Source organism: Roseovarius tolerans, from assembly GCF_028885395.1.
GTDB classification, from domain to species: Bacteria; Pseudomonadota; Alphaproteobacteria; order Rhodobacterales; family Rhodobacteraceae; genus Roseovarius; species Roseovarius tolerans.
In genome coordinates this window covers 3,088,936-3,146,149 of record NZ_CP118494.1, presented here as the reverse complement: position 1 = coordinate 3,146,149, position 57,214 = coordinate 3,088,936, and the positions used below count along the sequence as shown (strand labels likewise).

Sequence of the window (57,214 nt, the reverse complement as noted above, 5' to 3'; positions counted from 1 at the left end):
AGTGATTAAACATGGCAGTCGCGTTCAACAGGACCTCGAAGATCAACACAGCAACTGCGGGCGGACCCAGAGCCATCACCACAGCCAGCTTGATCCCCATGGAAAGCAGAATTTCAACCGGGTGAAAACGCAAGCCCGTGGTGACGTCAAACTCGAGGTCGGCGTGATGCATTCGGTGCAGCCGCCAAAGCGCGGGCACCGCATGGAACATGACGTGCTGCAGATAGATGACCAGATCGAGAATGACAATTGAGACGAGAACCGCGAGCCAACCCGGCACATCGATGATATTGAACAGCCCCCAGCCACGGTCTTGAGCAGTCACGGCCAATCCGACCGCCAGGATCGGAAAACTCAGTCGCAACACCATGGTATCGATCACCACGAGGCCCAGATTGTTCGTCCAGCGGATTACACGCGGAATCTCCTGCCTGCGCCGAGGTGCTGCGAGTTCCCATAGGGCCATCGCCACCAGAACACCGAGAAACACGATGAGACGAAGCTGTGGTTCGCTGGCAAGAATGGAGTCTGGCATCGCTGCTTTCGTTACCTTTATGCTGCGGTCCACCCAGCGCGAACGTCAGGTGACTGTGAACTGCCCCATCATGCCTGCATCTTCATGTTCAAGGATATGGCAGTGAAACATGAACGGTGTCTCGCGGCTTGCGGGCTGGTCGAACCGGGCGAGGATTTCGGCGTCGCCGGGTACCAGCACAGTGTCTTTCCAGCCAGTGTTCTCGGGCCGCGGGGGGCCACCGTTCTCAGTGACCACCCGGAAGCGTACGCCGTGGACGTGGAACGGATGCGCGACCATGGTGCTGCGGATCTGCCAGCGTTCCACCGATCCGAGCGCGACCTCAAAATCTATCCGACGCATGTCGTAGGGACGCCCGTTGATGGCAAAGCTACCGCCACCCATCATCATGCCACCCATGCCCATGTCGAGCGAGACCTGCCGCGTTGTGACTTCGGCCCCGGTAAGATCCTCTAGCACTCCATCCAGGCGTTCAGGCAGGCGGGTGATTCGCGCGGCCAGCGCGGAGTCAGTGGCGAACTGCAGGACACCATACGCCTGGCCAGGATCGCTCATTAGCACCGGCGCGCCGCCTGATGAGAAATCGACAAGCACCTCAGCCCTCTCGCCGGGAGCAAGGCGCAGCACATCAAGCGCGACGGGTGCAGGCAGGAAGCCGCCGTCGGTTGCGACGAGGTGCATGGGCCGCGTGTCGTCGAAAAACAGCGTGTAGACGCGCGCATTCGAGCCGTTGAGCAGGCGCAGTCGTACGATCCCCTCCGGTACGACCGCAGTCGCGCCCGCCTGACCATTGACGAGCATCCGGTTCCCGGCAAACCCATGCATTATGTCCATCATGGACGGGTCATAGACCATACGTCCGGCGGCATCGAACCGACGATCCTGCAAAACGAGCGTCAAATCGTCGATGCCATATGTGGACGGCAGACCGCGCGCGTCGTCCTGCCCGTCCGTCACATGGATGACCCCGGCCAGTCCGAAATAGACCTGTCCCGCAGTTCGTTCGTGGATATGTGAGTGATACCAGACGGTTGCCGGGTCCTGCGCAATGGTCATCTCGGGTTGCCAAGTGGCACCGGGCGCAATTGCGAGATGCGGACCGCCGTCATGCTCTCCGGGCACCAGAAGACCGTGCCAATGCGTGCTGATGGGTTCATCAAGAGTATTCTGCACTTCGGCGGCCAGTTCGCCGTTCTGCATCAGGATGGTCGGGCCTAGATACGCCTGATTGAACCCAGCGGTCGGGTTGTCGGGACCACCGTCAAAGGCGGTGCGCCCCGATGTTGCCGTCAGCGCCAACCGCCCCGTCGCCCGCGTATCGAGAAGCGGCGGCATGGCAAGACGCATTTGCGGCGTTTGTCCCTGCGCAAGGGCGCGTCGGACTGGCGTTTGGGAAAGGACGCCAGCGGTCAGGATCGCTGCGGAGGATGAAGTCAGGAACTGGCGTCTTTTCATGCTGATCTTTCAAGGCTTGGTTGGAGGCGTCGCCATGGCAAACCCTTCTGTGTCGTGGAGTATGACCTGGCGCGTTATGACGCAACAGGGGGCTCAAGCCCGGCTTGCCAATTCCAGGCATCGCCACGGTCTCGCGTGTCCCAGAAGGACACGACGCGTCGCGGATCAGTCAGCCAGTAGCTTCTTGCGCTCAGCGAACTCCGTCGAGTCGATCTCGCCCTTGGCATAGCGCTCCTTCAGAAGCACCAGAGCGCGGTCGTGCGCGGCGTGACTGCTGCCGGCGGGTCCCGTCGCGCCGAAGAGGCGCAAGAGATAGATGATCCCGGCAACGATCCCGACCACGATCAGGATCATGAAGATCGGCCCAAGGACCATTCCGAAGCCTCCCCACTGGCTGCCGCCCCACATCATGTCATGTCCATGATCGTAAAAGCCGTTTCGACCTGGGATTTCCCCGACCTGCGCCATCGCCGACGTCGCGGCGACGCAGAGCGCGCCCGCGACACTCGGGACAATCGCCATATTCCTGAATTCCATCCTTTAACTCCTTTTGCATGGCACCAACTGCGACCACCGATTATGTGCATAATAAGGGAAAACCGGCACACAGGCCCTGATCTGCATCAAGACGGCAGTGCCAAATTACTATAGCATGCTGCGCAGATACGCAGGCGTGGATCGCACGACGACTTCTCTGGGATGGTCGCACAACACTCATTTCTGTTCCGCCTCACCACGCCAACGTCTCCCAGAAATTGTAACTCCCAAGCACCCCCCCTGAGGTGGGAGGTTGTTGTCAGTTTTGGGGTGAGTCCAAATTGCCATTGGGCGCATGAAGTTTTCGTTCCGGTCTGAATTCCGTGGCGCCGTTTTGATTTCTCTGAATCAGTGGTGGAATGGATCAGGTTACCACCCTTGAACAACTCCTCGCCACGGCTCTGCGCAGGATCGCTGAGCTTGAAGCCGCGTTGGCGACCATGGCGGAAGAGAATGCGGATCTGCGCCGGCAGTTGGCCAAGAACAGCAACAATAGCAGCAAGCCCCCTTCGAGTGATGGCCTGAAGAAGCCAGCACCGCGCAGCCTGCGTGGCAAGTCCGGCAAGAAAAGCGGCGGCCAGGTTGGCCACCGGGGCAACACCCTGCGCCAGACGCCAACGCCCGACTTCGTGGAACGGCATGAGGCGGCGCATTGCAGCGCGTGTCAACGCGCCCTGACGGCGGAGATGGCGAAGGGGATGGAGCGGCGTCAGGTGTTCGACTTGCCCGCGCCGCGACTGGAGGTCACCGAGCATCAGGCGGCGGTTTATTGTTGCGGCCATTGTCGAGCCATGACGACAGCTGGCTTTCCCGATGGCGTGAACGCTCATGTGCAATACGGCACGCGCATGCGGGCGGCGGCGGTCTATTGCAATGTTGGGCAGCTGATACCCGAGGATCGGGTCTGCCAACTCCTGCGCGACCTGTTTGGGGCCACCAGCCTGTGCGCGGCCAGCGTGACCAACTGGGTGAACAGCGCGGCGCATACCTTGGGTGGCGTGGTCGAGCACATTCTTGCCCGGCTCACTGAAGGCGACGTTCGGCATCTGGACGAGACCGGACTTCGGGTCGCCGGCAAGCTGCACTGGCTGCACTCGATCTGCGATCCCGCCTTCACGCATTACCGCATCAGCGCCAAGCGCGGTGCTGTTCCAACCTTCCTGAACGGCGGGACGATCGTTCATGATCACTGGAAACCCTACTACGCCCATATGAGCGGGGTGGACGCCCACGCCCTCTGCGGGGCGCATCACTTGCGCGAACTCAGGGCCATCGAAGAGATCGACAAGGAGCCGTGGGCGACAGAGATGAGCGCGGTGCTCAACCGCGCCAATCAGCTCAGGTGCGAGGCTCAGCACCGAGGCGAGACCGAACTCCCGGAACCGGTTCGCCAGGGTATCGTCACCAGATACATGGCGATCCTCGCCAAGGGGCTCGCTTTCCACGAATGTCAGCCCCCGCTGGCCAGAAGCCCCGGCACCCGCGGCCGAAAAGCCAGGCGACCAGGCCACAACCTGCTCGTCCGTCTGCGTGACTACCGCGATGACGTCTTGCGGTTCATCGCCGACTTCGCAGTCCCCTTCACCAACAATCAGGCCGAACAGGACCTGCGCATGATGAAGCTGCGCATGAAAATCTCGGGCACCTTCCGCACACTCGAGGGTGCACAGGTATTCGCCGACATCAGGTCCGTCATCTCAACGGCCAGAAAACACGGGCTCAATATTCTGGAAACCCTGACCCTGTCACCATCTCAGATCATCGCCCGGCTCTGACGGCAGGCACCCTGCACTTCATTATCGGAGGGGTGTCGCGCGACAAACCGGATGAGAAGATCCTCACCCTGTTTCTCGCGTTTCAACATGGTGCTTGGGAGTTACCAGAAATTTAAAAAAGAGGGCTATTCCGTGAGCTATACGATCAATCGCATGTTCAAAGACCATACGTTCGACGACATCGACTCCCGCACCCGCGCGGCCCTTGTGGATCACGGATTTGGCGTGCTGACCGAGATCGACGTCCAGGCGACGATGAAGAAGAAGCTCGATATCGACATGCCGCAGTATCGAATCTTGGGCGCCTGCAACCCGAAGATGGCGCTTCAGGCGATCGGGATCGAGCCACGGGTCGGCGCGATGCTGCCCTGCAACGTCATCCTGCGCGAAGTAGAGGGCGGCATAGAGCTCAGCGCCATCGACCCGGTGGCGTCGATGCAAGCGATCGAAAACGCTGAACTGACGGCCGTCGCCGGGCAGGTCCGCGACCTTCTGACGAAGGCCGTCGAGGCGATCTGAGATGAGCCCGCGCGCCGCCATCCTCGCGGCGCTTGCGATCCTTGGGATCGCCGTGCTCGGCTTGTGGCAGTTCGCGCCATCGGTGTTCGCAGAGGCGCGCGGGCTGATGGACGGTGAGCGTCTCAATATGCGGGTGGCACGCGCGGGCCTCTGGGGGCCTGTCGTGATCGTCACGTTAATGACCTTCGCGGTCGTGGCGAGCCCGATCCCAAGCGCGCCGATCGCGCTGGCCGCCGGAGCGGCCTACGGACATCTCTGGGGAACGGCCTTTGTTGTGATCGGCGCCGAGCTCGGGGCGCTGATCGCGTTCGGCCTCGCGCGAGTTCTGGGTCATGACGTCTTGCGACGGGTATTCGGTGATCGGGTGGACGCCGGTCTGCTCGGCTCCCAGACAGCGTTGACGGCGACGGTCTTTGCCAGCCGCCTGCTGCCCTTCGTGTCCTTCGACATGATCAGCTACGCGGCCGGGCTCAGCCGCCTGCACGCCTGGCGTTTCGCGCTGGCGACATTGGCCGGGATTATTCCAGCAAGCTTCCTGCTCGCCCACTTCGGCGGCGAAGCAGTTAGCGGGGACCTTGGGCGGACGACATGGGCGGTGCTCGGCCTCGGCCTGGTCACAGGATTGCCGCTGCTCTGGATCGCGACCCGACGCAAAACCGAACAGGAACTCTGATGGCTGACGCTTACAAGAAAGACAGCATCACCTTGCCCGGCGCGGTGGCCATGGGCACCGGCGTGATGATCGGCGCGGGCATCTTCGCGCTGACCGGACAGATCGCCGAACTTGCCGGGCCGCTCTTCCCGCTGTCTTTTGTCGTCGGTGCTATTGTGACCGCGTTCAGTGCCTATTCCTATATCAAGATGTCGAATGCCTATCCGTCGGCGGGCGGTATCGTGATGATCCTGGAGAAGGCTTACGGGCCGAGGACAGTGGCGGCAGGCGCCTCGCTCCTGATGGCGCTGTCGATGGTCATCAACGAAAGCCTCGTCGCGCGCACCTTCGGCACTTACACGCTGCGGGCGTTCGGCGGCGATGCCGACAGCATTCTTGTTCCGGTTCTGGGCGTCGGGTTGATCGTCTTCGCCTATCTCGTGAATGCCTCGGGCACCCGCTCGGTCGGGCTGGTTTCCATCGTCATGGCCGTGCTGAAGGTGGGCGGCATCGCGCTGTTCGGTGTTTCCGCGCTTTGGGCCAGTGGTCTGTCATTCGAAGCGACGGGTGGAGACGAGGGCGCCACCGGCTTCGTGGCATCGGTCGCGCTGTCGATCCTTGCTTTCAAGGGCTTCACTACGATCACCAATAGCGGTGCCGAGATCACCAAGCCACATCAAAACGTGGGGCGGGCCATTGTCCTGTCCATTGCGATCTGCGTGGTCGTCTATCTGCTTGTCGCCTTCGCGGTCGGCTCCAGCCTGCCGCTCGACCGCATCGTGGCGGCGAAGGACTACGCGCTTGCCGAAGCAGCCCAGCCCGCCCTCGGACAGACCGGCTTCTACCTGACAGTGGCGCTGGCGCTGCTGGCCACGGCGTCGGGTCTGATCGCCAGCGTATTCGCGGTCTCGCGGATGCTGGCGATGCTGACCGACATGAAGATGATTCCCCACAGTCATTTCGGAATGCCGGGCACGATCAAGGACCATACGCTCGTCTACACCGTTGTAATCGCGGGCTTCCTGACAGTCTTCTTCGACCTCAGCCGGATCGCCTCGCTTGGCGCCTTCTTCTACCTGGTGATGGACATCATCATCCATTTGGGCGTGTTCCGGTATCTCCGCGAGGAGATCGGCGCACGTGGCTGGGTGCTCCTGACGGCCATCGTGCTCGACGCCGTGATACTGGCCGCCTTCGCGGCGATGAAATGGCAGTCCGACCCGCTGATCGTCGTGATCGGCCTCGTCGGCATGGTGCTGGTGTTCCTGTTCGTGCGGGTGTTCCTCGCGCGCAATCCGGTCAGAGAAGACGCTCACGATGACCATTGAGAAATGGCTTGATCTTCCAGTGACTGGAAGCGTTGGGCTGAGAAACAACTGAAAGGCTGGCACATCATGGATCACGATCACCCTCACGCGGCACCCGAAATCCCGGCAGGAACAGAGACTGCCAAGGATCCGGTCTGCGGGATGACTGTCGCGGTCAAACCCGACGGGCGTCACGCGGAGTTTGAGGGCGAGACCTTCCATTTCTGCTCCGAGAGATGCCAGACGAAGTTCAAGGCCGACCCGTGGCACTATGCGTCGGGCCGCGCCGCAGGGAAGAAGAAGGCAGCGCCCGCCAACGTCCAGTACACCTGTCCCATGCACCCGGAGATCGTCCGCGATGCCCCCGGAGCCTGCCCGCTCTGCGGCATGGCGCTGGAGCCAATGGTTCCCTCAGACGAGCCCAGCCATGAGTTGACCGACTTCACCCGCCGGATGTGGATCTCGGCTGCCGCGGCGGTGCCGCTGATCGTGCTGACCATGGGCGGGCTGGTCGGCCTGCCGGTGCGCGACTGGATCGGGCATCAGGTGGCCAGTTACCTGGAATTCGTACTGGCGACGCCCATCGTGCTTTGGGCGGCCTGGCCGTTCTTCAAGCGGGGCTGGGATTCGATCGTGAACCGCTCGCCCAACATGTGGACGCTGATCAGCCTCGGCGTGGGGGCGGCCTATGTTCGGAGAGGCCCGCGCCGACCGCCTGTCCACGCGAGGGGATGATGCGCGCGCCCCTGTACACGTAACAACAACGTCAGTGAGTTGCGCACCGATATCGTTGACATCTATCATTGGATCGGATCAAATCGAAATTATGCGCATGACAGGATCTTTTTTGAAGCATCTAGAGGTACTCGCGTGTCTTTTGATCGCTGCCTTAGTGCTAACTACCCAGCCAGCCGCGCTGCATGGCTCAGCAAACGTGCACGACATGCACCAATCTCTGACAGTTTCTGCAAATGACGTCTGTCCTCACCATGTAGAAGGCGCAACCGCGTCGGAAAGACGCGATGAAGGTGTCGCATGCAAGACTGTCAACACAAGTGGTCATGATGGCAACAATTGTTGCGATGGCGCATGTTTTTCCATCGTGCTAGGCGCGGAACCTGTGAGTGCTTATGAACAATTTGGAAAAGACGCTTATATTTTGCAAAGTACGCAGGCTATATCAATTGCTGCAGCTGGCCTGATACGTCCTCCTCGAACCCTGATCTGATTCAGCTCCATTATCGGTGCTTCGCCTTGCGCGTCTTGTGCGCGAGACAGCTATAAATCAGCCAGGTAAACTCTCATGAAACTCCATATAATGGCAGGGACTTCAGTCCTTGCGCTCGGTGCTTGCGCTTATGAGCCAACGCCCCTTCCGGTCGTGACTGCACACCAGTCGATCACGGACCCAAACGTAGTATCCTCACTCAGTTACCAAGACCCCTTGGCAGGCTACACTTATCGCGGCCCCACCGGCCCGCGTGACTGGCGTTCCGTCAATCAAGAACAGTCGGAGGGTAATTGATGCGGCTCTCTAAACTCACACTAACACTCGGATTTCCACTTTTGCTGGGTGCCTGCGCAACTGCAGTTCCAAGTGCGTTCACAGAACCAAAAGCAGGTTTTGCCGCTGTGTCGAACCAGACTTCGACCGCCATTGGCAAACGTACGGCTTTTGCTGAAACCCAGGCCGAAAACGAAGCGTTGCGCGAGCAGGTCCATGCAATGGTGCACCGCAAAACCATATCGGCCGACACAGCTGTTCAAGTCGCACTGCTCAACAACAAGGGTTTGCAGGCTTCTTATGCAAATGTTGGGCTCTCGGCGGCCGACGCTTGGCAGCAAGCCACCCCGCAAAATCCGATCGTTTCTATCGGTATACTGGGTATAGGTGCTCCGGAACTGGGCGCATATCGAGCTATCGAAGGTTTGATCCGCGCCAACATCCTCGACGCAACGACACGCAAACAAAGATTGGTTTTAGCTGATGTAAACTTCCGCGCGGCGCAGCTGGAAGCAGTAAAAGAAACCCTGAGTCTTGCCACTCAAACGCGCAAGGCTTGGGTCGATGCGGTTTCAGCATTTGAAACTGTTAGCTATCTCAATCGCGCAAAGGCAACTTCGGACGCGGGATCGGAGCTTGCAAGCAGACTGGGTGAAACGGGTGCACTAAACAAGGCTGGACAAGCGCGAGAGCAAGCCTTTAACGCGGAATTGGCTGGCCAGTTGGCGCAGGCACGATTGAGCGCAACCCGGGCCAAAGAAAACCTTACCAGATTGATGGGCCTCTGGGGAACGGAAGTTGACTATTTCGTGCCGGATGCTCTGCCCGCCCTGCCGCGCTCCGTCGGCCGCATCACCAACATCGAAGCCAGGGCTTTGAACAATCGTGTCGATCTGCGTGTCGCCAAGTTAGGACTGGAAGCGCAAGCTGCGGCTTTCGGCCTGACCGATCAAACGCGGATTGTCAGCGATCTTGAGATGGTCGCCGGGTTCGAGGCTGAAAGGGAAATTGAGGACGGAGATACCAAGACAGAAACGTCACCTCAGATCGAGTTGGAGTTCGCCATTCCCATCTATGACACGGGAAAGGCTCGCATGCGAAAAGCGGAATTGGCATATCTTCAAGCCGCCAATGTTCTCGCGGAAAAGGCCGTCAACGTACGATCCGAGGCGCGTGGTGCGGAGGTTTCCTATCACGCCGCATATAAGATCGCACGGCACTATCGCGATGTTCTCGTGCCGCTGCGTCAAACGGTCGAGGAAGAAGGGCTGCTTTCCTACAACGGCATGATCACCAGCACTTTCGAATTGCTTGCGGACACGCGCGGGAAACTAAGCGCTTCCTTGGAAGCAGCGAATGCCAAGCGTGAGTTTTATCAGGCTCAAGCTGATCTGACAGCTGCCATCTACGGCGGTGGTGCAGGCAGCGGTGGTGCTGGTGGAGAGGGTGCAACACTTGCCGCCGGTGGCGGCGCAGGACACTGAAAGGGAATGACATGATAAACAGACGTCAATTACTCGGGGCCGGTGCTGCAGGTGCTGCACTCGTCTCGTCTCAGGCATGGGGCAAAACCACGAATATGGGCCTGCCCGAAGCGGCTCAAATGGATAGTGCCGCAACAGCTATCACTCCGCGGCCCTCGTCGGGACCGGATTATAATCCGGTCGTGACACTCAATGGTTGGACTTTGCCATACCGGATGAACAACGGGGTGAAGGAATTTCACCTTGTCGCCGAGCCGGTTGAGCGCGAGCTGGCCGATGGCATGATCGCACACCTTTGGGGCTACAACGGTCAATCCACGGGGCCAACCATCGAAGCCGTCGAAGGCGACCGGATCCGCATCTATGTCACCAACAAGCTGCCAGAGGCGACCTCGGTCCACTGGCACGGCCTGATCCTTCCGTCTGGTATGGACGGTGTTGTCGGACTGAGCCATCCTGGCATCCCCCCGAACAAGACCTTCGTCTATGAATTCGACCTGATCAAGTCAGGTACCTTTATGTACCACCCGCATGCCGATGAGATGACCCAGATGGCCATGGGCATGATGGGTATGTTTGTGGTCCACCCTAAAGACCCGACATTCATGCCCGTGGACCGCGACTTCCTGATCATGTTGAACGCGTTCGACATCGATCCTGGGACATACGTGCCACGCATCATGACGATGACGGACTTTAACCTCTGGACATGGAACAGCCGAATCTTCCCGGACATCGATCCTCTCGTGGTCAACCGGGGCGACAGAGTACGCGTGCGCGTCGGAAACCTCACGATGACCAACCACCCGATCCACATGCATGGATATGACTTCAAGGTGACATGCACCGATGGCGGCTGGGTGCCCGAAAGCGCGCAATGGCCAGAAGTCAGCATCGATATCCCGGTGGGTGCGATGCGGGCTTACGAGTTTACAGCGGACCACTTGGGCGATTGGGCGATCCATTGCCATAAATCACACCATACGATGAACGCTATGGGGCACGACGTGCCAACATTTATTGGCGTGAACAAGACGGAACTGACCAAAAAGATCCGCACTTTTCAACCTGACTACATGCCCATGGGCACTGCAGGCATGGGTGACATGGGCAAAATGTCTATGGAACTGCCGGACAACACAATCCCCATGATGAACGGCTGGGGAAAACATGGCCCTATTGAAATGGGCGGCATGTTCTCCGTCGTTAAGGTCCGCGAGGGCATCGGAGCGGACGATTATTCAGACCCTGGCTGGTACGAAAACCCCCCAGGCGAGCAAGCCTATGAATGGACCGGTGAACTGCCGGAGTTCGCCACCAATAACAGTCCCAAGACCATCCTCACTCCAAAGCCGACATCAAAGGGCTGAAAGGCTCTTCAATTTAACCAACCAAACCAAAGGACAAGAAAATGAAGAAACTTCTTCTGACGACAACACTTGCTATCGCCATCACCGGGCCAGCCTTCGCGGCTGGAACCCATGCTGGTGGGCATGGTGACGATAAAGCTGCGATGACTAAGGAAATGATGATTGGCATGCCCGGTGATCCGTCCAAAGTGACGCGCACAATTGACGTGACAATGCGGGAAACCGACGACGGCGAAATGTTGTTCGAGCCAAGATCACTGGACATCGAAAAGGGCGAAACGATCCGCTTCAATGTGATCAACAACGGTGAGTTGGAGCACGAGTTCGTCATCGACACGATGATGGGCAATGCCGAGCATAAAGAAATCATGGCCAAAATGGACATGGAGCATGACGATCCCAACTCTGTCCGACTGGATCCAGCCGCTTCGGGTGAAGTTGTCTGGACTTTTTCGAATGCTGGAACGTTTGAATTCGCATGTCTGATCCCAGGGCACTATGAGTCGGGCATGCACGGGCCGATCACCGTGGGCGAGCAGGTGGCGCAAGCTGAAGTGCAATACGCCAAAGGCACAATTACAAAAGTGGATGCAAAAGGCGGCAAGGTTACGATCGATCACGGCCCTTTGCTAAACCTCGATATGCCCGCCATGAAAATGGTGTTCCGTGCCGACGCAGAAATGATCGCGCGCTTGTCCGAAGGTCAGGACATTGAGTTCGTCGCCGAGCCAGTGAACGGTAAGCTAACCGTGACGGCTCTCAAGTAAAGCAAAATTCGGGAGCGTCGCGTGTCTTCGGCGCTCCTACACCAACGCCAGCATAGGCTCCCGATGAAGCTGCGCAGCGCGATAAATTTCCAATGCAGTAAAACGCTCCTTTGAAACGACTGCGTGATGAAGGGATATGAAATGGGCTCAATGATGGGTTGGGGAATGGGCTTCGGTTGGTTTTGGATGATAATCATCTTTGTGCTGCTCGGTCTCGTGATTGCCGCGCTGGTAAAATATTTGCGCAAGTGACCGCTTTTCTCCCCTGAAAAGCCAAGGGCGTTGTCGATTTGGAACGCTTCGGCTGCTGAAATCGTTGAAGTTGCAGAAACATTTTCCAAGGAGCTAAACTATGAACTATGGACGTTTCTTTGCAATGATCGCGACTTCGACGGTCGTGATGTTTGGATTGATGTATCTCAACACCTATGCGCTCGACCACATCTTCTTCTCGCAGACGCGGATGTGGATGGCAATCTATATGGGTGCGGCGATGGCGATCATCATGCTCACATTCATGCTGGGCATGTATTCCAACCGAACGGTCAATCTCGCGATCTTCGCAGGCGCGGCTGTGACTTTCGCCCTGTCGCTATGGCTTGTCCGAAGCCAGGAGACGGTCGACGACCTCGCCTGGATGCGGGCCATGATCCCGCACCATTCCATTGCCATCCTGACCAGCGAGCGGGCCGATATCTCAGACCCAAGGGTTCGGGCACTGGCAGATGCAATCATCGAGGCACAGCGCAGTGAAATCGCTGAAATGAAGAGTTACATCGCCGACATCGAGGCGAACGGCGAGGCACCCGCAGGCACACCCCGCGCCCAAATTGAATGACGCCGCTGCCGAGTGGGAAGCACATTCCGCTGCTGAAATAGAAGTCATGAACCGAAAGGAACGACAATGGACTACACGATCAACCGCATGATAACGGACGCTGAATTTGAGGCAGTCGACGCCCGCACCCGCGCGGCGTTGACCGAGAACGGTTTCGGCATCCTGACCGAGATCGACGTCAAGGCGACAATGAAAAAGAAGCTGGATGTCGAGATGTCGGCCTATCGCATCCTCGGCGCCTGCAACCCCAAGATGGCACATCAGGCGATCGGGATCGAACCGCGGGTGGGCGCCATGCTGCCCTGCAACGTCATCCTGCGTGAGGTCGATGGCGGTGTCGAAGTCAGTGCCATTGACCCGGTGGCATCAATGCAAGCGATCGAGAACGCCGAACTGACAGCAGTGGCGGGCGAGGTGCGCGACCTTCTGGCGAAGGCCGTCGCGGCGATCTGATGGAACGCCCCGGCGAAAACAACGCGCATAAAACACCCTCAGGAAGGAGCGCGCGCCATGCGGACCTTTGGGAGGCACCAGAACTGACCGTCGCCTTCTTCTCATTCGTTCTGCATTTCGTCTGGGAGTTTGTTCAGGTTCCGACTTATGCCGACATGGCCGAGATACCGCATTGGGAAGCGATCAAGCTCTGTATGTCGGCAACTTTTGGCGATGTCGGCTTTGCGCTGACTGCCTTCTGGGTTACCTGTCTGACGGCCCGGAGACGAGATTGGATGCTTCGACCAGCTCGCTTCTCCGCCGCGATCTTCATCGCTGTCGGTATCATCCTGACCGTGGGGTTCGAGTATTACTATACCACTATCAGCCTGCGCTGGACCTATTCGGAACTCATGCCGCTTGTGCCACCACTCGGCACTGGGCTGAGCCCACTCCTGCAATGGATTTTCGTTCCGCCGCTCGTGATCTGGCTAACCCGTCGTCACCTTCTGGGGGCGCAGGCCATACGTGAGGCCGCTACATGAAGCTGCGATTGCGAAGACACGGACGCCGCAAACGGAAACAAGAAATTGAAAGGCTGGCTGACTATGGAGCATGATCATCATCACGCGGCGCCCGATATCCCCGCGGGGACCGAGACGGCAAAGGACCCGGTCTGCGGGATGACGGTTGCGGTCAAGCCGGACGGCCGCCACGCGGAGTTCCAGGACGAGACCTTCCATTTCTGCTCGGAAAAATGCCAGACCAAGTTCAAGGCGGATCCCTGGTTTTACGCGTCCGGCCGGGCTGGCGGGCAGAAGAAGGCCGCTCCGGCAAACACACAATATACCTGTCCGATGCATCCCGAGATCGTGCGCGATGCACCGGGGGCCTGTCCGCTCTGCGGCATGGCCCTGGAGCCGATGCTGCCCTCGGACGAACCCAGCGAGGAACTGACCGACTTCACGCGCCGGATGTGGATCTCGGCTGCGGCAGCGGTCCCGCTCGTCATCCTGACCATGGGCGAATTGGTCGCCTTGCCGGTGCGCGACTGGATCGGCCACCAGATCGCCAGCTATCTGGAGTTCCTGCTGGCGACGCCGATCATCCTATGGGCGGCCTTGCCGTTCTTCCGGCGCGGCTGGGACTCGCTGGTAAACCGCTCCCCGAACATGTGGACGTTGATCAGCCTCGGGGTGGCCGCGGCCTATCTCTATTCGATCGTCGCCACCTTCCTCCCGGGCGTCTTTCCCGAACAGTACCGGATGGGTCACGGCGTCGGCACCTACTTCGAGGCGGCGGTGGTGATCGTGACGCTGGTCTTCGTGGGCCAGGTCCTTGAGCTGCGGGCGCGAGAGCGCACCGGCGACGCGATCCGGGCGCTGCTGGACCTTGCGCCCAAGACTGCACGGCGCATCTTGCCGGACGGCACGGAATATGACGCGCCGCTGGAAAACATCATGGAAGGTGACCGGCTGCGCGTGCGCCCCGGCGATGCGGTCCCTGTCGACGGGACAGTGATCGAGGGTCGCTCGTCGCTGGACGAAAGCATGCTGACCGGCGAGTCCATGCCCGTCGAGAAGGGTCCGGGTGATGCGGTGACCGGGGCCACGATCAACAAGAACGGCAGCCTCGTGATGGAGGCGGGCAAGGTCGGCGCCGATACCGTGCTGGCACAGATCGTGACCATGGTGTCTAACGCGCGGCGGTCGCGCGCGCCGATCCAGGGGCTGGCGGATCGGGTTTCGGCGATTTTCGTACCGACCGTTGTGGGCATCGCGATCTTCGCCTTCGTGGTCTGGATGATCTTTGGCCCCGAACCGGCACTGGTTTTCGCCATCGCCTCGGCGGTGTCGGTACTGATCATCGCCTGCCCCTGTGCGCTTGGACTGGCGACGCCGATTTCGATCACCACGGCGGCAGGGCGCGGGGCACAGGCGGGCGTGCTGATCAAGGATGCCGAGGCGCTGGAACGCATGGCGGGCGTCGACACGCTCATCGTCGACAAGACCGGCACGCTGACCATGGGCAAGCCGAAGCTGACGGATACCGTGGCGCTTGGCGATTTGGCGGAGACGGACCTGCTTTCTCTGGCCGCAGCGCTGGAGCGCGGCTCGGAACACCCTCTGGCCGAAGCGATCGTCGAGGGCGCCGAGGCGCGGGGCGCGCAGCGTCAGGAGGCGACCGACTTCGAGGCCGTCACCGGCAAGGGCGTGCGCGGCAAGGTCGGCAGCCGTGCGGTGGCGCTCGGCAATGCTGCGATGATGCGGGAGATGGGGCTGGACACGGGCGCGGCCGAAGCCAAGGCCGACACTCTACGCGCCGAGGGCAAAACAGCGATGTTCGTCGCGGTCGATGGCACCCTCGCGGGCATTGTGGCGGTGGCCGATCCGATCAAGGACTCCACGGCGCAGGCCATTCGCGAACTGCACGCCCAAGGGCTGCGCGTCATCATGGCGACCGGCGACAACGAGCGTACGGCGCAGGCTGTGGCGGGCAAGCTCGGCATCGACGAGGTGCGCGCCGGTGTTCTGCCCGAAGCCAAGAAGGACCTCATCGACCAGCTGCGCCGCGAGGGCCACAAGATCGCGATGGCGGGCGACGGGGTCAACGACGCGCCCGCGCTGGCCGCAGCCGACGTGGGCATCGCCATGGGCACCGGCGCAGACGTGGCGATGGAGAGCGCGGGCATCACATTGCTGGGTGGTGACTTGATGGGCATCGTTCGGGCCCGCAAGCTGGCCCGCGCCACGCTGCGCAACATCAAGCAGAACCTGTTCTTCGCCTTCGCCTACAACGCGCTTGGCGTGCCCATCGCGGCGGGGCTGCTCTACCCGGTCACCGGCCTTTTGCTCTCTCCCATGATTGCAGCGGCGGCGATGAGCCTGTCGTCGGTCTCGGTGATCACGAATGCCTTGCGGCTCAGGCGAGTTGACCTCTGACCCGCCAGCACAACATCGAACCCCGAAAGGACAATCAGATGACCCAAGACACGTTTTCCCGTCGCACACTCCTGATCGGAGGTGTAGCCCTGTTCGCTGCATCGCCCCTGCGGGTTCTGGCACAAAGCGCCGCACCGGCGATCCATGTGATGAAGGATCCGAACTGCGGCTGTTGCTCGGCCTGGATCGAGATCCTCGAGCAAAACGGCTTCACCGTCACGACCGAGCCCAGCCTCGGGACACTGCTGATGCGCTACAAGCTGGATAATGGCATCCCGCAGGATATGGTTTCCTGCCATACGGGCCGCGTCGCGGGCTACATGATCGAGGGCCACGTCCCTGCTGCCGATATCCGTCGGCTGCTGTCCGAGCGTCCCAACGCGGTCGGGCTTGCAGTGCCGGGGATGCCCTACGGCTCCCCCGGTATGGGTCCGGAAACCCAGCGCGAGGCCTATGAAGTGTTCCTGATCCACCGCGATGGGTCGACAGAAGTCTTCTCGACCTATCCTGCTGCTTAGGGTCCGGGCGATATCCAGGCATTTTGCTCTGCCGGCCAAGCGGAGAGCCAAGGGCAATGCCAGTCGCTCAAAGTTGTGACGCCCAGCGAGGGTGATATTCGTCTACCACGAACGAGTGGGCATGCCGCCGCATGCCGTGTAAGTGCGGATGATCGAGCGGGAGGTTATCGTGGGTGTGCTCGAAGGCCTCCGGGTCCTCGCTTGGCCACAAGCGTAGCGCCGCGACGATGCCCGCACTCGCAAGGGCTGCCAGGACGCCAAGTGCTACGACCGGACCGAACCGCGTCATCAGCCAACCCGACAGTGGATAGGTGACCAGCCAGCAGGCGTGGCTCAGTGCGAATTGCGCGGCGAAGAGCGCGGGACGGTCCTCCGCATGGGCAGAACGGCGCAGGAGCCGCCCCGACGGCGTCAGAACAGTGGAATACCCCAGCCCCACAAGCAACCACGCGCCAAGCAGGACCGGCCAGACAAGTCCGATGGTCGCGGCCTCGGTTGCCAGCCCCAAAAGTGTCACCACCATCAGCGCGGCACCACCCACCATCACCGGGCGGTCGGGCATGGTGTCGAGCAGCTTTGGCAACAGCAGGGCCGCGATCATCGACCCTGCGCCAAAGGCGAACAACGTCCAGGCCAGCGCGGAGGCGTCCAGCCCCAGCGTGCTGCGCACCAGCACGATGGAGTTGACCAGCACCATTGCCCCTGCCGCTGCGGCGGCCATGTTCAGCGCCAGCAACCCGCGAAGACGCGGTGTGGCAAGGTAGATGCGAATGCCGCGGGTCGTGCGGTCATAGATGCTACGCGGCTGCGACTGTTTCGGGCTGGGCAGCAAGACCGAGACAATCAGCGCCGCGGAGGCCGCAAATCCGACCACTGTGCCGAGAAAGAGGGAGTTGTAGCTCATGACGGCGAGCAGCAGCCCGGCCAGCATCGGGCTGGCGATGTTCTCCAGATCGTAGGCCAGCCGCGACAGCGACAGCGCGCGGGTGTAGCGCGCCTCGTCCGGCAGCACGTCGGGGATCGTCGCCTGAAAAGTTGGCGTGAACGCCGCCGAGGCCGATTGCAGCAGGAAGATCAGGCCCATTTTTTTGCTGCCGCCAGAAGGTGCCGGTCAGGGTATGCGTGCATAATGCACGCGTCGTTCGTTTTCGCGTGATCGACCCAGGACGCCCACTGATCGTCGGGCGTGGTTTGTGGCTGGCCCGGCACCAGCAATACCTCATGAAAGGGACCAAAGCTGTCGTTGTTCGTCAGGACATGCCATCTGTCGCTCTTGCGGTGCAGGCGAGTCGCATGAGTCTTGTGAGCCGTCAGTTTGAAGGCGTTTCCTGCGAATTCTGTAACGTCCCGGAAGCGTTGCATCAGATAGGCCCCGAGTTCGGCACGCGATAGGATGCGATCACCGTCATGAAGCCCTTGTCCCTTTTGCCAATCGCTGAAATCACCACATGGCAAGGCCAGATTGAGGGGAATATTAACCTCTCGCAAGGGCGTGTTCAGCAGACTATGCCGGGTCTGGACAGGGTCGAAATTTGGTGCCGCACCTGTAAAGCAGCACGTCATCAAAGATCGTCAACTCAAGGGATCTGTCGCGCGCTGAGCGGCATCGTACGAGCGCCTCAATTGCGCCCAGCCCGCGGGGTCCGGTTCCGATAAGGGCAATCTTGATCGGAGGCGTTGAGTTTGCCATGGGCTATCCTTGATATCCTTCTGTCGCCTCGAGCAAAATTTCTTCGATTTCTACATTTCTGACAATATATGTAAATTCGCCGATCAATAGCAGTTTTGCCCTGCACTGCATTTACGTCCTCGTCTCATCGACACCACATTTCCAGTTGCGCGTCTTTCTGCGGCGCGGCGTGTTAGAGATGACTCAGTTTGTTTGATATATTCCAAGCCGTTTCTTAAATGGATTTCCCGCTCGGCTGCGCCGCGACCGAGTTTGGCAGGTCAATGGAACTTCGCAAGTAACGTTATACCGACACTCGCTAAAGCCGCAGCTTCAAAGCGGGAAAAAGATGCTGATCGCGAAGGACGAGGTCAGCCCTACGATCAGGTTCATCGGGACGCCGATCTTGAGGAAGTCGGTAAACCGATAGTTTCCGGCACCGTAAACCAGTGTGTTGGTCTGATAGCCGATGGGGGTCGCGAAGCTGGCGCTGGCGGCGATCATCACGGCGACTGCAAGTGGGCGCGGATCGACGCCCAACTCTGACGCCAGTGCGATGACGATGGGCGTGAATACCACGGCGACGGCGTTGTTGGTGACCGTCTCGGTCAGTATGGAGGCGGTGAAATAGACCGCTAGCAACGTCAGGAAAGGCGATAGCCCGGCAAGCAGCGGTGTGAGCATGTCGACGATCAACTCGACAGCCCCGGTATGCTCCAGTCCGGCGCCGACGATCAGCATGGCAAAGATCAGCACAAGGATCGATCCGTCGACAGATTGCCACGCCTCGTCGCTGTCGATGCAGCGCAGCAGCAGGATCGCGGCCACGGCGACCAGCGCCAGAATATTGATCGGCATGACATTCAGCGCCGCGAGAGCCACAATCCCCAGCAGCGCAATGATCGCAACGGGTGCCTGCCTGCGGCGATAGGCGCGGCCTGAAGGCTCGGTGACCGACGCCACGTCGCCGACCTCGGCCAGCGCGCGGAAACCGTCAGCGGGCCCTTCCAGCAAAAGCTTGTCCGCTGCGCGCAGGCGCACGCTCGACAGATCGGCTCCGGCGATATGGCCATGTCGGAACGCGCCCAGAACCCGCACGCCCGCGGTGTTTGATGCTCCTATGTTTGTCAAGGCGCATGGAGCGCGGTGATCGGCGCACAGAGGTTGCGGTATATCTCTCGCACGATGTATCGCTTGAGGCAGCGCACGATTTCCCGTCGCGTTTTTCCTTCCGCGGTTCGCTTGGCGGCATACGCCTTCGTCTTTTCGTCATCCCTCATGCGCACGATCGCCACGCGATATATTGCGGCGTTGGCCTGTCGGTTGCCTCCGCGGTTCAGGCGCATGCGGTTCGTCTTGCCGCTTGAGGCCGGGATCGGACAGACGCCACACATCTTGGCCAGCGCGGCTTCGGATTTGATGCGCTCGGGATTGTCTCCTACAAGGATCAGCATTTCGGCCACGGTCAACGTCGAGATGCCATGCGATTCCATCAGCTCGGGCGCTTTCGCGCAAACCATGCGCTTGAGTTCTTCTTCGTGGATCTGGATTTCCTCATGCAGTGCCAGCCAGCGGCGGGCAATTGCGCGCATCGACGCCTTGGCCGATGCGGTCGGGGAAGTGATCTTTCCTGGTCGGAGCGCCGCGATATGTCGGATCAACGAGATCGGTCCCCTGATCTGGTCGAGCGTATCACGCAACTCGACGGGCGCGTTGATGATCAATGTTTTCAGGGTGATCATCGCTTGCGACTTCGCTTTCACCGCGCTATCGCGGGCGACCTTGATGTGCCGGATCATTTCTGATGACCCTGCTTGCGTCTTGGCCAGAGCACTCGCTTGGCCGTTCAGCACCGATCTGGCGGCACTCTCTGCATCAAGGCCGTCAGTTTTGCCATGAAGATAGCGCAACTGGCGATTGGGGCGCATGACGTCGAGGACCGTGTGATCCTTTGTCAGAAGTTCTCTGGCCAGGCCCGCACCGTAGGAGCCGGTGCCTTCGATGCCGAAGGCCTTGACGCTCCCAAACCGGGTCGCCCACGCTTCCAGATCCCGATACCCTTGGCGGTTCGCCGGGACCGTCATGCCGCCGAGGCGGGCGCCCTGGACATTGATCGCGACAGCAATGTGGTTGGATTTATGCGTATCAACGCCGATGATGATCTGGTCCATGAATGCCCTTTCGCTGGAATGGCCCGGGCATCGGTCAAAGAGGACAGGACTGTGATGTTACGCAACCGTCAGGCTCCTATGAAGTCACATCTCGCCCGCTGCCGGGGCAACCTGATGGCCGACAGGTCAAACAAAAGACACGCGGTCATTCAAAGAATGAGCCAGACCATCAAGCTGCAATAGCACACTCACAGTCAAAGGAGTTGTCCGTCGATTTCATGCGGCGTCTCTGATTTCAGGGGCGCTGGTTTCGGTTTCGGGGTTCAGCCATACTGGTCCGGCGGGTTGCCAGTTTCGGGTTTTACCTGACCAGCGTTCCGGGTTTTGCGCGCGGGCATTTGCATAGAGTATGGCGCGGTTGGCGAGCGTTGCACGATCATGGCCGGCGTGGCGCGCATCTGGCGTGACGAAGCGGATGGCGCTGTGCAAGTGCTCGCCGTTATACCAGCTTGCGAAGGATTTCACCCAGGCCTGTGCCTCGGCCTTTGCGGCAAACCCCTTGGTTGGCCAGTCCGGGCGATATTTGCAGGTTCGGAACAGCGCCTCGGAGAACGGGTTGTCGTTGCTGACGCGCGGGCGGCTGTAGGACGCGGTGATGCCCAGTTTTTCCATGGTCGTCTTCATCGTCGCGCCCTTCATGGGGCTGCCATTGTCAGCATGCAGGACCAGCGGGCGCGTGATGCAGCCCTCGGACAGGACAGCCTGTCTGATCAGGGCGGACGCCAGATCTGCGCCTTCGCGTTCATGGACTTCCCAGCCGACGATTTTCCGGCTGAAGATGTCCACGATCAGGTAGAGGTAGAAGAACATGCCCAGCACCGGCCCGGGCATCCAGGTGATGTCCCAGGTCCATACCTCGCAGGGCCCGCTGGCCTGGTAGCTGGCAGGTGGCTTGCGCCGGACGGGTTGCCTTGCCCGACCACGGTGATGCTGCTGTCCATCCGCGCGCAAGATGCGGTAGAAACTCGATTCCGAGGCCAAATATCGCCCCTGATCGGCCAGTCTGGGCACGATCTGGCTCGGCGGCAGGCTGGCAAACTCCGTCGAATTGCAGACATCCAGCACGGCCGCGCGTTCAGCCGCGCTCAGCTTGTTGCGAGGGTCGGGGCGCGGCACGAGGGGCCTCTGATCGGCATGAACCTGGCCGTCCCTTGTCCATCGCCTGAAGGTTCGCTCACTGAACTCCAGCTCGGCACAGGCCTTGGCGCGCCGCGCGCCAGCGGTGACAGCCTCTTCGATCAGCAAGGTGGCGGTTTGGCGATCCGGGGTGCTGATCATGCGTCCTCTCCGTCCCCCCAGATCGCCGCAGCCTTTTTTCGCAGAACCAGCAGCGCTGCGGTTTCGGCCAATGCGCGGTCCTTGCGGACCAGGTCCCGCTCCAGATCCTTGACCCGCTTTTTCTCCTCTTTCGTCGCCTGGCTGATCCGGGCCGAGCTGCTGCGGTCCCAGTCATTCGCCTGCTCGCAGGCCGCCCGCCAAGCCACGATCTGCGCCGGATAAATCCCGCGCTTGCGGCAGTATTCGCCCAGGTCGGCCTCGTTCAAGGAAGCGGTTTCAAGCACCGCTGCGAACTTGTCACACGAAGACCAACCCTCGGGCCCGGCATCAGCATCGGGCAAAAGCTGCCCCTTGCGCCGCGCCTTGGCGCGCCAGTCATAAAGTGTCGCCTCGGAAATCCCTTCCTCCTGCGACAATTGCCGAATGGCTATGGCATTCGGCGGCAGCATCCGCTTCAGCACTGCCAATTTTCGTTCCGGTGAATATCCCACGTCATCATCCTATCCCGCCCACCTGAGAAATAGAGGAAAAACAGAGCGGCGGACAACTACGCTGACACAGGGGGCCCGCATTGCGCCCAAGCGCCAGATCGGCAACGCTGCGCCCGACAGTGTGGCGTCTGGGGGTTACGATGGCTTCGGCCGTCAGTAGCTCCGCATCGGGATCGGGCTCCGATGTGCGCCGCATCCCGACCTGCAGCCCCGCATTCTCAGCAAAGGTCAGCAGCTCGGATGTGGTGGTCACCACGATAACAGAATCCCCCTTTTGTAGAATGCAGTCCTCCAGATCGTTCCGATTGATCTTGCCAGCCCGTTTGACGCCCCTGACCTGCACGCCATCGCGCTGAAAATCAGCGATCTCGCCCAGCGGGACATCGATATTTGGATATGCTTCGAGGATCATGATTTCCGACAGGAACAGGGTGTCTCTATCGCCGCCGGCGTCGCCGCCCGCCTTGCGGTGCGGCAGCAGCCAACGCCCGAGGACCAGCAGGGTCACGCTGCCTACGGCTGTGGCGGACAGACCGACGGGCGCGATCTCGAAGATGGAAAACGGCTCCATTCCGTTTTCGCGTGCGATGCCGTCGACGATGATGTTCGTGGATGTCCCGATCAGCGTGCAGGTGCCGCCGAGGATCGCCATGTAGGAGAGCGGAATCAGCAGCCGCGTCGGCGCCAGTTTCAGGTTGTTCGCCAGCCGGATGACCACCGGGATCAGCACCAGCACGACCGGCGTGTTGTTCATGAAGGCCGAGGCGGCGACCGCCGCGACCAGAAAGACCGCGATCGCCAGCACGGGGCGATCCTGCGCACGCGTGATCACCAGATTTGTCAGCGCATCCAGCACGCCAGTGCGCACCAGCGCGCCCGAGACGATGAACATTGCCCCGATCGTGATGGGGGCCGAATTCGAAAATACCCCCATTACCTGATCGTAAGGCACCAGCCCCAGCACGATATAAAGCGCCGCCGCGCCGGACGCGGTGACTTCGGGCGGGAATTTTTCCAGCGTGAACGCAACAAAGAGAAGCAGCAGGATCCCGAGCGCCAGATAGGGGGCATTTTGCCCGACAAGATCGATCATTGCGCAGCAGGCTCCCGTGGATCATGCATGAGTGAGAATGTCATGGCACGTCTGGTGGACGGCTCAACGACGCGATCAATCGGCACTGTCGCGCCCATGCGCCTTGGCCTGTTCGCGGGCACTGGGATGAGCGGAAGAGACGAACGGCACCTCGCAGACCTCGGCTGCGACAGCTTCACCCGAGCGTTCGGCATAGGGTTCAGGCAGCTCAACCATCAATTCGGTGCCGATTTCGGATTTATCCCACGGAACGCGCGCCAGCGCGATGTTGGTCTGTAACTCCGGCAGCCACCAGGGTGAGGTGACATAGCCGCAGCGCGTTCCCTCCTTGTCCGACACCAGCCAGAAATCGGGCGCGTAGTCGGTGATCGGCTTGCCGCCCATCTTCAGCCCCACCATCGTCAGGGCAAATGGATAGTCGCCCGCCTCGATCCGTTCGCGCTGCTTTTCCAGCGCCTCTTTGCCGATATATTCGGCGGATTTCTTGCGCGGCACCTGATAGGCGAGATTGACTTGGAACGGCGACGTTTCGGCGTCCATGTCCTGCCCCCAGCTGAGGATACCGGCGGCGATACGGCGATGATGGCCCGGTGCGATCACCCGCAGCCCATAGCGCGCGCCGATGCCGCGGATCGCATACCAGACCCGCTCGGCATTGAGAGTGGAATCGCGCACATAGACCTCGTAGCCTTTTTCACCGCTGAACCCGGTCTGACTGATCAGCACCGGGCAGCCGTCTATTTCTGTTTCCATGAGACCGTAATAGGGCAGATCATTCAGTTCTGGCCCGACGACATCCACCATCAGCTTTTGTGACAGCGGTCCTTGCACCTGCAATGGCGACACGTCCAATTCATCGATCTCGATATCCCAGCGGCGGGGTGTGTTCACGCCCTGAAGCCACAGCATCAGGTCTGTATCGGACAGGGAGAACCAAAATTCATCCTCGGCCAGCCGCAACAGCACCGGATCGTTCAAGATACCGCCCTTGTCGTTGCACAGGATGCAGTATTTGCCCCGCATCGGCGCAATCCTAGTCGCATCGCGGGTGATGACGGTGTTGACGAAATCCTCGGCATCCGAGCCTTTGACGCGGATCTGACGTTCGACGGCGACGTTCCAAAGGGTCACGCCCTGAACCAGCGAGCGATATTCTGCCATCGCGCCGCCTTCTTCGGGACGGACATAGCCGCGCGGATGATACATGCGGTTATAGACAGTGGCGCGCCAGCATCCGGCCTCGACCGAGAGATGCCAGAAGGGCGATTTGCGCACGCGTGTTGAAATCAACATCTCGACCGGCGTGCGGCCCGACTGGCGTAGGTTGACGGGCACGATCCGATCGGACTGATCAACCCCGGGAACGTTTGGGTGGGTTCTGCGGTTCTCGGACATGATGTTTTCCTTTCAACCGACATTCCCCAAATGGCCTGCCGCTTGAAGCGAAAATTGCCTGACAGGGCCCAGTGGGTCAAGCGTATTGTGCTCGTGATGGCCGCGACTGCCGTGCGAGGACGCCGATTTGGGCGGATCGGGCCGTGAACCGGCGTCATCCTGCGGCAACGACTGCGTTTTTCAGCGCGGCAGGCGGACCTGTCCAGCCGCTTTCGTTCGGTTTGGGCCTGGTTTTTTTCACGCGCATGAGGGTGGCGCTCGCAATCGGTGGATCGCGGCAAGAATGGCGCGGACCATCGGGCCGGTGACCGCGACTTCGGCAAGCTGGAAGGTGATGGCGCGGGCGTGACGCACGACGCGGGCCCCCATCTTGATCAGCTTGAGCTGGAGGGATGTCAGCGACCAGTCAGCCATGGCCTCTGGGAGCTCGATGCAGCGCAGGAACGTTGCCAAGTTGTAGGCAAGGGCGTGCAGTTGCAGCCGGACCTCGTTGTCACGAAACCGCTTGCATGACAGCCGCGTCCAGCGGAAGGCGTATTTGCCTTCCTTGATATGCTGCTCGGCGGTGCCACGCTGGTTGTAGAAGCGCACCACCCAGTCCGGGTCCATCGGCATATTGGTGACGATGAAGCCGACTTTTGGGAACAGCTCGCCCGGATGCCATTCGATCTTGGCGATCACCCGGCGTGGCTTATCCCAGCTTTGCGCCTGATACTCGATGTCCTCGTAGATGCGCTTGACCTTGGTCAGCGACGGACGCCCCACAGGCCGGGCCAGTTGATGCGCGATCTTCTCCTTGAGCACTGCATTGGAGGGCAACCGGATGGTGTAGAAATAGCCCGTCTCTTCCAGCCGCGCGTAGATCGCAGGGATCGCATAGGCGGCGTCGGCACGGAAGAAGCGCATGAGGTCGCGCTTGGCATATCGGGCGATGACAGGATCGAGCACATCCTGCCAGCCGTCAGCACTGTGGACGTTGCCATTGCGCAGGGCACAGCGCTCCAGCATGCCGAACTGGTTGAACAGGAAGTTTGGGTGATAGCAGGTGCAGTCAAAATGCCCGTTCCAGGCCGAGCCCTCCTGGTCGCCATGGGTGGGGCTGACAGAGCTGTCCATGTCCAGCACGATATACTTCAGCCCGTTGCGGTCGTGGAAGCGGTCGATCCATTGGCCGTTCAGGTCTGCCAACGCCGCCCGGTTCTCAGCCAAGGCCAGCGTCTCGGTCTCGAACCGCCCCATTTGCGAGGCCGAGGCAGCCTGTGTATCGACAGCCCGACCACCGACAACCTGACGCATCACGGGATCGAGCGCGAGACGGTCGGCATCGTTGACGTCCTCGTATCCGGCCAGCCGCCCGAACACTGACTGCCGGAACAGCCCGTCGAGCCGATGGACGGTGTTCTTGCCGGTGCGGTTATCGCGTAGCGCCTCTGACGCAAGGCCCGACAGCCCGAGCGCGTCATCGAGCTCGCGCATCACCAGCAAGCCGCCGTCCGAACTGATCTGCGCACCCCGGAACTCCAGCCGCACGCGGCGGTCGAAATCGACCCGATCACCCCGATCCGAACTCGCACCCTCTGGGTGATCCATAAAACACGTCCCTCTCAGCCATCAACACTATGATTTATATAGGAAATAACGAGTTCAGGACAGCGAAATCACAGATTTACTTGGGGAATGCGGGTCAGGATGTAGACCTGCCAGACTTCCGTGACGAAAGGCAGGCAAAGCGCCACGCCCGCCCGCACCAGATCCAGCCCCACCAGAAGTGCGCGCCGGTTCACCCGATTGGCAAACGCGCCTGCGATAGGAGCGATGCCGACATAGGCGACCATCTTGATGGTGAAGACCGTGCCCAGCACCATCGCCGCGTTGTCGCCTGCCAGATCGTAGGCCAGAAGCCCGAGCGCGACCGTGGCAAGACCCGTGCCCAGAAGGGCGACGACCTGCGCTGCGAAGAGATGGCGGTAGGTTCGATCGGCAAGGACGTCCAGCACGGCGGTGACCTCAGAGGTATCGTGAAATGGCTTTCAACTCGTCGCGATCGGCAGGCGAATGCTCGGCGTCGAGGCAATGATCCAGGTGATCGTGGATCAGGGCGCGCTTGGCGTTCACGACGGCTTTTTCGACTGCCTGCATCTGTTGCGCGATCTCGAGGCAGGGCTTTCCAACCTCGATCATCTCGATCACGGCGCGAAGATGCCCATCGGCGCGCTTCAGCCGGGCAACGAGAGCGGGATGGGTTGCATGCACATGGGGCTTTGTCATAGAACGACGCTATCCTCCCCCAGGGGATAGAGCAAGATGGCACGACCAACGTGCCGCGAACTTAAAACGAGCAGGCAGGCAAACCGGTGAAACCCTTGCGAACATACGGACGAAGTGTGCTTGCGGCGCTTCTTTGCCTGTCGCTTGTGGTCTGGTCCATCGCGCCAAGCACAAGCCACACTCCTTCGGTGTTCGATGTTGTTGCTGACCATGCTGAAATGATTGCGGAACACGGCCATTCGCACGGGTTCGAGGAGGATCTTTACTGGGCGCTCCATGGACACAGCCATGATGTGGCCGACCATGATCACAGCCAGGCCCTTCTCGCACTTCGCGCAAGCGCGCACCCATCCTGGGGATACCGGGATAATTTCCGGCTTCACCCGTCTTCAAGCGGGCCGCATCGCGCATATCTGATCGAACGACCTCCGCGCGCCTGATCGGCGCGGCCTCCGCGCAGCTTCACCGATCAGTCAACAAAACACACCGGAGATCCACCATGACCTTAACTTCGCGGGTCCTGCGGGCCTTGGCACCACGCCAGATGGCCACGCTGACCTTCATTATGCTGGCGGCATTCATGCTGACCGTCAGTCAAGCTCTTGCCCACAACGTCACTGCTGGCGACGCGGGCTATATTCAGGAAATCTGGGGGGTGAAGATCATCCCCTTCATCTATCTCGGCGCCAAACACATGGTGACCGGCTACGACCACATCCTGTTCCTGCTCGGCGTTGTCTTCTTTCTCTACAAGATGAAGGACGTCGGCATCTATGTCAGCCTGTTTGCCATCGGCCATTCGGTCACGATGCTCTTGGGCGTCTGGTATGGCTGGGGCATCAATGCCTACATCATCGACGCGATCATCGGCCTGTCCGTGGTCTACAAGGCGCTCGACAACCTCGGCTATTATCAAAAATGGTTCGGCTTCCAGCCCAACACAAAGGCCGCGACGCTGATCTTCGGCCTGTTCCACGGTACGGGCCTGGCCACCAAGATCCTCGAGTATGACATCCCGCAGGACGGGCTTCTGGCGAACCTGCTGGCGTTCAATGTCGGCGTCGAGGTGGGCCAGTTGCTCGCGCTCGCCGTGATCCTGATCGTCATGGGGTATTGGCGCCGCCATCCCAACTTCATGCCTCAGGCTACCGTCGCAAACCTGGTGATGATGGGCCTCGGCATCTGGCTGACCGGCTATCAGATCGCCGGTTACATCGCCTCATCATAAGCAAAGATTGGATACCCACATGAACAACGCACCCAAACCGAACCTTGAAGATTTGCCGACCAAGGCGCAACTGTTCCGCTCCAGCATCATCGCGGGCATCGGAGCGGTGGTGATCCTGGTCACCGTTTACCTGCCCGCGGAACATGCCATCGACCCGACCGGAGTTGGTCGCGTGCTTGGCTTGACGGAAATGGGAGAGATCAAGGTCCAGCTTGCCGAAGAAGCCGAGGCGGATCGCTTGCTGGACGAGCAGCATGCCTTGGATCAATCCTCCAGCGTTCTTGACGCCGTCTTCGGCCTGTTCGTCGGCACAGCCCACGCGCAGGACGCACAGCAGACGTGGCAGGACACCGTAACCTTCGTTCTGGAACCCGGCGGCACCGCTGAAATCAAGATGACGATGGAAGCCGGAAACGTGGCCGAGTACGCGTGGACAGCGGCCGGAGGGCGGGTCAACTTTGACCTGCACGCTCACAGCGGCGGTGAATCGGTCGACTATGAGCGTGGCAGCGGCCAGACGTCGGGCGAAGGCAGCATCGAAGCTCCCTTCGCCGGGGACCACGGGTGGTTCTGGCGGAACCGGGACAGCACGCCGATCACGATGACAATCCAGTTGCGTGGCGAATACAGCGACGTCGTAGAGACTTACTGAAGCCCCCTGCGCCTGCGGCCTTCCGCAGGCGCAGATTTCCGCCCGGGCTTCAATCGCAAGCCCGGGCTTGATCACGCATGACGTTGTAGTCGGCGAGCATCTCGGCGATGGACGATCCGTCCGGAAGAATCCCGAGTTCCTCGGCCGCACGCGCCTGGAACTCACGGGTGTACTCCACCACTGGTGGGCAGACAGTGGCGATGCGAGGTTCAGAAACCCCCGTCGCGCAGCCGGTCAACCAGCTCGTCGCGATCACGAGGACGGCTAGCCGCCGCCTCAAACATCCGGCGTTGAATTTCATTGGCATTCTCTGTGGTTTCGAGACGTTCAGCGATCCGCCCGACGTGCTCGCCGGAACCGCGGACCGAAAGCAAGAACAGGACGATGGCGACAGCCATAGCTCCGTAGCGCAAAGCGGCCCGCGCCGATGGGCTGGCGGCGATCCCGCCGAAAATGGTCGCGATCATCTCTTCCCCCGTTTCCAATCATCAAGCCGGGCATAGATCGTGACCGCGATCCCTCCGAGCGCCACGGCGATGAACACCCATCGGAGTGTGTCGAGGTATGGCACCAGCGGCAGAACGGCGGCCTGCATGTCAGCCAGGACATTCTGCGCGACCTCGACACCGGCCGCACCTACAGTCGCAACCCCCGCCGTCCCGGTGCCTTTCAGTGTCCGGCTTTGCGCCAGCACCTCCCGCGCCTGTGGGGCCTCGGTTGCAAAAGCGGTCGCCCGGATCGGGAACCGCTCACCCCATGAACGCGCTGGGCCCAGATCGATATGCATGAAGCCAGTGCGAGGATATGTGCCAAAGCCAAGGAAACCCACAGCACGGGCGGCTTCCGCGAATTTCACCGGATCATGGTTTGACATGGCGATATCAAAGGCTGTGCCATCCATGTGCTTTGAAGCCTTCGCTCCGCCAACCGCGCGATTGTGCTCAGGACTGCGATAGGCGGAGCGCACGATCAGCGGCTTGCCCAGCCGGTCGCGGAGCGCCTGAAGCTTGTCCAATGCCTCCGGGTGCAGCTTCAACTGGCCCGTGCCGCGGCAGGCGATCTCAGCCGGGCTGAAGTTGGGCCAGCGCCACAGAGTATCGGGGACATCACGAAAATGACGGAAAGTGCGGATGGGATCGGACACCGGGTTCTCCAATGAGGTTGGGAATGACAGGGAACGACCTGCAGCCCGTGAGGCTGCAGGGGATAAAGACGGGTGAATGCAGAACAGAACAGTTGGCATGGCGAGAGAGCCGGTGCCGGTAGCGCGTACGAGTTTCAGCCGCCGTGGCCGAACACCTTCAGCTTCAGCGCAATCCCGGCGAGCAGTGCGAGGATGACGCCGGTGGTGATGATATGCACCGTGGTCTGCACGGCGGTGCGGCGCACAAACCGGATCGAGGCCAGCAGGCTGCGCAAATCACGGATGTCGAGCGCGGCCTCGCCACCATCGAGCCCAACATCGGCCAGCGCGCGTTTTGCGCCTTCCTCGGCCGCACGCGCCAACAGTTCTTCGAACTCGGCGTCTGGCATGCGGACATGGCCCTGCCCGGAGCGGCGCGGGCTCATACGGACAGGATCCCGGCTTCCGTGGGTAGGGTCAGATCGCTCCAGGGGCTGTTATCGACGGGATTGAGCGCCCACGTCGAATAGACCGACGCTGGAGCGATGATGGGCAACGTCACAGCCACCGCATCATGGTTAACGCCTCCCATGCGCAGGAACCCTGCCGTCGCTTGCGGCCCATCGGTTCCCGCCTGTGCGATCTGCTTGAGATGCACGCCTGCTACTGCCGAGATGGCTGCCGGGCCGGTGGGGCCGCTTAGGGAAAAGGAGAGACGCTGGGCCGGAAGTGTGCTGGCAACGCGGGATGCAAGATTACCATCCTTGAGCGCATCGACGCTGCCGATTAGCTCGTTGTAGGTCGCCACAGTATTAGGAACACGGCGGACGAAGCGGCGTCCAATGGTGGAAACACCGTCGAGGAGCGCGATATGGGCATAATACCATGTGAAGTTGGAGAATGAGCCGTGCAATCCGCCATTGCCGAAGACCAGATGCGCCGGCTTGCCCTTGCCAGCCGTATTGGCCGCCGTGGCCGTGCTCTGCAGCACACCGTCGACGAAAAATTCGATGGTGATGTCGGTATCGACCGCCAGCCGGACATCGACCCATTGCGGCTGGCCGCTGGTGGCAAAGTAGCTGGACGATCCCTGCAGGGTCGTGTCGCCATGGGCTTCGGCATGATAGCGGTTGGTGCTGCTCAGCGGCCGGACCCGGGCAAGTAGACCATTGCTGGCGCTGAAGAAGTCGAGGAAGGCCGCACTGGCTTCTATAATGTTATGCGCGTCACTGCTGGGCGGCACGTAGCGAAACCCAAGCCACAGATCGCCCGTCGGTGAAGCATGTGTGATCCTGAATGGCGCATAGACGCTGCGCGCGCCGGTGAACCGCAGTGTATTGACGTCGAGGGTTGCGTCAAACCCTGCAGTGACTGTGCTGAGATAACCCGAGATGCCGGAGATATCCGTGGGCTGATGCCCAAGATGCAGGATGTGTGTCATGGCAGTTCCACTTCGATGTAGAGGGTTGCGTGTGCGGCGGTGAGCAAGCTGCTGCCGCCATGCTCGATAAAGATCGATGCGACAGAGTTGGTCAGGCGGCTATCGCCACCCATGTCGATCCAGAGATCGGCCGCCCCAATGGTCAGGTTCTTGTCCCAGGCAAACTCAAGGTAAGCATGTGCCTCAAAGATGCGCAGGTCCGGTTCTTCAAAGCCCAACGCGCGCACGCTGGGCGGGACCGGATAGCTGAACTGCGAGGGCTGGGAGCGTAGGGTACCGCCGTCGCCGGGATTGCGCCCGTGGACCTGCGGATAGAAGGCAGCGCTGCCACCTGCAGTCCAGGTGGGTGCCCCGCTCACCGGATCGTCGCGCCAGACACCGTTCTTGCCGATCCACAGACTGGCGGCGGCGGGGTCTAGCACGAACATCAGCACATCGGCTGCCCCGAAGGGGGCAAGCCCAGTGAGACGCTGACTGGCCGAGGCGGTGTTCGAGGACCAGAGCGTGCCATTACCACGATAGCCGATCGAGCCAAGCGTGATCGGGTTGTTGCCGGTGTCGAATTCATCGCGCTGCGCATCAGAGACGACGCCCATGTAGCCGTCGAAGCTGGCGGCCCCACTTGCGGCGCAGAGCACCTCCCAATAACGCCGCCCGTCCGAGGGCAGGATCGCCTTCGCGGTGGGGACCCAGCGCTGATAGTTGGACCCGCCCGAGGTATTTATGGCGGTCTGATTGCCATCTGACAGCGTGTAGCCCGGTGGCTGTCGCGTCACGTCGAGTTGCCAGACAAAGCCGATATCGACCGGCGGCGCGGTATCGCCGCCTTGCACCAGGATTGCCGCGCGCATCATGAACAGGCTCACGTCACGGCCCCCGCCAGTGCGCCCTGAACAACCCAGGCATCCGCCCCGCGCTTCACGAGGGCTGCGCCCGACCATTGGCCATCGAGCGCGACCGAGCCGCCTGTTACGCCGTTAAGCGTGACCCCAGTTGCTGCCGCGACAGTGGCGATCCCGGCGCCGACCTGCGTGACATTGACCAGTGTGCCGATCTCGAAGGGCACGGTCGCCTCGGGCGGGATCGTGACGGTGACGGCCGACGAACCAGTTGTCTCGAGAATGCTTCCCAGATCGACGGTTTCCAGCGTATGGCTGGTGGCCGTCAACGTCCGGATAAGCACCACACCGGGACGCGGCACCTCGACCCATGCGCCGCCCGTGAAACGGACATGCCGCGCTTCGTCGCCGATCCAGACCTGCCAGCCCTCCTCAGGGGTCAGGTAGACCCATGCGGCCACCCCGGCTGGCGACTGGTCCCAGAGGGCGAGCGCGTTGGCATTGGCGCCTGCTGTGGCGGGCACGATGGCGATCTGTCCCGCCGTGCCGGTGACAGGCAGTGCGGCAGTCCGCGATGTGGCACGCCCCTGAACCAGTGCCGAGAGGCGACGCAGGTCTTCGCTGAGGCTGGTGCCCCAATCGCGCTGGCCGGAGTCATAAAAGGCGCGCAGCCCCAGCCCCGGCATGATCCGTTCGGGCATGCTTGTCCTCGCTTGTCGTTGAGAAGGTGGAAGTGATGCTGTTTGTGATCGCGCTCAGCTGCCCCAGAGAAAGCCCCAGCCACGATCCCATCCGGCGGCGAAAGGCGCGGTCAGCTGGTACCGGCGCGCTTCCCGGTCGGTGAGCCAGCTGCCTCCGACCAACCGGCGCGATCGGACGGCGATGTCAATTTCAGCCGTGCGATCCGGCGCGCCGGTTTCGGGGATGGCCTCGGGCGCCAGCGTCCAGCTTGTGCCGCTGCCAGCGTCGATGACGATGCTGGGCGGCATGATGGCCACGCCGGTGTCAGAGTCAATCCAGCGCACCTCGATCGCATAGCCGACGCCCGGCTCCGGCCCGATGGAGCCGCCCGTGTGATCGACGATGACCGGGCTGGTCTGGGTGAGGCGATCGCGATGGGCCCACGTCAGAACCAGATCACCGGCCACCAACACATCGACATCGGGCGTGTAACTACCATTGCCTTGCACCCGCCCGGGCGGCAGGGGTCGGATGGCCCGTCTGTTCAGCGTCACGCTGTCTTCCGGGGCCAGCGCAAAGGCGAGCGTGCCGCGGCCGGTCTCGGGCAGTAACCGCACCGCAAGTGCTTCTCCCGCCGCCCAGCTTTCTTCAGTGATCCGCGCACCTTCGTCAAAGAAGACCACCGGCGTGCCTGCCGCATGCGCGCGCGGTACGGTGTCGAGGCAGCCCCGGGCTACGGTGAGGGCTGTGGAAGTGATCCCGTCGACGCGGACTAATTCGCCGTCGATGCTGGCCAGCGTGCCAATCCCGACCTCGCCAATGTCGCGCCACCCAGAGACGGGGATGACTCGCGCCTCCGGATCGTCCGACAAATCGGCCGACAACAACGCCGTCGGCGCGAATGCGACCACGCCCTCCTGTGCAGGACCGGTACCAGGGTCGATCCAGAGTTCTGCCACCAGCGCGTCGGCGCTGGGACGTTCGCCAGTAGCGACCAGCGCGCCCGCATCCGGATCCTCTGACAGAATGCGGTCGGCCTCGCTGTGGCCCAACTCGCGGACCAGCAGCCAATACGGGGCCTCCGCGACCATGCGCCGGGTCAGCGCCCGTGGCGGTGCGGCGACTCCTGTGCCAGTGGGCATGCGCCCGCCAGCAATGGCGGTGGCCCCCAGTGCAAAGACATCCTCGGCGAGCTTGAGGCGGATACCGTTGTCGCGGCCGTCGCCCTGGCCGATCTCAGAGATGCGCATGACGACGTCATTGAGTCCCAGCCGACCCGACTGCAGCCGGATCACATCGCCGGGCCCGAGGTCCGCGCCTTGCCGGTTCACCACGATCTCGCCCGACAGCAGCGGCACCGAAAGGGCCCGCAGGTCGCGCTCAGCCACGCGGATCGCCAGCCCCTGATAGCGGATGCCCGGATAGTCCAGTGTGGTCGCGATGACTTCGCCCATGGCCTGAACCCTGGCCGTGTCAGTCACGCTGACCGCACCCGTGTCATCCGTCCAGGCATCAGTGAAGCGCACGGTGACGCTGTTCACGAGGTCCGAGGGCGCGCGCCGCCCCAGCCGACCCCAGTCCACAACATTGGTGTCGTCGAAGAGTGGCAGGCTGGCCGCGACATAATCCGCCCGGATGAGCTTGAGCTCCCAGAGCCCGGTGCGCCGGTCGATGAACAGCGTGGCGTCGATGTGGTTGAGAACGCTGCCGATGAAATCCTCGATGGAACTGTCCTGTTGCCAGATCAGCGAAAGGCCGAACCCCTCGGTGTAGAGCGTATCCGCCGCGCCGGTAAAACTCGCCCCGATCTCGACTGTGGAATAGCCCAGACCCCAGTCGCGGTTGGTCAGGCATTCGCGGATGATATGCGCGGGGTTCATATCGGGCCCGTTGCCGAAGGCCCCGCGCAGGGAGGCGACCAGCGCCTGCGGGTTCCCGGGCGGGATCACTGGCACGCCGTCGACAGGCGTGTTGTCGATGCGCGCGGTGAAGGTCGTGTTGGTCAGCGCGATGTTGAAGCCGAAAATGTCTGCCGGCGGCAGGGTGGCGATGGTGGTGACTGCTGTATCAACCGAGGAGACTGGTGATGGCTCACCATCTGTTACGAAGATGACAATCCTGCGCTTGGACCCGCCACCGGCAAAAAAGGTCGCTGCTTGTGAAAAGGCTGCGTTAAAGCTGGTGCCGCCCGAGGTGCTGTTTGACAGCGCCAGCATCCAGGCCTCGAGCGCTGCATAATCGTCTGGACCCATGTCGCGCCGTTCGATCGCGCCTGCGACGCCCGCGTTCCACAGCACGATGCGTATGTCATTGGGCCGGTCAGGATCGACACTCGCCCCGATCTCGCGGATCAGCGCCGCGACGCCCGCCTTCTGCGCCGCCATACGTGTTCCCGACATCGAGCCCGAGACATCAAGTGCTACGTAGATCGCCGCATCCGAGATATTGGCCTCTGGCACGATGGGGGCCTTGCCTGGATACCATTGTACTGAACCCGCTTCGCCGGTCAGCACCCGGGTCACGCGCACGGCCCAAGGCTTCAGATAAGGGTTGATGCCGAGATACACCTGCCGCAGCACCAGGCTGCAAAGCCCGCGATAGGCTGGCACATCTCCATTTATGCGTGCCGCAAGATAGTCGTTCTGCCCCTGGCCCGGCCCGCCCATCAGCACATCGACATTACCGACGATCCCACCCTCACGGCTTTCTCCACCAAAGAGGTCTGGCTTGTCGATCCGGATGCGCCCACCACCCGCACCGGCATTACTGGCGGCAGTCGTTGCCTCGAACACCTCAACCGACTGCGCCGGGAAGCTCAGTCCTTCGGGGAGGACGGACCAAGAGGTGACATTGCTGGCGGCATTGAAGGCAACGCCGCGCAGCGTGACCGTCTGGCTCGCGCCATTCGCCAGCCGCAAGCGGTAGTCCCGGCCGATCCGCACCCCGGCCCGCGTCCCCAAAAAGTTGGTTGTGGCGCCAGTGTCGCCTGCGAGGGCGGCGGTGGCGACCATGCCCGCAACCGTGCCGATGCGCACTTCGACTGCCGCGCCACCGCCCGAGACACTGCTGCCTGTGGTGACTGACCAGGCAGTGCGGCGGTCGACAAGGATCTCCCGGATCGCATCGATCGGCCCGTGGCAAAGCGCCATATGCATTCCGAGCGAATAGCGAAAACCGACCGTCTGCGCCTTGCTACGCCCGCCCATCGCTGGCCTCCATCGTTGCGGCGCGCGTTTTGGCGACCTGAATTACTGGTTCCACCAGCGCGTCATTGGTGGCGCGCAAGCGATCAGCGTCTATCCCGTGGGTCAGAAAATCCTGCCAGTCCAACCCATGACGGCGGAACCATGGCCGCACACCGGCGAGGCAATAGCGAGCATCGCGAAGGTCATGGATTGTCACGCGCGTCACTTCTTGCCGCCTTTCTTCTTGATCGGGTCCACTTTCAGATCCCCCGCCCAGACCACGTTGGGTCCGGTGATCAGCACGGTGCCAAAGATGACCGGGATTGGGCGGCCTTCCTCGGCCGTGGGCAGGCTGAAATCATCAAGCCCCGCAGCGAGAGGCTTTTCGACCTTCGGGCGCGGGCTCAGCGCATAGGATATCGCCGAGAGCACCAACCCGAGAACGAGCTGCGCGATGAAGTTCCAGACCATGATGAATTCTCAGACGATAGAGCCGCCGCCGAAGGGGTTGCGGCCGGGGATTTCGGGAAAGCCCCCGAAGTTCTCGAGATTGCCGAACTTGGCCGCGCAGGTGCTGGCGCGCAGATCGCAACCCGGGGCGATGTCGGCGAGGACTGGGAGGGGGTCGCCCGTATCCGGGTCGACTTCCGGCATGGTGAGCGCTGCGGCCAGTTCCGGCATCGGGCGCGAGAGCGTTATGGTCCCGGCTGAGTGGCCATTGATGAACCCGAGTTGCGTTCCGAACCGCAGCACACCGCCGCGATACCAGCCGTTCGGTGCGTTGGCAGCTTCGGGGATTGTCACCGACGATACGCCATTTGCAGTGGCTGTCACTGTGCCTGTAAGCCAGGAAAGCGCGATGTCGAGCCCACAGCCCCTTCCGTAGAGGGCATGACGGCAGAGCCGCTGGTATTTTGCCCGCACACCCGCGCGGCGCAGCGTGCTAAAGATAGACTCCGCCTGCAGCAAAATGCGCTGGCCCTCGACCTCTGCGCCCACCACACGGCCCTTCCAATGGGCCACCGTCTCGCCCAGCACCTGCTCGTGGCCGCGAAAGATGGTCAGCGTGACAGGCGTATTGCCCAAGGGGGCAAGGAAGCGCCGTGCAAAGGAATGCGAGAGCGGCCAGGTCAGTTCCAGCCGCCCGCGCTCGATCTCGCTTGTCTGCACCACATCGCCATGCGCAACGGCGGCAGGTTCCCATGTGATCATGTCCCCGGTGCCGCCCACGCTGGTCCATGCCCTCGCGCGGCTGGTAAAACGCCAGACCTGATCGCCCTCCACGAACTGGTAGAGGTAATAGGGGCGGCCCTCGGCTGGGGAGGTCTCGACGGAGGTGTAGGTCATGCAGGAACCTCGATGACAGGCAGTGTTACCTCGCTGGAAACGGCCCCGTGTTGGATCTCGACGCGGTCGGCATCCGAGCGCATCGCGGTCAGGAAATGCACCTTGGTCGTGAGTGGGACCGGTTCTCCGAGGTTCGAGGACAGTGTTAGACGATGATCCGCTCCCTCGACGATGGCGGCGGTGATCGTGCGGAAGCGCAGCGCGCCGGGCATCTCCAGCATGATCGGGCGGCCCACATAGGCCGCGAGGGATGCGACCGGTGCCACGCGCATCAGCACCGATCCTGACGTCATGGCCGTGCGCAATTGCAGCTCATAGCCCCACGTAGGCACCCAGAAGCTGGTTTGCCGCCCCCGGAGCGACCAGAGCCAGCGGCGCAGGGCGTGACGCGCGCTCAGACCTTGTGCCTTCAGCGTGATCGTCTCGCTCCGCTCGAAGACATCGCGCATCGACTCCACCACAACGGGTCCGAAGCCATTGTCGACATATTCGACGGCACGGCGCAGGCTGGCGGTGAGCGGGCGGCGCACAAGGCTCTGGTCTGTTTGCACCGGGCGGTTGAGATAGATCGGCATTGCCGGTGCCGCGAGATCTGGCGCATCGCGTAGCAGAAAACTGGCGGTGACAGTGCCATCGCCCTGCCTGCGGCGCACGATCTCGACCGCTGAGGTCAGCAAGCCCGCCCGGATCGGTGCGACCGTGACCCTCTGCGCCACCACAGTTGGGCTGGGCAGCTGAAGAACCAGCGGGTCAGCCAGGATCAACCGGTCAGCCTGAACGCTGGCGATGACTACCGGCACCGACGCCTCGCCATCGACCGCAATCGCCGCCCTCTCGCCGCCACGGAAATCCGACAGACCCGTGTCGAGCAGGATCTCACTCGCGCCCTGCACCAGGTCTGCCCCTGGCTGCAGCGCCATGTGCCAGAGCGGCACAAGCCAGTCGCTCGCAAATCCTGCCCGCGCCAGTTCCGCAGCACGGGCCATGCCAAGCGCGTCCAGACGATGGCGAAAGGTCGCGATCTCGCGCGGGCGGGGCCGGAGTGCGATGCGCTGTTCCCCCAGCTTCGCCTGCAGCACATCAGTGCGCCATTCCATCACCTCGGTGATCTCCTGCGCCGCCGGGAAGGACCAGAGCAGCGGCGGGGGCAGGCCTACCTGCTCAGGCATTCAATGCACTCCGATTGCGACGGATAACGTTCAGGATGGTCCGCTCACCGGAGGCCGTGGCGAGGTAGTCGCCGACCACGGACGGGTCGAGGACGTTGATGATGCGGGTCGACATGTCCTGCGCGGGTTGCGTCGCTCCGGCGCCGTTCATCTCCACCCCGAGCCGCCCGTCACGCCCGCGGCGCAACGGCAGGATCGCCTCGGGCCCGGCCTCACCCATCAGCCCGATGCCGCGCGAGAACGGAAACACTGTGGGACGGTTCACCACGCCACCGCGGGCAAAGGCGGTCAGTTCTTGACCCCCGGCGAAAACGCCGCCGCGGGCAAAGCCGAAGAGGCTTGCGAAGAAACCGCCACCGCCTCCCATGCCGGAAAAGGCGTTGATCAGCGCGTTCTCAATCGGCTTGAAGGCCGCCTCGATCAGCCGGTTGGCAAGGTTTTGGGCGATGTTTGAGACAGCGCTGGCGAAGGTCTCCCAGCTTAACTCACCTGACTTGAGCGCATCCTTGATCGGCCCGACGATGTCCTGTGCCAGACCTTGGGCGATCTCGCGCGAGCGTTCCTGCGCGGCACGAACGGCCTCAGTTGTGGCCTCCCACGCATTACGGGCGGTGTCCGCCGCCTCGCGCAGCGCTTGACCAGCGCTGCGACCGGCACCACCCGCACGCCCTGCGGTCTCACCGGTCGCGTCCAGCGCTTCCCCCAGCCCTTCGGCGGCAGTGCGCGCGCCTGTGAGTGCGGTTTCAGCCTCAACACCGCTTGCGGCGACCGCCTCGCGCAGGGCGGCCACTGACTCCAGCGGCGCGGTCGCTGCCTCGACCACACCCGTCATCGTCGCGCGCAGCGCCTCGGCTTGACCGCGCGCTTCCTCGGCATAAGCACCGAGCCCGATGTCGGGCATCTTGATCGGCTCGGTATTGAATGCCGCCTGAAACGCTGCCCGGGCCTCGGCCCCAGCTTCAGTTGCCGACCCCGCGAAAGGATTGTCGATCCGGCCCAGTTCCAGATTGCCGATCAACGAGACACGTCGCTCGATACCCAGCGCCTCGAGGCCCGTATTGATCCCGTCCAGAAATCCATTGATGCGCTCACCAACGCCATTGAGCATCGCCTCGACGCCTGCGATCAGCGCATTCGCTGCCTGGAACGCGAAATCACCAATCGCAGCGGGCAGCGCGCCCCAGAGCACCTTGATCGCCTCAAACGCCCCCTGAAACGTATTGATCGCCGCATTGCCAAATCCGACCACCGCTTCCAGCGAGGCCTGCAGTGCCTCGGCGATGGCAGCCTTCATCTCGGCCCAGCTGGCCATGATCGCGAGCCCCATAGCGACAGCACCCAGCTGCATGCGTTCCCACACCTCGCGTGCGAGATCGCCCAGAAGCGAGAGCGCGTTGCCGAACCCGCCCGCGCCGCGCACCAGCCGCCCAAACCAGTGGATCAGTTCTCCTGCCGCGACGACGAGGCCGATGAGTGGCAGACGCAGCAGCGCCCCGCGCAGGATCACCAGCGCCATGGCAAGTCCGCGCACTGAGACCGCCGCGGCAATCTTGGCCGCAACAAAGCGCCCAGCCATCAGGGTAGCAATTCCTATGGCATAGGCTGTCAGCCGTCCAAGGTTCTCGAAAAGTGTCCGAATGGCGATGCCGAGCGGCCCTGTGGTGCGTGCCACCGCGGCCATCGCATTGGCCACGGCTTCCAGCGCAGGCGCTGCGGCGACCGCCAGCTGGTTTGAGAGCCCGCGCCAGATCAACCCCAACCGCGAGATCGCATCGTTGGTGCGCTCGATCTGGGCAGCGTCCTGATCGGACACAACCACCCCGAAATCGCGCACGTCCTGCGTGGCCTGCCGCAGTGTGGCTGTGTCGATGCGCGTGAACACCAGCCCAGCGCGATCCCCGAAGAGTTGCGAGGCCACCGCAGCGCGTTCGGCTTCTGGCACGAATTCCGCCAGCCGGTCCTGGATCAGCGCAATACGCTGGTCCAGCGGCAGTGCCTGCAACTCGGCTGCTGACAGTCGCAAACGGTCGAGCGCATCTGCAGCAGGGCCCGTGCCAGCAGCGGCCTGGCTCAGCCGTCGCGTCAACTGCATGGCGGCCTGTTCGACCTGACCCATCGACACGCCGGCCAGATCGCCTGCGCGTTCCAGCACCTGAATGCTCTCGACCGTAGTGTCGAGCGAGGCGGCCAGCTTGGCCTGTGCATCCACCGTCTGCAGCCCTGAGCGGATCATCGCCGTGGCCGCCGCCGCAATGGCTACAGATGCTGCGGCCATCGCCACCCGCGCTCGCCGCGCAAACGCGGCCAGCCGGGTATTTGCGCCTTCCATTTCACGTGACAGCCGACCAAAGCCGCGCGATCCAGCTTCGCCGACACCTTCCAGCTCGGCTTTCACTTGGCGCCCGCCAGTGGCGGACAGGCGCACGCTGACACGTTTTTCAGTCATCTTGTCCTGCCATCTGCTCGTTAAGCTGCCGCACCATCACCGCCTCAATGACGGGAAGGAATTCGACCGCTGCGCGACAATCCACGCCCAGTGCCTCGGCCATGGCGAGTGCTGCGCTCATGTCCCAGCCCAACACAACGCCGGGCACGGCCCGGATCTGGCCACCAAGCCGACCGGCCAGGTCCCAGACCTGCCAGCCCTCCAGCGTGCGCGGTGCATGAATTACTTGCGGGCAGTCTTTGCAGTTTTGCGTACACGCGGCGCAGTAGCCTTCGCCCCCGCCGTAGCCCCAGTCGGCGAGGGCGCGGAGGCGTTTTTTTCCTGTTCCAGCTCCAGACCCTTGGCCACATAGCCCATCTGGAAGCGCTCAAAGATCGGCCACATGTCGAGGAGGGCTGCAATGCCTTCGGGCGTTACCGGTGTCGGATTACCGTCTGCATCACCGACGCCCTCCCAATCGAGAATGGCACGGTCTGCCAGCACCTTGCCAAAGATCACCGCGATCTCGTCGTCGCTGGTCCCTTCCGGCAGACCCCGCACGGCGGGGTCGCTGCGTGCAGCCACCATCAGTGCCGTGGTCAGCGGTTCGACCAGGACGCGGACGCCAAGGCCAAGATCGAGCCAGTATGGCTCACGGGCGAGATTCAGGCGCAGCATGGTCAATATTCCTCAATGCTGTTGATCAGGGTGATCGTGCACATCCGCCCGAGAATGGCATCGCGCGCGGTCTGCCAGTCGAATGTGGCCTGCACGCCCTGGGGCCCGGAAATCTCAACGCGTGGGCGGGGCAGATAGACGGCGTGGGCGGTGAGTGTCAGAGCTTCACCTGAGGGCAAAACATAAGCGAAGGTCATCTCGCAGGGATCGCCATTGATTGCCTGGTTCACCAGCACCTGGTCAGCAAAGCGAACCTCGATCCGCCCGGTCAGCGCAGCGATGGAGGGATCGGCGCCATCAATGCGTCCGTCCGAGCGGATGGTTTCCACGCGGTCGAGGTTGTTTGCATAGGTGATCTCGGCTGAGACAATATTGCCAAGGGCCGCGCCGTTGCGCGTGATCGCACCGTTGAAATGGCCGAAACGCTGGAGGGCGAGATCGGCGAGCGTGCCGGCTGTGGATGCGGCAGCAATGGCCTCGCCCTGCGCCACCAAGCTCGCTGTCGCGGTCAGTAGCCCCGAGCGCTGCATCTGCCACGACAAAGTATCAAGCACGCAGCCCGAATACATGGCATATCGCGGCACCTCGGGCATGCCGGTCTCGATGGACATCGAGGGCAGCATCCAGCCGCCCGAGCGGAACTCATGGGTATAGGGCGCGGCGGTGCCGGTTGTCGTGGGGTGGCCGAAGGCCGCCTTGAGCCAGAAGCCGAAGCCCTGTGCATCAATCGGCACGATGACGTTGCCGTCAGCCGTCACCGCATCCTTGATCGGTGCCAGCGGATCGCGGCCATAGCCCAGAAGCTCACTGTTCAGCAGCGGCTGCTCTGCACCCAGCGTCGCGCTGGCAAAGGGCATGCGGGAGAAGCCGCTGGCTGGCGGCGTTCCATAGGTTGTCTCGAACGCAAGCGCCATCTGCGCCCGCGCTCCTTGAGCTCGTGCCATGTTTCTCTCCTTGGATTGTCGAGGTCAGGCCAGCGGGTCGGCCGTTGAATAATGCAGCACCACCGGGATCACGGCAGCCTTCAGACTGGCCGCGCCCTCGACGGGCAGATCGACGGGGCGTGGCGCTTCGGCCTCGACCCAGTCGCAGAGGCCGCCCAACGTGCGGTCGGCAACAATCGCGGCTCCGATGCTGGCGGTCAATGTGTCGAAGGCGGCGTCGCGGGCGGTGCCCTGCACGACGGCCTCGATCTCGGTGAGAACGGCGGTGCAAAACTCGGCCACGGTAGCGGCGGGATAGTCCTGCTGCGGGCGGTGTAAAAACCGGCCATTTTGCTCTTCTTGTGACGGCAAGAGGGGGCGTGGAGATGCATACCGTGGATTTGTATTTGAAGGTTCGCCTGGCGTGTGGCGAAGGCATGAGCCAGCGAGAAGCAGCGCGTCATTTCAATGTTTCGCGCGACAGCGTAGCCAAGATGCTGGCGTTTTCAGCGCCGCCCGGTTACCGGCGCCAGAAGCCGATCAAGCGCCCGAAGCTGGACGGGTTCACCGAGATTATCGACGCGTGGCTGGACGGGGATCGTGAGACCCACCGCAAGCAGCGCCATACCGCCAAGCGGGTATATGACCGGTTGCGCGAGGAGCACGGTTTCACCGGCGGCTACACGATCATCAAGGACTATATCCGGGACCGCGAGCGGCGTGGACGTGAGATGTTCGTGCCGCTCGCCCACCCGCCCGGGGATGCCCAGGCGGATTTCGGCGAAGCCATGGTGATCATCGATGGCGTCGAGCAGAAGGCCCATTTCTTCGTCTTGGATTTGCCGCACAGCGACGCCTGCTTTGTGCGGGCCTATCCCGCGGCGACGGCGGAGGCGTGGATGGATGGCCACGTCCACGCCTTTGCCTTCTTCAGCGGCGTCCCGCACTCCATCCTTTATGACAACGATCGTTGCCTGGTCTCGAAGATCCTGGCCGACGGGACGCGCCAGCGCGCCACGCTGTTCAGTGCCCTGCAGTCGCATTACCTGTTCCATGACCGCTACGGGCGGCCGGGCAAGGGAAACGACAAGGGTAAAGTCGAGGGCATCGTTGGTTACGCCCGCCGGAACTTCATGGTGCCGGTCCCGCGTTTTGCCAGCTGGGACGCGTTCAACGCGGATCTGGAGGCCCAGTGCCGCAATCGCCAGAACGAGATCCTGCGTGGCCATAAGGAAACGATTGGCGAACGGCTGCAGCGCGATCTGGCGGCGATGAAGCCACTGCCCGGGGCTCCATTCGAGGCTTGCGCGCAAGCCAGCGGCCAGGTCAGTTCGCAATCGCTCGTGCGCTACGAGACCAACGATTACTCGGTTCCCGTCGCCTATGGTCATCAGAATGTCTGGGTGCGCGGCTATGTCGATCAGGTCGTGATCGGCTGCCGTGGAGACGTGATCGCCCGGCATCCGCGGTGTTACGCGCGCGAGGATGTGGTCTTCGATCCGATTCATTATCTCCCGCTGATCGAACGCAAGATCAATGCCCTGGATCAGGCTGCGCCCTTGGCAGCGTGGGATCTGCCCGAAGAGTTCCAGACCCTGCGCCGCCTCATGGAGGCACACATGCTGAAGATGGGACGGCGTGAGTATGTGCAAGTCCTGAGACTGCTGGAGACATTCGGCCTCGACGACCTGCATGGCGCGGTCAAGGAGGCCCTGCGCCTGCGCGCGACGGGCTTCGATGCGGTCAAGCACATTCTGCTCTGTCGGATCGAGAAGCGCCCGCCCAAGCTTGACTTGGCCAGCTATCCCTACCTGCCGCGTGCCGATGTTGGGACGACCTCGGCTGCCAGCTACATGACCCTGATGACAGAGGCGACGGGATGACGGAGGCTCCGCAGATCCTGCTCAACCATCACCTGAAGACGCTGAAGCTGCCCACCTTCCTGCGCGAATACGAGAAGCAGGCACGTCAATGCGCCACTGAAGGGCTGGATCACGTCCAGTTCCTGGCGCGCCTCGTCGAAATGGAAATGATCGACCGCGAACGGCGGATGATCGAGCGTCGCATCAAGGCCGCGAAGTTCCCGGCCGCCAAGAGCCTGGACAGCTTCGACTTCAAGGCGATCCCGAAGCTCAACAAGATGCAGGTGTTGGAATTGGCCCGCTGCGGATGGATCGAGCGGCGCGAGAACACCATCGCCCTCGGGCCAAGCGGCACCGGCAAGACGCACATCGCCCTGGGCCTCGGGTTGGCGGCCTGCCAGAAGGGGTTGCCCGTCCGCTTCACCACCGCCGCAGCGCTGGTCAATGAATTGATGGAGGCCCGCGACGAGCGCCGTCTGCTGCGCCTGCAAAAGCAACTGGCCAGCGTCAAGCTGCTCATCATCGACGAGCTGGGCTTCGTGCCGCTCTCCAAGACCGGCGCCGAGCTGCTGTTCGAGCTGATCTCGCAGCGCTACGAGCGTGGTGCCACGCTGATCACCAGCAACCTGCCGTTCGACGAATGGACCGAAACCTTCGGCACCGAGCGCCTGACCGGCGCGCTCCTCGACAGGCTGACGCACCACGTCAACATTCTCGAGATGAACGGCGAGAGCTATCGTCTCGCTCAAAGCCGCGCGCGCAAGTCCAACAACAACGCCTGATCCAGCCTATCCAGATTTGGCCCTGACGGGCCAAAGCGGCCAGTCAACCGCCAGCTATTTGGGAAGCGCGGCTGACTGGCCGCCGCCTCGTGCCGCGCGTTACGCCCAAACCCAAAGTGGCCGGTTTTTGCGCCGCCCTGTGGCTGGATTTTACTCCGGCGTTGACAGGTTACACCCGATGGCCAGTTCAAACGTCTTTTTCCCGTCCGCTTTCGTCATCTGACAGAGGACAGTGCATTTGGCCGATGGGACTTCGTCGAGTTCAAGTATCGGCGCCCTACCAGTGATAATCGCGCTGAGAGTTGCCATGTCTGGGAAAACTCAATCCAAAAAGACGGGCACATGCCCGAGAAGGATCGGCCGTCTTTTCTGAATCGGCTCGTGTCTGCATCTGTTCAAGAGGCTTCCGAAGCCGGGAAGTCCCTTGCGCTGATCAGGCCGCGCAATGCTCAATTCTACTCCAAGAAAAAGAAACCTGCGGATATTGAGGAAGAACGGCGTACCTATGCCGAGGCTGCAAAACAGGGATCATTTTTCGACAAACAGCTGAAGGCACTTGAGCCCAGCCCCTATGAGTTTCGCTTCAAGTTCGAGGATGCCGCGGGTACTCATGACTTTGCGAATGGCGATTGGGAAGCCCACGCCATGTTCTATCAGCAGCAACGCAGGGCCGGATCAGAGCAGGTGGCGCTTGACTGGATGAGCGCCAAGTTCAATGACGAATATCCAAGAAAGGGCATGCTGTTCTGTGTTGGCAATATGGCCAAACGACCGCAAACCTGGCAGCTGCTGGGTGTCTTGCGCGTCGATGACACGGCCCAGCTGGCGCTGTTCTGATCGTCCTGTCCGCCCCCCATGCGGCTAAGCAATACGCCTGCGGCCACACGCCTCCCGATTATCGGGCTGGCATGCTGCCAACCGCATTCGGCTTGCGCAGGACGCGGTCCGCAGCTTAGTCTGATGCCGTAAACAGCGGTAATGTCAGCTCAAATCCCGGGCGCTCGGCAAAGCCGTCGCCATCCGGCATTTGAGAGCGACCATGGAAGTCCCCGCACAAGCGATCAGTCCCCTGCGGACAGGCATTTGGCTGGCAGGTTTTCGTTGCCTGCGGGCTGCATCCTGCGCCATGACGGATCAAGGTGCGGTCGACACGGGGTCGGTCGTACCTGCGTGCAATTTGAAGAATGAGGTTTGACGTGTCGCGACTGACGGATCTGATCGCACGGGCGAAGGCGAAGGACCCGGCTTTGGGGGATGAGCTTGACCGCGAGTTCAAGGCGCTGGCGTCGCGGCGGGCGTTCGGGTTGAATTTCGAACGGCATCGCCCTGAAAGCGTGGAACTTCCGGGCCGCCCGATCCGGAGGGGCGACAAGGTGCACGTGTTGCCGCCGCGGGGATCGACCGCCAAGGGTGATCAGCGGTTGTGGCGGGTGCTGCGGCTGGAGGGGCGCGGTGCGGCAAGGGTCGCGCATCTGACCCTGATCGACGCGGCCGAGCCCGAGACGGCCGAGGTGCCGGTTGCCAACCTCGTCGTGGCAGCCGAGTTTCGGGATTACATCTATCCGGGGTTGGTCAGTACGGGAAAGGTGACGCGCGGCGGTGAAAAGCCCTTTCACACGGTCATCAATGGCGAGAACTTTCATGCGCTGGAGGCGCTGACCTACACGCATCGGGGCAAGATCGACGCGATCTATATTGATCCGCCTTACAACTCTGGGGCAACAGACTGGAAGTACAACAACGCCTACGTCGAAAAGGACGACCTGTATCGTCATTCCAAGTGGCTTGCCATGATTGAACGGCGGTTACTCGTAGCTAAATCTCTTCTTAAGCCAGAGCGATCAGTTTTGGCGGTAACTATCGATGCGCGCGAGTATCTTCGGCTTGGCCTTCTAATGGAGCAGCTTTTTCCAGAAGCACGAATTCAGATGGTATCGACGATCATTAATCCTAAGGGCGTTTCCGTCGTGGGCGGCTTCCGTCGTGCTGACGAATATATTTTCTTTGCGATGTTTGGCGATTCCGCTCCCGCGAGATTGCAGTTAAGTGCAGAATGGTCACCATCTTCGATAGTAAGTGGGACTTTTGTTTCTCCGGAGCCTGGTGATGAACAGCCAACGGCGAACGAGAACAAACCGACAGTAGAGCCTGGCTGGACATCAATGATGCGCCGCGGTTCGGAGGCAGGTCGACAAGATAGGCCGTCAATGTTCTATCCGATTTATGCCGACCCAGAGAGGCGCAGAATTGTTGAAGTGGGAGACCCAATCCCAGAGGGTGAGGACTCCGCACCTGAGAAGTCTGGGTTGATTACAATCCTGCCGTTTCGCCGCAATGGCTCCCAAGGACGCTGGCAGATTTCGGCCGGTGAATTGAAAGAACGTATTAAGCAAGGGCGAATTAGACTTGGCCGACCTACCGCTTACGGATTTGTCGTCAATTACCTCCCTGACGGCGCATATAGAGATGCGATCTCCGAATCGTACGAATTGGTGGGCAAAGCCGATGACGGGTCTTTGATTGCTTACAGGAAAGAGGACGAGGACAGTCGGGTCGCCCCAACACAATGGAAGATTGCGTCGCATAACGCATCTGAACATGGCTCTGCGTTGTTGGAAGCCTTAGTTCCCCAAAAGAAGTTCCCATACCCAAAGTCGCTCTATGCAGTCGAGGATTCGCTGAGGTTTTTTCTCGCTGGGAACTTGGAAGCCACCATCCTCGACTTCTTTTCTGGTTCTGGCACCACAGCCCACGCTGTCATGCGCCTCAACCGCCAGGATGGCGGGCGGCGGCAGTGCATCTCGGTGACGAACAACGAGGTGGCTTCGGAGGAACAGACGGCCCTGCGCGCCGCCAACTTACGCCCCGGCGACCCGGAATGGGAGAAGTGGGGCATTTGCGACTATATCACCAAGCCCCGGATCGCAGCAGCCATCACCGGCGAGACGCCCGACGGCCAGCCCATCGCTGGCGACTACAAGTTCACCGACGAATTTCCGATGGCGGAAGGGTTCGAGGAAAACGCCGAGTTCTTCACGCTGACCTACGAGGCCCCGGTTGCCGTCAGCCACAACCTCGCCTTCCAGCGCGTTGCACCGCTTCTGTGGATGCGGGCCGGGTCAGAAGGTCGCCGCATCGACGATCTGCCCGTGCAGGGCTGGGAGGTTGCAGACACCTATGGCCTGCTCGTGGATCTGGACCGCACGACAGAGTTCTGCGCCGCCGCCCTGGCCGCCGACGGCCTGCGCGTGGCCTATGTCGTCACCGACGACGACCGGCGCTTTCAGGCAGTTGCGCGGGCTTTGCCCGACACCATCGAGCCGGTACGGCTCTACGAGTCCTACCTTTCCAATTTCCGTTTTGCGATGGGCCGCTAAGCCATGAAATTCACGCTGAAAGATTACCAGGAAGAAGCCGTCAAGGACGTGCTGGTCAACCTCAAGAAGGCCTCGCGTCGCTGGAACGAAGACAAGGACAAGCACGCCTTTTCGCTGACAGCGACGACCGGCGCAGGCAAGACCGTGATGGCCGCAGCCGTGTTCGAGGCGTTGTTCCATGGCGACGACAATTACGACATCGAGCCCGATCCCGGCGCGGTGGTGATCTGGTTCAGCGACGATCCGTCCCTGAACGAGCAGTCGCGATTCCGGCTTCTGGAGGCGTCCGACCGTATCTCGATTTCGGATCTGGTCGTGGTCCAAAGCACATTCCAGAGGGAAACGCTGGAGGCGGGGAAGATCTATTTCCTGAACACTCAGAAGCTGGGCAAGTCGAGCCTGCTGGTCCGTGGACACGATGCCGATGATGAAGGCGTCGAGAAGGACGGCCAGATGCGGATCATGCCCGACATGCGGTCGTTCACGATCTGGGACACGATCCAGAACACAATCGATGATCCGGCGCTGACGTTGTATCTGGTGCTGGACGAGGCGCATCGCGGGATGCGGGCGGCCACCGGCGCGGGCGAGAAGACCACCATCGTCAAGCGGCTGATCAACGGGTCGGGTTCGGTGCCGGGCATCCCCGTCGTCTTGGGAATCTCGGCTACGGTCGAGCGGTTCAATGCTGCGATGACGGACATGCAGGGTCGCGCTACCCTGCCGAATGTCGTCGTGGATTCGGCCAAGGTGCAAGCCTCGGGCCTGCTGAAAGACACGATCATCCTCGACGTGCCGTCGGAAGCGGGCCAGTTCGATACCGTTCTCGTGCGTCGTGGGACCGACAAGTTGAAGGATATTTCAGCCGCCTGGGCGACCTATGCTGAGCAACAGAGCGATGCGAACGTTGTCCTGCCGCTGATGGTGTTGCAGGTGCCGAATACCCCTGATCCCAACGACATTGGCCGATCGCTCGACACGATCTACGAGCGGTGGCCCGATTTGGCGGATGATGCGGTGGCTCATGTGTTTGGCGACCACACCACACAAACCTTCGGTCGGCACTCTGTGCCCTATATCTCGCCCGAGCGGGTGCAGGAGTCGACGTGGGTGCGGGTGCTGATCGCAAAGGATGCCATCAGCACGGGGTGGGATTGTCCGAGGGCCGAGGTAATGGTTTCGTTCCGGCCCGCCAGGGACAAGACCCATATCACCCAGCTGCTCGGTCGTATGGTTCGCACGCCGCTGGCGCGCCGCATTCCGGGCAACGAGCGTCTGAATGCGGTTGACTGCCTGCTGCCATTCTTCGACGAGCAGTCGGTCACGGACGTTGCCAAGGCGCTGATGTCTGGTGGCGATGGGGGTGAAGACCTTCCCGGCCGCCGTGTTCTGATCAACCCGGCGGAGATGACGCCCAATCCCGGCATTGCGGAAGCCGTGTGGGAGAAGCTTGTGGCGCTGCCATCGCAGACGCTGCCCAAGCGTCAGGCTCGCCCGGTAAAGCGCCTGACATCGTTGGCGCATGAACTGGCGGCTGACGGGCTGCTAGCCGAGGCAGGGAAACTTGCCCATGCCGAAATGCACAAGGTGCTGCAAGGCACCCGCGCGCGCTACCAGGATGAGATCGCCGCGTCGCGAAAGGCGGTGATGACGGTCGAGGGCAAGAGCCTGAAGACCGATCTGAAGGTCGGGGAAATGACCTTCGATGACTTTCTCGAAATTGCGGACTATGCGGTGATCGAAGATGCATACCGCAGGGCGGGGCGCAGCGTGAGCCCGGACCTGGCGACGACATACAGTGACTATATTGCAAAGCTGGAGGGCGATTCTGACGATCTGGAAGGCGCATTGATCGAAGCCCACGTCACGGTTGCGGCACTTGGTCTGGTCCCGCAAGTCAAAGAAGCGCTTGAAGCTGAGGCTGAGAAACTGGCGACCCAATGGCTCACCAAGTACAGGGTGGAGATCAAGAGCCTGTCGGACGAACGACAGGATGTATATCGCCAGATCCGAGAGATGAGCGCCAATCCAATGGATGTCGATCTCGCGCGACCATCATCATGGATGCAGGCGACTTCAATTCGGGAAGCGAATGGCATCGAGACGCCTCTGCCGCGCTTTGAGAGGCACCTCTTGTGTGGCGAAGACGGTCTTTTCCCAGAAGACTTCAACACATGGGAAGGCGAAGTTGTGAAAGCCGAATTGGCGCGAGCGGGCACGGTCGGGTGGTATCGTAATCCGTCTCGAGCAAGCCAAGACTCGCTCGGCGTCATCTACGCGGATGGAGATGAGGCGAAAATCGTCCGACCTGATTTCGTGTTTTTCGGTCAGTTGCCGGATGGCTCGATTGTTGCGGACATCGTCGACCCTCACGGCATCCAGTTTGGCGACGCAATTCCGAAGTTGAAGGGGTTGGCGCGGTATGCGGAAGCTTGCGGCGGCCAATATCGACGTATCGACGCAGTCGCAAAGATCGGCGACATGTTTCGGGTCTTGGACCTGATGGAACAAAGCACCCGCGCGGCAATCGCCGCCGCCACATCGATCAAGGCTCTGTACGAAAGTGACGCAGCTGCCGACTACTTGGTTTAGGCCGCTTTTTTCGATGCCAGTCGTGCGCGCGGTGGGAAGGGTTTTGCCAACACCATCAGCTCCGACATGGAGGATTTTATTTGTTTTCCAGTGTGTTGTCGCTCTGAACCGGAATAGGCGCGGTTAACAGGTCCGGAGAATATCGGCCCTTAGAGAACGCGTGTGCGCCTTTCGGGGCGTGGGCCGGTTAACAGCCCCACCCGCATAACCCCCGAAAACAACGGAAAAATCCGGTTGCAGCCGGATGGGGAGAACGCCTTCGTGAGGGCAAGTGGCGGAGGGGATGGGCCTGATATCCAACCTTCTCCAGGTTTCACCCGGGTGGCGATGACAGCTAAAATGGCGCTGCGGGATATTGCTTCCGCGCGAAGTTGTATTGCGGAGAGTTCAAGAATTGTCGCCTTCACAGATACTTAGCCGTCGGGACCTCTACGACCTTGTCTGGAGCAAACCGATGACAGCGCTTGCACAGGAATTCGGGATATCGGATCGGGGGCTCGCGAAGGTCTGCAGTCGTCATCGTATTCCCGTACCGCCCCGGGGGTACTGGGCCAAGGTTGCTGCCGGAGAACAACCGAAAGTGCCGCCGTTCCTCGACCTTAGGGATCGAAGCCTCGATCGGGTAAGCATTCGCGGGGCCACCTCAGCTCTTCCTGACGGCGTCGCCGAACTTGCCCGCAAGCGAAAGGCTGAGCGGGAAGTCCGGGCTGCTACCATCAAGGCGACGCCAGAATCCCCAATGCCTCTGGTAGAAAACCCACACGCCTCGGTGGCGAAAACGGTGAAGTTCCTTCGGACCAGGAAGCCGGACAAGGAGGGCGTCCTCAGCGCCACGGCGCCAGGCCAGTGTGGCGTGATCGTCAGCGCTGCATCCGCCGAACGTGCTTGCTTCTTACTCGACGCGTTGGCGCGGACGCTCGACGAGGTCGGGCTGAGCCTGACAGCGGACGGAGAGAAGATGTCCGTTCAGAAGGGCGCGGACAAGATCAGCTTCACCCTGCTCGAACGAACGAGAAGGCTGAAATACGTACCGACCCCAGAAGAAATCGCTCGGGAGGATAAGAGGAAAGAGAAACAGGCACGGTCCCTTCGGCGCAACGATTGGGACAGCATTTCGTTCGGCAGCAGTCCACCCTGGCCGGAATATGTGACTGCGTGGACCGGCGAACTCGTGTTCTCGATCGATGCGTGGGCGGACGGCCTGCGGAAGACGTGGGGTGACGGCAAGACGCAACGCGTGGAACGGATGGTCCCTGAAATAGTCGTCGGCATAGAGCTCATTCTAGAGACCACTCGCGTGCGCCGCGAGGAGCGTGAGGAGAGATATGCGCAGAAGTTGGTGACGCCTGATCAGGCGGCGGCTTGAACGTGGCGGAGCCCGTCGCGGAACTCAACCCCTTGGATGATCTCGGGAAGGCGGTTTTGGCCGTCAAGTTTTCGCCATTTCTTCTGTGCCGACATCATCAGCTTGAAGGCCATGGCCAGACCGGTCTTTCGGCTGAGACACCCCTTGGTGCGTTTCGTGCGATGTCGGACGGTCGCGAATGTGCTTTCGATCGGGTTTGACGTTCGGATGTGTTTCCAGTGTTCCGCCGGGTAATCGTAGAAGGTCAGCAGCGCCTCCCGGTCCTTGACCAACTTGGCGACCGCCTTGTCCCATTTCACGCCATAGGTCTCATTGAAGAAGTCGAAGGCGGCGTTCGCTTTGGCTTTTGTCCCGGCCTGCCAGATGTCGTGCAGATGGCCCTTGGCTTTTGCCTGCAGGGATTTCGGCATCGCATTGAGCACGTTCATGGTCTTGTGCACCCAACAGCGTTGCTCCCGCGTCGTGGCGAACACCTCGCGCAGCGCGGTCCAGAACCCGAGCGCGCCGTCACCAATAGCCAGCTTGGGGTCCTGTTTCAGGCCGCGCCGCTTGAGATCAAGCAGCACCTCGCGCCAGCTTTGGGTGCTTTCGCGCACGCCGTCGGTCATGGCCAGCAGCTCCTTGCGGCCATATTCATCGGCGCCCACGACCACCAGAACGCACTGTTTTTCCTCAGCCATTCTCGGTTTGAAGTAAACACCGTCCGCCCAGATGTAGAGAAACCTCCGCGCGCCAAGGTCGCGTTTCTGCCAGGCATCGTAGTCCTGCCACCAATCGGCTTTCAGCCGGGTGATGGTCTTGGGGGACAAGCCCTTGGCATTCGGACCCAACAGCGCCTCCAGCGCCTCGGTGAAATCGCCCGTGGACACGCCCTTGAGGTAAAGCCACGGCAGCAGTTCTTCGACCGATTTTGCTTTGCGAAGATACCGCGGCAGGATGCTGGGCGTGAAGGTGATCCTGTCGTCGCCCGGTTCGCGATCCCGCACGCGCGGCACTTTCACCGGCACTGGACCAATGCCGGTCATCACCTCGCGTTCCGGCAGGTGACCATGACGGACCACGCGCGCCCGCCCGTCCTCGAGCTTGGTCTCGGAAAAGGCGGCCATCAGGGTGGCCAGTTCCGCGTGGATCGCCTGTTCGATCAGCTTGCGAGCCCCATCGCGCAGGACGTCGGTGAAGGGGTCGGATGAATAACCCGATGGATCGGGCAGCTGGGTGATGGTAGTCTCTGACATGTGGCATATCCTTTTCTCGGCAGAGAATCGACGGCGTCTGAACACCGCCATGATATGCCGCCCCTCAGGGCATCACCAACTTTCGCGCGTTTCTCGCGTGAGGAGCGCGAGAGGCAGTGGAAAATCCTGCATCACCGGCGACAGCTCGCACAGGCCCGCCTCAAACGCGAGGAGACGCGACTCTCTCACCTACGGCAGATCATTGAGCTGCGTCGGGAGGCCCGCGAAATCCGCGAATGGATCTCCGGCCTGCCGCAGGAAGCCAGCCTAGCCGTCGACTCGGATCTGGGCCGGATGCTGCAGTGGTTAGAGTCACGGTTGGCCGAGCTTGATCGTCAAACCGGACTGGATGCTGCGAAATCGGTGCTGCCAGACGAATTCGAACTCGTCTCCATTTGGACAGAGACGCTGACGCTTATGCTGTGCAGAGACCGCGCCACTCGGCGAGGGCGGCGGCGCGGTTTCGCTTGAAATTCTGTCTGCTCGAGAGGCTGCGTTCCTGATTGAAGAGGTTGTAAACTGAGGCGTGGACTGAGGCGAACTTCTGCAAACTTCGCATCCGCCTGAAGCGCAGCATGGCTCTCTCACGTCGTCGAAACGGCAGGTGCGAATTCTCCGCCCTGTTGTTCAGCCAGCGACTGGTTTCCTGGCGGTCGGCCGCGCCGATCTCTTTCAGCGCCGCGCCGTAGGAGCGTAGCTTATCTGTGACGATAACCTCTGGTCGACCGTGCTTACGCATTGCTTTCTTGAGGAATTTCAATGCGGCCTTCTTGTCGCGCGACTTTGTTACAAAGCTTTCCAAGACCTCGCCCTCGTGATCCACGGCGCGCCAAAGGTAATGTCTCTCGCCGTTGATCTTCACGAACACCTCATCCAGATGCCAGCGCCAGCGGCTGGATTTCATTCCAGCGATGCGGTGCTTTTTGATCTCGGCAGCGAACATCGGACCGAACCGGTGCCACCAATACCGCACTGCCTCATGGGTGACATCGATGCCACGTTCGTGGAGCAGATCTTCGACGTTGCGGAGCGACAGCGGGAACCGGACGTACAGCATCACCGCCAAGCGGATGATTTCCCGGCTGGTTTTGAAGTACTTGAAAGGGTCTCGTTTTTCCATCCGGGCAGGGTAGGGGGTGTACACTCCACCCGCAAGCTGAGTTCCTTTGACAAGACCTGCGCAGGTCCTGTTCGGCCTGATTGTTGGTGAAGGGGACTGCGAAGTCGGCGATGAACCGCAAGACGTCATCGCGGTAGTCACGCAGACGGACGAGCAGGTTGTGCCCTGGCCGCCTGGCTTTTCGGCCGCGGGTGCCGGGGCTTTTGGCCAGTGGGGGCTGACGTTCGTGGAAAGCGAGCCCCTTGGCGAGGATCGCCATGTATCTGGTGACGATGCCCTGGCGAACCGGTTCCGGGAGTTCGGTCTCGCCTCGGTCCTGAGCCTCGCACCTGAGCTGATTGGCGCTGTTGAGCACCGCGCTCATCTCTGTCGCCCACGGCTCCTTCTCGATCTCTTCGATGGCCTTGAGTTCGCGCAAGTGATGCGCCCCGCAGAGGGCGTGGGCGTCCACCCAACTCATATGGGCATAGTAGGGTTTCCAGTGATCATGAACGATCGTCCCGCCGGTCAGGAAGGTTGGAACAGCACCGCGCTTGATGTTGATGCGGTAATGCGTGAAGGCGGAATCGCAGATCGAGTGCAGCCAGTGCAGCTTGCCGGCGACGCGAAGCCCGGTCTCGTCCAGATGCCGAACACCGCCTTCAGTGAGCCGGGCAAGAATGTGCTCGACCACGCCACCCATCTTATTCGCCGCACCGCGCGTCCAGTTGGCCACGCTGGCTGCGCACAAGCTGGTGGCCCCAAACAGGTCGCGCAGGAGTTGGCAGACCCGATCCTCGGGTATCAGCTGCCCAACATTGCAATAGACCGCCGCCGCCCGCATGCGCGTGCCGTATTGCACATGCGCGTTCACGCCATCGGGAAAGCCAGCCGTCGTCATGGCTCGACAATGGTCGCAACAATAAACCGCCGCCTGATGCTCGGTGACCTCCAGGCGCGGCGCGGGCAAGTCGAACACCTGACGCCTCTCCATCCCCTTCGCCATCCCCGCCGTCAGGGTGCGGTGACACGCGCCGCAATGCGCCGCCTCATGCCGTTCGACAAAATCGGGTGTCGGCGTCTGGCGCAGGGTGTTGCCCCGGTGGCCAACCTGGCCGCCGCTTTTCTTGTCGGACTTGCCACGCAGGCTGCGCGGTGCTGGCTTCTTCAGGCCATCACTCGAAGGGGGCTTGCTGCTATTGTTGCTGTTCTTGGCCAACTGCCGGCGCAGATCCGCGTTCTCTTCCGCCATGGTCGCCAACGCGGCTTCAAGCTCAGCGATCCTGCGCAGAGCCGTGGCGAGGAGTTGTTCAAGGGTGGTAACCTGATCCATTCCACCACTGATTCAGAGAAATCAAGACGGCGCCACGGAATTCAGACCGGAACGAAAACTTCACGCGCCCAATGGCAAATTGGACTCACCCCGAAACTGACAATAACCCCCTACCGCGGGGGTGCTTGGGAGTTACCCTTTACGTATGAATGGAAGCAAAGCCCGCGAGCCCGTTATTGCCGTACTCGATTTTGCTGCGCGATGCATGAACGGCTGCTATTCCCTTTGCAAGGCGGCATAAAACTTTACGCCGTTGCAGAAAATTCTGTGCTGCGATCGCGCGCAGTAAGATTTGGACACTTCCGCTGAGGGCTCCAAGCCGTCACCTGACCCTTTTGGTCGGACTTGGCGGATCCCCAATCAGCCTGACCGGGGGAAGCGTGGGATCGTGTCACGCAATTCGATGCACCGTTCCTCGTCCTTGTTCCTTCGCTGAAGTGATCGCGAGACCCAGCTTCTTCTTGAGCCCGCCCGAGATCATGCCTCTCGCTGAATGCGGCGCCCATCCCGTCACCTCGACGATCTCACCAATGGACGCCCCCTCGGGCCGCTGAAGCAGCGCGATGATCTGGGCCTGTTTCGTGCCTGCCCGGACGGCGACGGGTTTCGGGGCATCGGTCGATTGGGGCGTCGGCGCGGGATCCGGCTTGGTCTTGCGTGGATTGGGCACTGTGCTGGCCACGACAGGCTCGATCCCGATCGCTTCGAGCCCGGCTTCGGTGGCGACGAGCGTGGTGCCATGACCATCGCCTGTCTCGCGCCAGAGCGGATCCTTGCGGCGCAGATCGGCCTCGACCTCTTGGAGCCAGCCGTGCGCGATCATCGCGGCGACAGACTTCTTCGCGGCGGCCCCGTGCAGCCCGTCGGGCAGTGGCAT

At 61.5% G+C, this 57,214-nt stretch carries 55 protein-coding genes and 2 pseudogenes (2 of these 57 running past the window's edge); 23 read left to right on the top strand and 34 right to left on the bottom strand.

Annotated features, from left to right (window positions below; translation table 11 throughout):
* From PVU19_RS15615 to PVU19_RS15605, 3 genes are all read right to left on the bottom strand, one after another.
* Positions 1-535, bottom strand: the 5' portion of a protein-coding gene (locus tag PVU19_RS15615) for a sterol desaturase family protein (protein ID WP_050664490.1). The gene continues 311 nt to the left of window position 1, outside the view; only the first 535 of its 846 coding nucleotides appear in the window; its start codon is at positions 533-535; its stop codon lies off the left edge, out of view.
* A 45-nt stretch (positions 536-580) separates the two neighbouring features.
* A complete protein-coding gene (locus tag PVU19_RS15610) occupies positions 581-1,870 on the bottom strand; it encodes a multicopper oxidase family protein (protein ID WP_082238068.1) in 1,290 nt (429 codons plus the stop codon).
* 285 nt (positions 1,871-2,155) lie between these two features.
* Positions 2,156-2,527, bottom strand: coding sequence for an SHOCT domain-containing protein (locus PVU19_RS15605; protein ID WP_050664491.1), 372 nt, complete (start codon positions 2,525-2,527; stop codon positions 2,156-2,158).
* A gap of 359 nt (positions 2,528-2,886) precedes the next feature.
* Here PVU19_RS15605 and tnpC (PVU19_RS15600) point away from each other — a divergent pair, with 359 nt between their 5' ends.
* The 15 genes and pseudogenes from tnpC (PVU19_RS15600) to PVU19_RS15530 all read left to right on the top strand — a co-directional run bounded on the left by tnpC (PVU19_RS15600) (position 2,887) and on the right by PVU19_RS15530 (position 16,635).
* A complete protein-coding gene (gene tnpC, locus PVU19_RS15600) occupies positions 2,887-4,302 on the top strand; it encodes an IS66 family transposase (protein ID WP_274789805.1) in 1,416 nt (471 codons plus the stop codon).
* Positions 4,303-4,434: 132 nt separating this feature from the next.
* Entirely contained in the window at positions 4,435-4,821 is a 387-nt protein-coding gene (locus PVU19_RS15595; RefSeq protein WP_050664033.1) for a DUF302 domain-containing protein, read from the top strand.
* Position 4,822: 1 nt separating this feature from the next.
* Positions 4,823-5,494: a TVP38/TMEM64 family protein gene (locus PVU19_RS15590; protein WP_050664031.1), complete on the top strand. Its 672-nt coding sequence runs from the start codon at positions 4,823-4,825 to the stop codon at positions 5,492-5,494.
* On the top strand, positions 5,494-6,801 hold the full coding sequence (locus tag PVU19_RS15585) for an APC family permease (RefSeq protein ID WP_050664030.1): 1,308 nt from the start codon (positions 5,494-5,496) through the stop codon (positions 6,799-6,801). Before PVU19_RS15590 ends, PVU19_RS15585 begins: the two co-directional genes overlap by 1 nt.
* A gap of 66 nt (positions 6,802-6,867) precedes the next feature.
* Positions 6,868-7,473: pseudogene (locus PVU19_RS15580) on the top strand (heavy metal-binding domain-containing protein); the annotation flags it as partial.
* A gap of 97 nt (positions 7,474-7,570) precedes the next feature.
* Positions 7,571-8,008: a hypothetical protein gene (locus tag PVU19_RS15575; RefSeq protein WP_152911690.1), complete on the top strand. Its 438-nt coding sequence runs from the start codon at positions 7,571-7,573 to the stop codon at positions 8,006-8,008.
* Positions 8,009-8,304: 296 nt separating this feature from the next.
* Positions 8,305-9,768 (top strand): TolC family protein, encoded by a 1,464-nt coding sequence (locus tag PVU19_RS15570; RefSeq protein ID WP_050664028.1) that lies wholly within the window; start codon positions 8,305-8,307, stop codon positions 9,766-9,768.
* An 11-nt stretch (positions 9,769-9,779) separates the two neighbouring features.
* Positions 9,780-11,138, top strand: a complete 1,359-nt coding sequence (locus PVU19_RS15565) for a multicopper oxidase family protein (protein ID WP_152911689.1) — start codon at positions 9,780-9,782, stop codon at positions 11,136-11,138.
* 41 nt (positions 11,139-11,179) lie between these two features.
* Positions 11,180-11,905, top strand: a complete 726-nt coding sequence (locus PVU19_RS15560) for a copper-binding protein (RefSeq protein WP_050664026.1) — start codon at positions 11,180-11,182, stop codon at positions 11,903-11,905.
* Positions 11,906-12,031: 126 nt separating this feature from the next.
* Entirely contained in the window at positions 12,032-12,157 is a 126-nt protein-coding gene (locus tag PVU19_RS15555; protein ID WP_268785180.1) for a hypothetical protein, read from the top strand.
* A 100-nt stretch (positions 12,158-12,257) separates the two neighbouring features.
* Positions 12,258-12,743 carry a DUF305 domain-containing protein gene (locus PVU19_RS15550; protein ID WP_050664025.1) on the top strand — a complete coding sequence of 162 codons (486 nt, stop codon included), beginning with the start codon at positions 12,258-12,260 and terminating at the stop codon, positions 12,741-12,743.
* A 66-nt stretch (positions 12,744-12,809) separates the two neighbouring features.
* Positions 12,810-13,196, top strand: coding sequence for a DUF302 domain-containing protein (locus tag PVU19_RS15545; protein WP_050664024.1), 387 nt, complete (start codon positions 12,810-12,812; stop codon positions 13,194-13,196).
* A complete protein-coding gene (locus tag PVU19_RS15540) occupies positions 13,196-13,720 on the top strand; it encodes a hypothetical protein (RefSeq protein ID WP_082237906.1) in 525 nt (174 codons plus the stop codon). The genes PVU19_RS15545 and PVU19_RS15540 overlap by 1 nt, the downstream gene beginning before the upstream one ends.
* A gap of 63 nt (positions 13,721-13,783) precedes the next feature.
* A complete protein-coding gene (locus PVU19_RS15535) occupies positions 13,784-16,117 on the top strand; it encodes a heavy metal translocating P-type ATPase (RefSeq protein ID WP_050664023.1) in 2,334 nt (777 codons plus the stop codon).
* A 38-nt stretch (positions 16,118-16,155) separates the two neighbouring features.
* Entirely contained in the window at positions 16,156-16,635 is a 480-nt protein-coding gene (locus tag PVU19_RS15530) for a DUF411 domain-containing protein (RefSeq protein WP_050664022.1), read from the top strand.
* A gap of 67 nt (positions 16,636-16,702) precedes the next feature.
* Here the strand turns inward: PVU19_RS15530 and PVU19_RS15525 are convergent, their stop codons facing one another.
* From PVU19_RS15525 to PVU19_RS15480, 10 genes and pseudogenes are all read right to left on the bottom strand, one after another.
* Positions 16,703-17,719 carry an MFS transporter gene (locus PVU19_RS15525; protein WP_235575877.1) on the bottom strand — a complete coding sequence of 339 codons (1,017 nt, stop codon included), beginning with the start codon at positions 17,717-17,719 and terminating at the stop codon, positions 16,703-16,705.
* Positions 17,710-18,198 (bottom strand): FAD/NAD(P)-binding protein, encoded by a 489-nt coding sequence (locus tag PVU19_RS15520; protein ID WP_082237905.1) that lies wholly within the window; start codon positions 18,196-18,198, stop codon positions 17,710-17,712. Before PVU19_RS15520 ends, PVU19_RS15525 begins: the two co-directional genes overlap by 10 nt.
* Positions 18,199-18,637: 439 nt before the next feature.
* On the bottom strand, positions 18,638-19,402 hold the full coding sequence (locus PVU19_RS15515) for an SLC13 family permease (protein WP_321164594.1): 765 nt from the start codon (positions 19,400-19,402) through the stop codon (positions 18,638-18,640).
* Positions 19,403-19,431: 29 nt separating this feature from the next.
* Positions 19,432-20,475, bottom strand: a complete 1,044-nt coding sequence (locus tag PVU19_RS15510; RefSeq protein WP_050664020.1) for an IS110 family RNA-guided transposase — start codon at positions 20,473-20,475, stop codon at positions 19,432-19,434.
* A 216-nt stretch (positions 20,476-20,691) separates the two neighbouring features.
* Positions 20,692-22,202, bottom strand: a protein-coding gene (locus PVU19_RS15505; RefSeq protein ID WP_420833272.1) for an IS3 family transposase whose coding sequence is annotated in 2 segments (ribosomal slippage) — positions 20,692-21,783 and positions 21,786-22,202 — 1,509 coding nt in all. Because the reading frame shifts where the segments join, the coding sequence is not laid out codon by codon here.
* A gap of 46 nt (positions 22,203-22,248) precedes the next feature.
* Complete coding sequence (locus tag PVU19_RS15500) at positions 22,249-23,337, bottom strand: SLC13 family permease (protein WP_050664017.1); 1,089 nt, start codon at positions 23,335-23,337, stop codon at positions 22,249-22,251.
* Positions 23,338-23,412: 75 nt separating this feature from the next.
* The gene (locus PVU19_RS15495; protein ID WP_050664016.1) at positions 23,413-24,732 is read right to left on the bottom strand and encodes a glycine cleavage T C-terminal barrel domain-containing protein; all 1,320 of its coding nucleotides are present in this window, start codon (positions 24,730-24,732) and stop codon (positions 23,413-23,415) included.
* 237 nt (positions 24,733-24,969) lie between these two features.
* Complete coding sequence (locus tag PVU19_RS15490) at positions 24,970-26,322, bottom strand: IS1380 family transposase (RefSeq protein WP_274789781.1); 1,353 nt, start codon at positions 26,320-26,322, stop codon at positions 24,970-24,972.
* A gap of 95 nt (positions 26,323-26,417) precedes the next feature.
* Positions 26,418-26,729, bottom strand: a pseudogene (locus PVU19_RS15485) (MFS transporter); the annotation flags it as partial.
* A 10-nt stretch (positions 26,730-26,739) separates the two neighbouring features.
* Positions 26,740-27,000, bottom strand: coding sequence for a metal-sensing transcriptional repressor (locus PVU19_RS15480; RefSeq protein ID WP_050664135.1), 261 nt, complete (start codon positions 26,998-27,000; stop codon positions 26,740-26,742).
* A 544-nt stretch (positions 27,001-27,544) separates the two neighbouring features.
* On the opposite strand from PVU19_RS15480, the gene PVU19_RS15475 reads away from it, so the two are divergent.
* Positions 27,545-28,228, top strand: coding sequence for a HupE/UreJ family protein (locus PVU19_RS15475; RefSeq protein WP_235575888.1), 684 nt, complete (start codon positions 27,545-27,547; stop codon positions 28,226-28,228).
* 19 nt (positions 28,229-28,247) lie between these two features.
* Positions 28,248-28,880 carry a hypothetical protein gene (locus PVU19_RS15470; protein ID WP_050664138.1) on the top strand — a complete coding sequence of 211 codons (633 nt, stop codon included), beginning with the start codon at positions 28,248-28,250 and terminating at the stop codon, positions 28,878-28,880.
* Positions 28,881-28,929: 49 nt separating this feature from the next.
* Here PVU19_RS15470 and PVU19_RS19355 read toward each other — a convergent pair whose 3' ends face one another.
* The 17 genes from PVU19_RS19355 to PVU19_RS15385 form a co-directional block, all read right to left on the bottom strand.
* Positions 28,930-29,061: a hypothetical protein gene (locus PVU19_RS19355; protein WP_338049900.1), complete on the bottom strand. Its 132-nt coding sequence runs from the start codon at positions 29,059-29,061 to the stop codon at positions 28,930-28,932.
* A 28-nt stretch (positions 29,062-29,089) separates the two neighbouring features.
* Positions 29,090-29,347, bottom strand: a complete 258-nt coding sequence (locus tag PVU19_RS15460) for a hypothetical protein (protein ID WP_050664140.1) — start codon at positions 29,345-29,347, stop codon at positions 29,090-29,092.
* Positions 29,344-30,123 carry a YcbK family protein gene (locus tag PVU19_RS15455; protein ID WP_082237934.1) on the bottom strand — a complete coding sequence of 260 codons (780 nt, stop codon included), beginning with the start codon at positions 30,121-30,123 and terminating at the stop codon, positions 29,344-29,346. Before PVU19_RS15455 ends, PVU19_RS15460 begins: the two co-directional genes overlap by 4 nt.
* Positions 30,124-30,158: 35 nt before the next feature.
* Positions 30,159-30,449: a DUF6127 family protein gene (locus PVU19_RS15450; RefSeq protein ID WP_050664141.1), complete on the bottom strand. Its 291-nt coding sequence runs from the start codon at positions 30,447-30,449 to the stop codon at positions 30,159-30,161.
* On the bottom strand, positions 30,446-31,444 hold the full coding sequence (locus PVU19_RS15445) for a hypothetical protein (RefSeq protein WP_050664142.1): 999 nt from the start codon (positions 31,442-31,444) through the stop codon (positions 30,446-30,448). Before PVU19_RS15445 ends, PVU19_RS15450 begins: the two co-directional genes overlap by 4 nt.
* Positions 31,441-32,310, bottom strand: coding sequence for an SPRY domain-containing protein (locus PVU19_RS15440; protein WP_050664143.1), 870 nt, complete (start codon positions 32,308-32,310; stop codon positions 31,441-31,443). Before PVU19_RS15440 ends, PVU19_RS15445 begins: the two co-directional genes overlap by 4 nt.
* Positions 32,307-32,984, bottom strand: a complete 678-nt coding sequence (locus PVU19_RS15435; RefSeq protein WP_050664144.1) for a DUF2793 domain-containing protein — start codon at positions 32,982-32,984, stop codon at positions 32,307-32,309. The genes PVU19_RS15440 and PVU19_RS15435 overlap by 4 nt, the downstream gene beginning before the upstream one ends.
* A gap of 54 nt (positions 32,985-33,038) precedes the next feature.
* Positions 33,039-36,170, bottom strand: a complete 3,132-nt coding sequence (locus tag PVU19_RS15430) for a phage tail protein (protein ID WP_050664145.1) — start codon at positions 36,168-36,170, stop codon at positions 33,039-33,041.
* A complete protein-coding gene (locus PVU19_RS15425; RefSeq protein ID WP_050664146.1) occupies positions 36,157-36,375 on the bottom strand; it encodes a hypothetical protein in 219 nt (72 codons plus the stop codon). The genes PVU19_RS15430 and PVU19_RS15425 overlap by 14 nt, the downstream gene beginning before the upstream one ends.
* Positions 36,372-36,620, bottom strand: a complete 249-nt coding sequence (locus PVU19_RS15420) for a hypothetical protein (RefSeq protein WP_050664147.1) — start codon at positions 36,618-36,620, stop codon at positions 36,372-36,374. Before PVU19_RS15420 ends, PVU19_RS15425 begins: the two co-directional genes overlap by 4 nt.
* Before the next feature lie 9 nt (positions 36,621-36,629).
* Positions 36,630-37,496 carry a phage BR0599 family protein gene (locus PVU19_RS15415; RefSeq protein ID WP_050664148.1) on the bottom strand — a complete coding sequence of 289 codons (867 nt, stop codon included), beginning with the start codon at positions 37,494-37,496 and terminating at the stop codon, positions 36,630-36,632.
* Positions 37,493-38,665, bottom strand: a complete 1,173-nt coding sequence (locus PVU19_RS15410; protein WP_050664149.1) for a hypothetical protein — start codon at positions 38,663-38,665, stop codon at positions 37,493-37,495. Before PVU19_RS15410 ends, PVU19_RS15415 begins: the two co-directional genes overlap by 4 nt.
* Positions 38,658-41,111: a phage tail tape measure protein gene (locus PVU19_RS15405; RefSeq protein WP_050664150.1), complete on the bottom strand. Its 2,454-nt coding sequence runs from the start codon at positions 41,109-41,111 to the stop codon at positions 38,658-38,660. Before PVU19_RS15405 ends, PVU19_RS15410 begins: the two co-directional genes overlap by 8 nt.
* Positions 41,104-41,232 (bottom strand): DUF7697 family protein, encoded by a 129-nt coding sequence (locus tag PVU19_RS15400; RefSeq protein ID WP_268785206.1) that lies wholly within the window; start codon positions 41,230-41,232, stop codon positions 41,104-41,106. The genes PVU19_RS15405 and PVU19_RS15400 overlap by 8 nt, the downstream gene beginning before the upstream one ends.
* A 101-nt stretch (positions 41,233-41,333) precedes the next feature.
* Complete coding sequence (locus PVU19_RS15395; protein WP_050664151.1) at positions 41,334-41,768, bottom strand: RNA-binding protein; 435 nt, start codon at positions 41,766-41,768, stop codon at positions 41,334-41,336.
* A 2-nt stretch (positions 41,769-41,770) separates the two neighbouring features.
* On the bottom strand, positions 41,771-42,712 hold the full coding sequence (locus PVU19_RS15390) for a phage tail tube protein (RefSeq protein ID WP_050664152.1): 942 nt from the start codon (positions 42,710-42,712) through the stop codon (positions 41,771-41,773).
* Between the two features lie 24 nt (positions 42,713-42,736).
* Positions 42,737-43,063, bottom strand: coding sequence for a hypothetical protein (locus PVU19_RS15385; protein ID WP_274789804.1), 327 nt, complete (start codon positions 43,061-43,063; stop codon positions 42,737-42,739).
* Positions 43,064-43,077: 14 nt separating this feature from the next.
* On the opposite strand from PVU19_RS15385, the gene istA reads away from it, so the two are divergent.
* The 6 genes from istA (at position 43,078) to PVU19_RS15355 (ending at position 52,670) form a co-directional block, all read left to right on the top strand.
* Entirely contained in the window at positions 43,078-44,574 is a 1,497-nt protein-coding gene (istA, locus tag PVU19_RS15380; protein ID WP_420833234.1) for an IS21 family transposase, read from the top strand.
* Positions 44,571-45,335, top strand: a complete 765-nt coding sequence (gene istB / locus PVU19_RS15375) for an IS21-like element helper ATPase IstB (RefSeq protein WP_274789796.1) — start codon at positions 44,571-44,573, stop codon at positions 45,333-45,335. Before istA ends, istB begins: the two co-directional genes overlap by 4 nt.
* A 342-nt stretch (positions 45,336-45,677) precedes the next feature.
* Complete coding sequence (locus PVU19_RS15370) at positions 45,678-46,172, top strand: hypothetical protein (protein WP_235575909.1); 495 nt, start codon at positions 45,678-45,680, stop codon at positions 46,170-46,172.
* Between the two features lie 359 nt (positions 46,173-46,531).
* On the top strand, positions 46,532-48,712 hold the full coding sequence (locus tag PVU19_RS15365) for a site-specific DNA-methyltransferase (RefSeq protein WP_050664367.1): 2,181 nt from the start codon (positions 46,532-46,534) through the stop codon (positions 48,710-48,712).
* Between the two features lie 3 nt (positions 48,713-48,715).
* Positions 48,716-51,304 (top strand): DEAD/DEAH box helicase, encoded by a 2,589-nt coding sequence (locus tag PVU19_RS15360; protein ID WP_050664365.1) that lies wholly within the window; start codon positions 48,716-48,718, stop codon positions 51,302-51,304.
* A 454-nt stretch (positions 51,305-51,758) separates the two neighbouring features.
* On the top strand, positions 51,759-52,670 hold the full coding sequence (locus PVU19_RS15355; protein ID WP_235575908.1) for a hypothetical protein: 912 nt from the start codon (positions 51,759-51,761) through the stop codon (positions 52,668-52,670).
* On the opposite strand, the gene PVU19_RS15350 is transcribed toward PVU19_RS15355, so the two are convergent.
* The 4 genes from PVU19_RS15350 to PVU19_RS15335 all read right to left on the bottom strand — a co-directional run.
* The gene (locus tag PVU19_RS15350) at positions 52,655-53,905 is read right to left on the bottom strand and encodes an IS256 family transposase (protein WP_050664364.1); all 1,251 of its coding nucleotides are present in this window, start codon (positions 53,903-53,905) and stop codon (positions 52,655-52,657) included. The genes PVU19_RS15355 and PVU19_RS15350 overlap by 16 nt on opposite strands.
* A 415-nt stretch (positions 53,906-54,320) precedes the next feature.
* Positions 54,321-54,962 carry an IS6 family transposase gene (locus PVU19_RS15345; RefSeq protein ID WP_274789921.1) on the bottom strand — a complete coding sequence of 214 codons (642 nt, stop codon included), beginning with the start codon at positions 54,960-54,962 and terminating at the stop codon, positions 54,321-54,323.
* Complete coding sequence (gene tnpC / locus PVU19_RS15340; RefSeq protein WP_274789803.1) at positions 54,883-56,337, bottom strand: IS66 family transposase; 1,455 nt, start codon at positions 56,335-56,337, stop codon at positions 54,883-54,885. Before tnpC (PVU19_RS15340) ends, PVU19_RS15345 begins: the two co-directional genes overlap by 80 nt.
* 391 nt (positions 56,338-56,728) lie before the next feature.
* On the bottom strand, positions 56,729-57,214 hold the 3' portion of the coding sequence (locus PVU19_RS15335) for a DUF3489 domain-containing protein (RefSeq protein ID WP_050664070.1). 69 nt of this gene lie beyond the right edge of the window; only the last 486 of its 555 coding nucleotides appear in the window; the start codon falls outside the window, past its right edge; it ends in the stop codon at positions 56,729-56,731.

What these genes read in the sequence shown, in the direction of transcription:
- PVU19_RS15610 (WP_082238068.1), bottom strand. Translation starts at nt 1,870, where the DNA reads ATGCCGCCGCTTCTCGATACGCGGGCGACGGGGCGGTTGGCGCTGACG.
- PVU19_RS15605 (WP_050664491.1), bottom strand. Translation starts at nt 2,527, where the DNA reads ATGGAATTCAGGAATATGGCGATTGTCCCGAGTGTCGCGGGCGCGCTC.
- tnpC (WP_274789805.1), top strand. Translation starts at nt 2,887, where the DNA reads ATGGATCAGGTTACCACCCTTGAACAACTCCTCGCCACGGCTCTGCGC.
- PVU19_RS15590 (WP_050664031.1), top strand. Translation starts at nt 4,823, where the DNA reads ATGAGCCCGCGCGCCGCCATCCTCGCGGCGCTTGCGATCCTTGGGATC.
- PVU19_RS15585 (WP_050664030.1), top strand. Translation starts at nt 5,494, where the DNA reads ATGGCTGACGCTTACAAGAAAGACAGCATCACCTTGCCCGGCGCGGTG.
- PVU19_RS15570 (WP_050664028.1), top strand. Translation starts at nt 8,305, where the DNA reads ATGCGGCTCTCTAAACTCACACTAACACTCGGATTTCCACTTTTGCTG.
- PVU19_RS15565 (WP_152911689.1), top strand. Translation starts at nt 9,780, where the DNA reads ATGATAAACAGACGTCAATTACTCGGGGCCGGTGCTGCAGGTGCTGCA.
- PVU19_RS15560 (WP_050664026.1), top strand. Translation starts at nt 11,180, where the DNA reads ATGAAGAAACTTCTTCTGACGACAACACTTGCTATCGCCATCACCGGG.
- PVU19_RS15555 (WP_268785180.1), top strand. Translation starts at nt 12,032, where the DNA reads ATGAAGGGATATGAAATGGGCTCAATGATGGGTTGGGGAATGGGCTTC.
- PVU19_RS15550 (WP_050664025.1), top strand. Translation starts at nt 12,258, where the DNA reads ATGAACTATGGACGTTTCTTTGCAATGATCGCGACTTCGACGGTCGTG.
- PVU19_RS15545 (WP_050664024.1), top strand. Translation starts at nt 12,810, where the DNA reads ATGGACTACACGATCAACCGCATGATAACGGACGCTGAATTTGAGGCA.
- PVU19_RS15540 (WP_082237906.1), top strand. Translation starts at nt 13,196, where the DNA reads ATGGAACGCCCCGGCGAAAACAACGCGCATAAAACACCCTCAGGAAGG.
- PVU19_RS15535 (WP_050664023.1), top strand. Translation starts at nt 13,784, where the DNA reads ATGGAGCATGATCATCATCACGCGGCGCCCGATATCCCCGCGGGGACC.
- PVU19_RS15530 (WP_050664022.1), top strand. Translation starts at nt 16,156, where the DNA reads ATGACCCAAGACACGTTTTCCCGTCGCACACTCCTGATCGGAGGTGTA.
- PVU19_RS15525 (WP_235575877.1), bottom strand. Translation starts at nt 17,719, where the DNA reads ATGGGCCTGATCTTCCTGCTGCAATCGGCCTCGGCGGCGTTCACGCCA.
- PVU19_RS15520 (WP_082237905.1), bottom strand. Translation starts at nt 18,198, where the DNA reads ATGACGTGCTGCTTTACAGGTGCGGCACCAAATTTCGACCCTGTCCAG.
- PVU19_RS15510 (WP_050664020.1), bottom strand. Translation starts at nt 20,475, where the DNA reads ATGGACCAGATCATCATCGGCGTTGATACGCATAAATCCAACCACATT.
- PVU19_RS15500 (WP_050664017.1), bottom strand. Translation starts at nt 23,337, where the DNA reads ATGATCGATCTTGTCGGGCAAAATGCCCCCTATCTGGCGCTCGGGATC.
- PVU19_RS15495 (WP_050664016.1), bottom strand. Translation starts at nt 24,732, where the DNA reads ATGTCCGAGAACCGCAGAACCCACCCAAACGTTCCCGGGGTTGATCAG.
- PVU19_RS15490 (WP_274789781.1), bottom strand. Translation starts at nt 26,322, where the DNA reads ATGGATCACCCAGAGGGTGCGAGTTCGGATCGGGGTGATCGGGTCGAT.
- PVU19_RS15480 (WP_050664135.1), bottom strand. Translation starts at nt 27,000, where the DNA reads ATGACAAAGCCCCATGTGCATGCAACCCATCCCGCTCTCGTTGCCCGG.
- PVU19_RS15475 (WP_235575888.1), top strand. Translation starts at nt 27,545, where the DNA reads ATGGCCACGCTGACCTTCATTATGCTGGCGGCATTCATGCTGACCGTC.
- PVU19_RS15470 (WP_050664138.1), top strand. Translation starts at nt 28,248, where the DNA reads ATGAACAACGCACCCAAACCGAACCTTGAAGATTTGCCGACCAAGGCG.
- PVU19_RS15460 (WP_050664140.1), bottom strand. Translation starts at nt 29,347, where the DNA reads ATGATCGCGACCATTTTCGGCGGGATCGCCGCCAGCCCATCGGCGCGG.
- PVU19_RS15455 (WP_082237934.1), bottom strand. Translation starts at nt 30,123, where the DNA reads ATGCCAACTGTTCTGTTCTGCATTCACCCGTCTTTATCCCCTGCAGCC.
- PVU19_RS15450 (WP_050664141.1), bottom strand. Translation starts at nt 30,449, where the DNA reads ATGAGCCCGCGCCGCTCCGGGCAGGGCCATGTCCGCATGCCAGACGCC.
- PVU19_RS15445 (WP_050664142.1), bottom strand. Translation starts at nt 31,444, where the DNA reads ATGACACACATCCTGCATCTTGGGCATCAGCCCACGGATATCTCCGGC.
- PVU19_RS15435 (WP_050664144.1), bottom strand. Translation starts at nt 32,984, where the DNA reads ATGCCCGAACGGATCATGCCGGGGCTGGGGCTGCGCGCCTTTTATGAC.
- PVU19_RS15430 (WP_050664145.1), bottom strand. Translation starts at nt 36,170, where the DNA reads ATGGGCGGGCGTAGCAAGGCGCAGACGGTCGGTTTTCGCTATTCGCTC.
- PVU19_RS15420 (WP_050664147.1), bottom strand. Translation starts at nt 36,620, where the DNA reads ATGGTCTGGAACTTCATCGCGCAGCTCGTTCTCGGGTTGGTGCTCTCG.
- PVU19_RS15415 (WP_050664148.1), bottom strand. Translation starts at nt 37,496, where the DNA reads ATGACCTACACCTCCGTCGAGACCTCCCCAGCCGAGGGCCGCCCCTAT.
- PVU19_RS15410 (WP_050664149.1), bottom strand. Translation starts at nt 38,665, where the DNA reads ATGCCTGAGCAGGTAGGCCTGCCCCCGCCGCTGCTCTGGTCCTTCCCG.
- PVU19_RS15405 (WP_050664150.1), bottom strand. Translation starts at nt 41,111, where the DNA reads ATGACTGAAAAACGTGTCAGCGTGCGCCTGTCCGCCACTGGCGGGCGC.
- PVU19_RS15400 (WP_268785206.1), bottom strand. Translation starts at nt 41,232, where the DNA reads ATGAGCGCAGCACTCGCCATGGCCGAGGCACTGGGCGTGGATTGTCGC.
- PVU19_RS15395 (WP_050664151.1), bottom strand. Translation starts at nt 41,768, where the DNA reads ATGCTGCGCCTGAATCTCGCCCGTGAGCCATACTGGCTCGATCTTGGC.
- PVU19_RS15390 (WP_050664152.1), bottom strand. Translation starts at nt 42,712, where the DNA reads ATGGCACGAGCTCAAGGAGCGCGGGCGCAGATGGCGCTTGCGTTCGAG.
- istA (WP_420833234.1), top strand. Translation starts at nt 43,078, where the DNA reads ATGCATACCGTGGATTTGTATTTGAAGGTTCGCCTGGCGTGTGGCGAA.
- istB (WP_274789796.1), top strand. Translation starts at nt 44,571, where the DNA reads ATGACGGAGGCTCCGCAGATCCTGCTCAACCATCACCTGAAGACGCTG.
- PVU19_RS15370 (WP_235575909.1), top strand. Translation starts at nt 45,678, where the DNA reads ATGCCCGAGAAGGATCGGCCGTCTTTTCTGAATCGGCTCGTGTCTGCA.
- PVU19_RS15360 (WP_050664365.1), top strand. Translation starts at nt 48,716, where the DNA reads ATGAAATTCACGCTGAAAGATTACCAGGAAGAAGCCGTCAAGGACGTG.
- PVU19_RS15355 (WP_235575908.1), top strand. Translation starts at nt 51,759, where the DNA reads ATGACAGCGCTTGCACAGGAATTCGGGATATCGGATCGGGGGCTCGCG.
- PVU19_RS15350 (WP_050664364.1), bottom strand. Translation starts at nt 53,905, where the DNA reads ATGTCAGAGACTACCATCACCCAGCTGCCCGATCCATCGGGTTATTCA.
- PVU19_RS15345 (WP_274789921.1), bottom strand. Translation starts at nt 54,962, where the DNA reads ATGCTGTACGTCCGGTTCCCGCTGTCGCTCCGCAACGTCGAAGATCTG.
- tnpC (WP_274789803.1), bottom strand. Translation starts at nt 56,337, where the DNA reads ATGGATCAGGTTACCACCCTTGAACAACTCCTCGCCACGGCTCTGCGC.